This is a genomic window from Sediminibacterium sp., from assembly GCF_030695065.1.
In the GTDB taxonomy this organism is placed as follows: domain Bacteria; phylum Bacteroidota; class Bacteroidia; order Chitinophagales; family Chitinophagaceae; genus Sediminibacterium.
The window spans coordinates 519,043-576,713 of sequence record NZ_JAUYTR010000023.1 but is presented as its reverse complement, the minus strand read 5'-3'; the positions used below and the strand labels follow the sequence as shown (position 1 = coordinate 576,713).

48 protein-coding genes and 1 tRNA gene (1 of these 49 running past the window's edge) are annotated in these 57,671 nt (G+C 34.2%); 17 read left to right on the top strand and 32 right to left on the bottom strand.

What is annotated here, in order from left to right:
* Nucleotides 1-830, top strand: partial view of a phosphotransferase family protein gene (locus Q8S25_RS13330; protein WP_305538569.1) — the 3' portion only. Its footprint begins 208 nt before the window's first position; the window shows 830 of its 1,038 coding nt (coding positions 209-1,038); its start codon lies beyond the left edge, outside the window; it ends in the stop codon at nucleotides 828-830.
* A 3-nt stretch (nucleotides 831-833) separates the two neighbouring features.
* On the opposite strand, the gene Q8S25_RS13325 is transcribed toward Q8S25_RS13330, so the two are convergent.
* The 5 genes from Q8S25_RS13325 to Q8S25_RS13305 all read right to left on the bottom strand — a co-directional run bounded on the left by Q8S25_RS13325 (nucleotide 834) and on the right by Q8S25_RS13305 (nucleotide 5,418).
* A complete protein-coding gene (locus Q8S25_RS13325; protein ID WP_305538567.1) occupies nucleotides 834-1,616 on the bottom strand; it encodes a carboxypeptidase-like regulatory domain-containing protein in 783 nt (260 codons plus the stop codon).
* An 82-nt stretch (nucleotides 1,617-1,698) separates the two neighbouring features.
* A complete protein-coding gene (locus Q8S25_RS13320) occupies nucleotides 1,699-2,430 on the bottom strand; it encodes an esterase family protein (protein ID WP_305538565.1) in 732 nt (243 codons plus the stop codon).
* Between the two features lies 1 nt (nucleotide 2,431).
* The gene (locus Q8S25_RS13315) at nucleotides 2,432-3,175 is read right to left on the bottom strand and encodes a ParA family protein (RefSeq protein ID WP_305538563.1); all 744 of its coding nucleotides are present in this window, start codon (nucleotides 3,173-3,175) and stop codon (nucleotides 2,432-2,434) included.
* 35 nt (nucleotides 3,176-3,210) lie between these two features.
* On the bottom strand, nucleotides 3,211-4,425 hold the full coding sequence (chrA, locus tag Q8S25_RS13310; protein WP_305538561.1) for a chromate efflux transporter: 1,215 nt from the start codon (nucleotides 4,423-4,425) through the stop codon (nucleotides 3,211-3,213).
* Between the two features lie 48 nt (nucleotides 4,426-4,473).
* Nucleotides 4,474-5,418, bottom strand: coding sequence for an isopenicillin N synthase family oxygenase (locus tag Q8S25_RS13305; RefSeq protein WP_305538559.1), 945 nt, complete (start codon nucleotides 5,416-5,418; stop codon nucleotides 4,474-4,476).
* A gap of 85 nt (nucleotides 5,419-5,503) precedes the next feature.
* Here Q8S25_RS13305 and Q8S25_RS13300 point away from each other — a divergent pair, with 85 nt between their 5' ends.
* A complete protein-coding gene (locus Q8S25_RS13300; protein ID WP_305538557.1) occupies nucleotides 5,504-6,541 on the top strand; it encodes a DUF3089 domain-containing protein in 1,038 nt (345 codons plus the stop codon).
* Nucleotides 6,542-6,543: 2 nt separating this feature from the next.
* On the opposite strand, the gene recQ is transcribed toward Q8S25_RS13300, so the two are convergent.
* A complete protein-coding gene (gene recQ / locus Q8S25_RS13295; protein ID WP_305538556.1) occupies nucleotides 6,544-8,829 on the bottom strand; it encodes a DNA helicase RecQ in 2,286 nt (761 codons plus the stop codon).
* 187 nt (nucleotides 8,830-9,016) lie between these two features.
* Between recQ and Q8S25_RS13290 the strand changes: the two genes are divergently transcribed.
* The 4 genes from Q8S25_RS13290 to Q8S25_RS13275 all read left to right on the top strand — a co-directional run bounded on the left by Q8S25_RS13290 (nucleotide 9,017) and on the right by Q8S25_RS13275 (nucleotide 13,183).
* Nucleotides 9,017-9,979, top strand: a complete 963-nt coding sequence (locus Q8S25_RS13290) for an SIS domain-containing protein (RefSeq protein WP_305538554.1) — start codon at nucleotides 9,017-9,019, stop codon at nucleotides 9,977-9,979.
* A gap of 83 nt (nucleotides 9,980-10,062) precedes the next feature.
* A complete protein-coding gene (locus Q8S25_RS13285; protein ID WP_305538552.1) occupies nucleotides 10,063-11,145 on the top strand; it encodes a mannose-1-phosphate guanylyltransferase in 1,083 nt (360 codons plus the stop codon).
* Nucleotides 11,146-11,236: 91 nt separating this feature from the next.
* A complete protein-coding gene (locus tag Q8S25_RS13280) occupies nucleotides 11,237-12,313 on the top strand; it encodes a 3-oxoacyl-ACP synthase III family protein (protein ID WP_305538550.1) in 1,077 nt (358 codons plus the stop codon).
* Between the two features lie 129 nt (nucleotides 12,314-12,442).
* Nucleotides 12,443-13,183, top strand: a complete 741-nt coding sequence (locus Q8S25_RS13275) for a response regulator transcription factor (RefSeq protein ID WP_305538548.1) — start codon at nucleotides 12,443-12,445, stop codon at nucleotides 13,181-13,183.
* On the opposite strand, the gene Q8S25_RS13270 is transcribed toward Q8S25_RS13275, so the two are convergent.
* The 10 genes from Q8S25_RS13270 to Q8S25_RS13225 all read right to left on the bottom strand — a co-directional run bounded on the left by Q8S25_RS13270 (nucleotide 13,184) and on the right by Q8S25_RS13225 (nucleotide 24,956).
* Nucleotides 13,184-15,031: an amidophosphoribosyltransferase gene (locus tag Q8S25_RS13270; protein WP_305538546.1), complete on the bottom strand. Its 1,848-nt coding sequence runs from the start codon at nucleotides 15,029-15,031 to the stop codon at nucleotides 13,184-13,186.
* Nucleotides 15,032-15,084: 53 nt separating this feature from the next.
* Nucleotides 15,085-15,660 (bottom strand): NADPH-dependent FMN reductase, encoded by a 576-nt coding sequence (locus Q8S25_RS13265; RefSeq protein WP_305538544.1) that lies wholly within the window; start codon nucleotides 15,658-15,660, stop codon nucleotides 15,085-15,087.
* A gap of 44 nt (nucleotides 15,661-15,704) precedes the next feature.
* Nucleotides 15,705-16,232, bottom strand: coding sequence for a YceI family protein (locus tag Q8S25_RS13260; protein WP_305538542.1), 528 nt, complete (start codon nucleotides 16,230-16,232; stop codon nucleotides 15,705-15,707).
* Nucleotides 16,233-16,274: 42 nt separating this feature from the next.
* On the bottom strand, nucleotides 16,275-17,144 hold the full coding sequence (locus tag Q8S25_RS13255) for a pirin family protein (protein ID WP_305538540.1): 870 nt from the start codon (nucleotides 17,142-17,144) through the stop codon (nucleotides 16,275-16,277).
* Nucleotide 17,145: 1 nt separating this feature from the next.
* Nucleotides 17,146-17,865: a pirin family protein gene (locus tag Q8S25_RS13250; RefSeq protein WP_305538538.1), complete on the bottom strand. Its 720-nt coding sequence runs from the start codon at nucleotides 17,863-17,865 to the stop codon at nucleotides 17,146-17,148.
* A 44-nt stretch (nucleotides 17,866-17,909) separates the two neighbouring features.
* Nucleotides 17,910-18,368 (bottom strand): MarR family winged helix-turn-helix transcriptional regulator, encoded by a 459-nt coding sequence (locus Q8S25_RS13245; protein WP_305538536.1) that lies wholly within the window; start codon nucleotides 18,366-18,368, stop codon nucleotides 17,910-17,912.
* A 128-nt stretch (nucleotides 18,369-18,496) separates the two neighbouring features.
* The gene (locus Q8S25_RS13240) at nucleotides 18,497-19,891 is read right to left on the bottom strand and encodes a peptidylprolyl isomerase (protein WP_305538534.1); all 1,395 of its coding nucleotides are present in this window, start codon (nucleotides 19,889-19,891) and stop codon (nucleotides 18,497-18,499) included.
* Between the two features lie 116 nt (nucleotides 19,892-20,007).
* The gene (infB, locus tag Q8S25_RS13235; protein ID WP_305538532.1) at nucleotides 20,008-23,079 is read right to left on the bottom strand and encodes a translation initiation factor IF-2; all 3,072 of its coding nucleotides are present in this window, start codon (nucleotides 23,077-23,079) and stop codon (nucleotides 20,008-20,010) included.
* A 75-nt stretch (nucleotides 23,080-23,154) separates the two neighbouring features.
* A complete protein-coding gene (gene nusA / locus Q8S25_RS13230; RefSeq protein WP_295186888.1) occupies nucleotides 23,155-24,405 on the bottom strand; it encodes a transcription termination factor NusA in 1,251 nt (416 codons plus the stop codon).
* A gap of 20 nt (nucleotides 24,406-24,425) precedes the next feature.
* Nucleotides 24,426-24,956 (bottom strand): ribosome maturation factor, encoded by a 531-nt coding sequence (locus tag Q8S25_RS13225; RefSeq protein ID WP_305538529.1) that lies wholly within the window; start codon nucleotides 24,954-24,956, stop codon nucleotides 24,426-24,428.
* A gap of 102 nt (nucleotides 24,957-25,058) precedes the next feature.
* Between Q8S25_RS13225 and Q8S25_RS13220 the strand changes: the two genes are divergently transcribed.
* The gene (locus tag Q8S25_RS13220) at nucleotides 25,059-25,298 is read left to right on the top strand and encodes a hypothetical protein (protein WP_305538527.1); all 240 of its coding nucleotides are present in this window, start codon (nucleotides 25,059-25,061) and stop codon (nucleotides 25,296-25,298) included.
* 8 nt (nucleotides 25,299-25,306) lie between these two features.
* Here Q8S25_RS13220 and Q8S25_RS13215 read toward each other — a convergent pair whose 3' ends face one another.
* Together Q8S25_RS13215 and Q8S25_RS13210 are read right to left on the bottom strand one after the other, a co-directional pair.
* Nucleotides 25,307-25,924: an HAD family phosphatase gene (locus Q8S25_RS13215; RefSeq protein ID WP_305538525.1), complete on the bottom strand. Its 618-nt coding sequence runs from the start codon at nucleotides 25,922-25,924 to the stop codon at nucleotides 25,307-25,309.
* A 2-nt stretch (nucleotides 25,925-25,926) separates the two neighbouring features.
* Nucleotides 25,927-26,355, bottom strand: coding sequence for a small multi-drug export protein (locus Q8S25_RS13210; RefSeq protein ID WP_305538523.1), 429 nt, complete (start codon nucleotides 26,353-26,355; stop codon nucleotides 25,927-25,929).
* Between the two features lie 140 nt (nucleotides 26,356-26,495).
* On the opposite strand from Q8S25_RS13210, the gene Q8S25_RS13205 reads away from it, so the two are divergent.
* From Q8S25_RS13205 to Q8S25_RS13195, 3 genes are all read left to right on the top strand, one after another.
* Nucleotides 26,496-29,819 carry a PAS domain S-box protein gene (locus Q8S25_RS13205; protein WP_305538521.1) on the top strand — a complete coding sequence of 1,108 codons (3,324 nt, stop codon included), beginning with the start codon at nucleotides 26,496-26,498 and terminating at the stop codon, nucleotides 29,817-29,819.
* A gap of 3 nt (nucleotides 29,820-29,822) precedes the next feature.
* The gene (locus Q8S25_RS13200) at nucleotides 29,823-30,524 is read left to right on the top strand and encodes a response regulator (protein WP_305538519.1); all 702 of its coding nucleotides are present in this window, start codon (nucleotides 29,823-29,825) and stop codon (nucleotides 30,522-30,524) included.
* A 103-nt stretch (nucleotides 30,525-30,627) separates the two neighbouring features.
* Complete coding sequence (locus tag Q8S25_RS13195; RefSeq protein ID WP_305538517.1) at nucleotides 30,628-31,317, top strand: murein L,D-transpeptidase catalytic domain family protein; 690 nt, start codon at nucleotides 30,628-30,630, stop codon at nucleotides 31,315-31,317.
* Here Q8S25_RS13195 and Q8S25_RS13190 read toward each other — a convergent pair.
* Together Q8S25_RS13190 and Q8S25_RS13185 are read right to left on the bottom strand one after the other, a co-directional pair.
* Nucleotides 31,314-35,801, bottom strand: a complete 4,488-nt coding sequence (locus tag Q8S25_RS13190; protein ID WP_305538515.1) for a PAS domain S-box protein — start codon at nucleotides 35,799-35,801, stop codon at nucleotides 31,314-31,316. The genes Q8S25_RS13195 and Q8S25_RS13190 overlap by 4 nt on opposite strands.
* A 77-nt stretch (nucleotides 35,802-35,878) precedes the next feature.
* Nucleotides 35,879-37,804, bottom strand: coding sequence for a PAS domain S-box protein (locus Q8S25_RS13185; protein WP_305538513.1), 1,926 nt, complete (start codon nucleotides 37,802-37,804; stop codon nucleotides 35,879-35,881).
* Between the two features lie 210 nt (nucleotides 37,805-38,014).
* Here Q8S25_RS13185 and Q8S25_RS13180 point away from each other — a divergent pair, with 210 nt between their 5' ends.
* The 3 genes from Q8S25_RS13180 to Q8S25_RS13170 are packed head-to-tail and all read left to right on the top strand — an operon-like array spanning nucleotide 38,015 to nucleotide 40,246.
* Nucleotides 38,015-38,437 carry a phosphate-starvation-inducible PsiE family protein gene (locus Q8S25_RS13180; protein WP_305538511.1) on the top strand — a complete coding sequence of 141 codons (423 nt, stop codon included), beginning with the start codon at nucleotides 38,015-38,017 and terminating at the stop codon, nucleotides 38,435-38,437.
* A gap of 26 nt (nucleotides 38,438-38,463) precedes the next feature.
* Complete coding sequence (locus Q8S25_RS13175) at nucleotides 38,464-38,997, top strand: LA_0442/LA_0875 N-terminal domain-containing protein (RefSeq protein ID WP_305538509.1); 534 nt, start codon at nucleotides 38,464-38,466, stop codon at nucleotides 38,995-38,997.
* A 10-nt stretch (nucleotides 38,998-39,007) separates the two neighbouring features.
* Nucleotides 39,008-40,246 carry a S9 family peptidase gene (locus Q8S25_RS13170; RefSeq protein ID WP_305538507.1) on the top strand — a complete coding sequence of 413 codons (1,239 nt, stop codon included), beginning with the start codon at nucleotides 39,008-39,010 and terminating at the stop codon, nucleotides 40,244-40,246.
* A gap of 32 nt (nucleotides 40,247-40,278) precedes the next feature.
* Here Q8S25_RS13170 and Q8S25_RS13165 read toward each other — a convergent pair whose 3' ends face one another.
* Nucleotides 40,279-41,355: an ATP-grasp domain-containing protein gene (locus tag Q8S25_RS13165; RefSeq protein ID WP_305538505.1), complete on the bottom strand. Its 1,077-nt coding sequence runs from the start codon at nucleotides 41,353-41,355 to the stop codon at nucleotides 40,279-40,281.
* A gap of 360 nt (nucleotides 41,356-41,715) precedes the next feature.
* Between Q8S25_RS13165 and Q8S25_RS13160 the strand changes: the two genes are divergently transcribed.
* Both Q8S25_RS13160 and Q8S25_RS13155 read left to right on the top strand, forming a co-directional pair.
* Nucleotides 41,716-42,876, top strand: a complete 1,161-nt coding sequence (locus Q8S25_RS13160; RefSeq protein WP_305538503.1) for a hypothetical protein — start codon at nucleotides 41,716-41,718, stop codon at nucleotides 42,874-42,876.
* Nucleotides 42,877-42,918: 42 nt separating this feature from the next.
* Nucleotides 42,919-44,259, top strand: coding sequence for an oligosaccharide flippase family protein (locus Q8S25_RS13155; RefSeq protein ID WP_305538501.1), 1,341 nt, complete (start codon nucleotides 42,919-42,921; stop codon nucleotides 44,257-44,259).
* On the opposite strand, the gene Q8S25_RS13150 is transcribed toward Q8S25_RS13155, so the two are convergent.
* Together Q8S25_RS13150 and Q8S25_RS13145 are read right to left on the bottom strand one after the other, a co-directional pair.
* Nucleotides 44,260-45,102, bottom strand: coding sequence for a beta-1,6-N-acetylglucosaminyltransferase (locus tag Q8S25_RS13150; RefSeq protein ID WP_305538499.1), 843 nt, complete (start codon nucleotides 45,100-45,102; stop codon nucleotides 44,260-44,262).
* Nucleotides 45,103-45,222: 120 nt separating this feature from the next.
* Nucleotides 45,223-45,864, bottom strand: a complete 642-nt coding sequence (locus Q8S25_RS13145; protein ID WP_305538497.1) for a hypothetical protein — start codon at nucleotides 45,862-45,864, stop codon at nucleotides 45,223-45,225.
* A 749-nt stretch (nucleotides 45,865-46,613) separates the two neighbouring features.
* Between Q8S25_RS13145 and Q8S25_RS13140 the strand changes: the two genes are divergently transcribed.
* A complete protein-coding gene (locus Q8S25_RS13140) occupies nucleotides 46,614-47,138 on the top strand; it encodes a hypothetical protein (RefSeq protein WP_305538495.1) in 525 nt (174 codons plus the stop codon).
* A 160-nt stretch (nucleotides 47,139-47,298) separates the two neighbouring features.
* Here Q8S25_RS13140 and Q8S25_RS13135 read toward each other — a convergent pair.
* From Q8S25_RS13135 to Q8S25_RS13105, 7 genes are all read right to left on the bottom strand, one after another.
* A tRNA-Ile gene (locus Q8S25_RS13135) sits at nucleotides 47,299-47,372 on the bottom strand.
* A gap of 99 nt (nucleotides 47,373-47,471) precedes the next feature.
* A complete protein-coding gene (locus tag Q8S25_RS13130; RefSeq protein ID WP_305538493.1) occupies nucleotides 47,472-48,059 on the bottom strand; it encodes a hypothetical protein in 588 nt (195 codons plus the stop codon).
* 37 nt (nucleotides 48,060-48,096) lie between these two features.
* Nucleotides 48,097-48,315, bottom strand: a complete 219-nt coding sequence (locus tag Q8S25_RS13125) for a DUF2892 domain-containing protein (RefSeq protein ID WP_305538491.1) — start codon at nucleotides 48,313-48,315, stop codon at nucleotides 48,097-48,099.
* A 6-nt stretch (nucleotides 48,316-48,321) separates the two neighbouring features.
* Nucleotides 48,322-48,636: a hypothetical protein gene (locus Q8S25_RS13120; RefSeq protein WP_305538489.1), complete on the bottom strand. Its 315-nt coding sequence runs from the start codon at nucleotides 48,634-48,636 to the stop codon at nucleotides 48,322-48,324.
* A 5-nt stretch (nucleotides 48,637-48,641) separates the two neighbouring features.
* Complete coding sequence (locus Q8S25_RS13115) at nucleotides 48,642-51,845, bottom strand: efflux RND transporter permease subunit (RefSeq protein ID WP_305538487.1); 3,204 nt, start codon at nucleotides 51,843-51,845, stop codon at nucleotides 48,642-48,644.
* Nucleotides 51,846-51,870: 25 nt separating this feature from the next.
* Nucleotides 51,871-52,974: an efflux RND transporter periplasmic adaptor subunit gene (locus Q8S25_RS13110; RefSeq protein ID WP_305538485.1), complete on the bottom strand. Its 1,104-nt coding sequence runs from the start codon at nucleotides 52,972-52,974 to the stop codon at nucleotides 51,871-51,873.
* Between the two features lie 18 nt (nucleotides 52,975-52,992).
* On the bottom strand, nucleotides 52,993-54,300 hold the full coding sequence (locus tag Q8S25_RS13105) for a TolC family protein (RefSeq protein WP_305538483.1): 1,308 nt from the start codon (nucleotides 54,298-54,300) through the stop codon (nucleotides 52,993-52,995).
* Nucleotides 54,301-54,421: 121 nt separating this feature from the next.
* Between Q8S25_RS13105 and Q8S25_RS13100 the strand changes: the two genes are divergently transcribed.
* Entirely contained in the window at nucleotides 54,422-55,549 is a 1,128-nt protein-coding gene (locus Q8S25_RS13100; RefSeq protein ID WP_305538481.1) for a lactonase family protein, read from the top strand.
* Here the strand turns inward: Q8S25_RS13100 and Q8S25_RS13095 are convergent.
* Both Q8S25_RS13095 and Q8S25_RS13090 read right to left on the bottom strand, forming a co-directional pair.
* Complete coding sequence (locus Q8S25_RS13095) at nucleotides 55,546-56,832, bottom strand: DEAD/DEAH box helicase (RefSeq protein ID WP_305538479.1); 1,287 nt, start codon at nucleotides 56,830-56,832, stop codon at nucleotides 55,546-55,548. The genes Q8S25_RS13100 and Q8S25_RS13095 overlap by 4 nt on opposite strands.
* Nucleotides 56,833-56,856: 24 nt before the next feature.
* Nucleotides 56,857-57,648 carry a response regulator gene (locus Q8S25_RS13090; protein WP_305538477.1) on the bottom strand — a complete coding sequence of 264 codons (792 nt, stop codon included), beginning with the start codon at nucleotides 57,646-57,648 and terminating at the stop codon, nucleotides 56,857-56,859.
* Nucleotides 57,649-57,671 lie beyond the last annotated feature (23 nt).

Sequence of the window (57,671 nt, the reverse complement as noted above, 5' to 3'; positions counted from 1 at the left end):
CGCATGATATGGAGCGAGAGTATAAAGTGTTGAGTTTATTAAAACCATTTTTTAATAAAATACCCCAACCAATTCTTTACTCTACCAATTTGGCTATTACGGGATTTCCATTTTACATTATGGAACAATTAGACGGTATTATATTAAGAGCATATAATGCTCCCAAACTGGCAATAACGCCAGCTCAATTTGAGCACTGTGCTAAACAACTGGTTGAAACATTAGCTCAACTTCATGCTATTGATATTGAAACAACGCATTTAATTCAATTAGGAAAACCAGAAGGATATGTAATTAGACAAGTGGAAGGTTGGATCAAAAGGTATTATGCTGCAGAAACCGATTCCATTGAATCGATGAATCAAGTTACAGAATGGTTAAAAAATAATCACCCAAAGGAACAATCTGCTACACTACTACACAATGATTTTAAATACGACAATATTGTTTTCAATAACGATTTAACAGAAGTGAATGGTGTATTAGATTGGGAAATGGCTACAGTAGGAGATCCACTGATGGATTTGGGTGCCATGTTGGCTTATTGGTTTGAACAAGATGAGGAACCAATTTTTAAACAGTACAATTGTACTTGGTTGTCTGGGAATTTATCAAGGGCAGATTTAATAGAATATTACACTTCAATCACGAAAAGAGATTTGACTGATATCAATTACTACTATGTGTTTGGCTTGTTTAAAAATGCGGTAATTGCACAACAAATTTATCATCGATACAAACAAGGGTTTAGCAATGATGAGAGATTTGGTGCTTTATTGCCTTTGATACAATTATTGGGGGGTAAAGCTTTGAAAGCTAGTTCGCAATAAATATTATTGATCTTCTCTTCTTCTATATAATCCTCCACGCCAGTTGTACCTGGTAGATTTATATTCTTCATATTGTTGACCAATATAATAACCCAACTCTAAGTCGTTTAGGAGTTTTACCATTCCATAACTAGGGCGATATCTTCGCATGAATGTGTCTAATTCCGGCGTTTGTAAACCAGTAATTTTTCTTACAAATAACTTACTAAATCTACTATTCACATACTTTTCTTCTTCCTCTTCTATTAATCTTTTTTGCAGAGTCAATATACTTCTATTGCGTTTAACTCGAAACATATTGATGATGCCTTCTAAGTCAAACCCTACAGTTGCCCCTGGATTATAATTAGGGCTAGACACTACACCCAAACTTGGCTTTTTAAAGTTGAATACTTTGGCATAATCTTGCCTATTCATAGCAGAATCATATCTGTAATAGTTGTTGCGGACTTTTACTTCCGGCAAATCAAAGGAGCGCACATGAATCATAACATTAAACCGTTCCAAGTTACTTATGGTATCTACAGGATATTTCATGGTAGATTTTCCAATCAAAGAAAACCAAATAGAATCTGTTTTAAGTACCGTTAAATTATAATATCCAGTTGAATCGGTAATGGTACCCCTTCCTGAGGTACTTTGAACTGCTACTGCCTCCAATGGTCTTTTGGCTGAAATATCGTACACATTACCACTTACCGTTGTATACTGGGCTTGAGCATCAGTAGTAAAAACAGTTAAAAGCAGTAGTATTACAATTCCAATTATTCCTGAAAGATGCCTCAATTGCCGTTGATTAATATGTAATATTAAATCAGCCAGCGCAGAGTACCATATATAGAAAGGGAATTAACGAGTCTTTTACAGTTTAGAATTTCTTGTCCAAAATATAGGGCAGCATAGAGCGCCAAGTTGGCCAATCATGGTGAATATCGGGACCCCAAACGTCCAAATCGTACCAAATTCCTTTGGTGTAGAGTATTCCAGCGAATTTTTTAGCAGCATCGGGGTCTTCAAAATTACCGCTCCCAGTGTAAATATGAATATGATGACTTGCTTTAATCTTATCTAAATACCAATTATCGTTTAAGCTAGGTATATAATGTACCGGACTATTATAAAACACCTGATCATCCCAAAACCCTTTGGTGTATTCGGTTAAATCATATACACCGCTCATACTAATAGCCCCATTAATGATATCGGGTCTTTTCATGAATAAATTCATTGCATGAAGTGCTCCAAATGAAGCCCCGCAAGTATAAATCATGGTTTCATCGCTAGTGCAATTACGAATAAAAGGAATTACTTCATTAAATACATAATCATTAAACTGGTTATGTCTTATGGCTTTATGTTCAGGAAGCATCTGATTATTCATCCAGCTTTCCTTGTTCATACTATCAATACTAAAAACCCTACACTTACCCGAATTAATAAATGGGGCAATTGCGTCTATCAACTGAAATCGCTCATATTCCAAATAGTCTGCAGCTGCAGTAGGAATCAATAAAATAGCAAATCCAAAATGTCCATAAGACGCTATGGGCATCTCTTTGTTTAAGGCCGGACTATACCACGAAGTAATTTCTCTATCCATATTAATTAATACAACGCTGTTTAATTTCTTTCCAAAGATCTTTATAACACTGTGCAGCATAACTGCTGGCAGCAAATGTTTCTAAAGGTGATTCGTGCACACCCATTTTTTCTACATCACTTAAATAGGGTATATAACTTTTAAAGAACAATTTGTCTTTATAAAATTCATTAATTACTTCGTGATGCAGATTCTTCCGATGGTCTACCATACTAAAGAAGCATTTTAATTTTGATATGTCTAAATCATTTTCTTTAAAATAATTCAACACCGATTCAAATGAGCGAATAGACAATGTTGTAGGAATATTTGGCATTAATATCCAATCAACCCCTGTAAAAACAGCATCGTGCAAAACAGAAATGCCTGGAGGACAATCTAAAAAAACGATATCATATTCGTTTTTAATGGTTGAAAGGATGGAAGCAATTTTTTTCTTGCTTTGTTTCATTTCATTCAATAAAATATCCGCATGCCTTGCAGACAAATCTGCGGGTATTATATCTAAATTTTCGTAGGCAGATGGCTGAATAGCACTTGCTAATTCTATATCACCACTCAATATTTTTTTGGCTTCGTTTTTAATGTTTGCTGTTGCACCCAAATAGAAAGAGGAAGATCCCTGCGGATCTAAATCCCATATTAGTGTTTTGTACCCTTGTTTAGCACTTAGGTATGCAAGGTTTATTGCAGCCGCAGTTTTTCCTACCCCTCCTTTTAAATTGTATAAAGCAATAGTTACCATGAAAAAGGTTTATGATGTAAAGGAAGATACTAAAATTAGGCAATTGCACCTAAAATTAAACAGCTAATTACTATGAATGGGGCGGGCAGTTTATTTAATCTAAGCACCAAAAATGTTGCTATTACAATGGCCAAATCCCATAGAATGGGCCAATTTTGAATCATTAAATCGGGTATAATATGGTCGTTTAATAAATAAACGACTGCTCCTGCCATAATACCTACCACCGAAGCCCTGATTCCTTCTAAAGACCTGAAAATCACTGCATATTTCTTTAGATTATGCCAAACCGGAAAAAAGAATAATACCAATAAAGCGCTGGGCAAAAAGATAGCAATTACACCAATGGCACAACCCATCAACTGCTTATTAAATCCCAGGTCTTTTAGTACCATCCCTCCTGTAAATGCGCCAATTGAAAAAACAGGCCCTGGTATAGCTCTTACAATTCCAGATCCAGTTAAAAAATCTTCTCGATTAATTTTTAGTACATCTCTTTTATTTTCTACAATTCTCTTAGACTGGGGTCTTGTTACATATTGTTCATACATCAACGGCATCAACACGTCTGCACCACCAAAAACCAAACTTCCAAAACGATAGTTGTTTTCAAAAAGATTATACACTTTTCTGTTTTCCCAATTTTGCTTCGTTGCCGTTTCAGATAAATAACCTGTAATACCAAAAAGAAATAGAAAAATCAATAAATTTCCCCATTTCACTTGCTTTGGAGGAACCCCTTTTTGTGGAATTCGTTTATCACTAAAATTGGTAGCAATGCCTGCGCAAATAATCAAAATTGGAAACACCCAAGGTGTCTTAAATGCAAAAAAAGTAGCAATTGTTGCAATAATTAAAATTACCCAAGTAATCGTATTATGAATGGCAACTTTAAATGTTCGTAAAGTAGAATACCCTATAAAACCAATGGCCATAGGTTGTATAAATCGAAAAATTGCTGCAGGATGCGCTATTTTATCGTAGTAGTCTAGTAAAAAAGATAGGCCCGACATTATTATAGATGCAGGAATAATCCATATTAGTAGGGTAAAAATTGCCAATGGAACACCGCCACGCTTGTAACCAATTAAAGTTAAAACCTGCGTAGAAGAAGCGCCTGGAAGCATTTGACAGAATCCATTATAATCTAAGAGCTCTTCTTCTGATACGTCTTTACGCTGCTGAACAAATGTTTTAATCATCATTCCCAAATGACCTTGCGGACCGCCAAAAGCAGTAATACTGTGCATGAACACAGCTTTCAAAAAGGGGATATGTCTTAACAAATTCAAGTAGCATTATTTCTTTAGCCCTATTTCTCTTAAGCGCTCATCTAGGTATTCGCCCGCTGTAGTATCTGAATATGCTTTTGGATTATTTTCATTGATACAACTTTCTAAACAAGCCAAACTCATTTCACTTCTTGGGTGCAAAAAGAAAGGCATAGAAAAACGGCTGGTATGCCATAATTCTCTTGCAGGATTAACCACTCTATGTGTGGTACTTCTTAATTTATTATTGGTTAAACGTTGCAACATATCACCAACGTTAACAACAATTTGTTCTGGCAAAGAGGTAACGTTTACCCATTCTCCTTGCTTAGTTAAAATTTGTAATCCATCGGCTGAAGCTCCTACTAATAATGTAATTAAATTAATGTCTTCATGCTGTTCTGCTCTAATTGCAGACTTTGGCTCATTGGTAATTGGGGGATAATGAATGCATCTTAAAATGGAATTTCCATTATGCACATATTGATCAAAATAATGTTCATCTAGCCCTAAATACAATGCAATTGCTTGCAGCAGAGCCTTACCGCTCTTTTCAAAATTTCTATATGCACTAAAAAGAGTGTCATTTAAGGTAGCAACCTCAGCAACCTGAACATTATCGGGATACGCTGATTTAATTGCATCATGGTCTTCAACTGTTTGACCATATTGAAAAAATTCTTTTAAATCTGGGGCATCACTCCCTTTGGCATGTTCTTTTCCAAAACTGGTATAACCACGTTGCCCTGCTAATCCTGGAATTTCATATTGTTTTTTCTTCTCTAAAGGCAGCGAAAAAAATTGTTGAACATATTCATATTGGTTGGCAATTAACTCATCTGGAACTCCATGATTTTTAACTGCAACAAATCCTACTTCTTCATAAGCTTTTCCAAGACTTTGAACAAATGAAGCTTTTTGTTCGGGTGTTCCATGAGTAAATTCGGCTAAATCAACAACTGGTATGGCCATAACAATAAATTTTCACGAAAATACAGCAAAATCAATAACTGTAGGTTATAGGCAACAAATCACAAAAAAGCTGGACCTTTAGTAAATGAAAAAATGGATATTTTTTTTGTTTACGTTAATGGTTTTAGCAATTGCTTGTGGGGTGCCTTACAAAGGCATGGAAAAAAATTATGAGCGCAGGGATAATGTAAATACCCCCGATTATAGCGACTTGCATTATTGGGCAGCACATCCTTTTAAGAAAGACCCTGCAGACAGTGTTCCTAAACCATTAAGATCAAATTATAAACAAGACAGTGCTGTAGACGTATTTTTTATTCATCCTACTACTTATACAGATGATCAGTTGCCTTATGGTTATAGTGCACCAATCAACAATATTGAGTTAAATACCAAAACAGACTACACTACCATACTGTTTCAAGCCAGTATATTTAATGAAGTGGGCCGAGTTTTTGCACCTAGGTATCGGCAAGCCAATTTACAAGCATACTTTCCCAAAAATGCAACAGACAGCGCTGCCGCAATTGCGGCATTTGAATTAGCATACACAGATATCAAAAAAGCATTTGAATACTATTTAAATAATCATCATGCAGATAAACCTATTGTAATAGCTGCACATAGCCAGGGTACTACACATGGAAAAAGATTACTCAAAGAATTCTTTGATAACAAGCCGCTCCAAAACAAAATGGTAGCAGCATATTTAATTGGGCTTCCTGTTGCCGAAAGCGAGTACACACAAATTAAAGCATGTACAACACCAGATCAAACTGGATGTATAGTAAGCTGGCGCACATATAGAGAAGGCTATACTCCCCCCTTAATTCTACAAGAAAAAAATAAAGCAATAGTAACCAACCCACTAACATGGAATGAAGCAACACCCACTTCAGATAGAAGCTTAAACAAAGGTGGGGTATTACTAAAGTTCAATAAAATTGCTCCTGCTGTTGCTGCTGCAAAAGTAGAAGGCAATGTATTATGGACCCCAAAGCCAAAATTTTTTGGTAATATTTTTTACACTACCAACAATTATCATGTGGCAGACTTAAATCTGTATTATCTAAATATTAGAGAAAATGTTGCCAATAGGGTAAAAATGTATTTTAAAAAATAACATTAGTTCCCATAAACACTTAGGAATTTAATACGCATAATTTTTAGCTGCTCCCAGTTAAAATCAAATTCTGACAATTCTTCTCTTGCAACATCCAAAGAAGAGGTTTCGCAGCTTTTGAAATATTCCAATATTTCTTCTTGCTCATCTTCACCTAACCATTCATCAATTGCATAATCTAAATTGAGCCTTGTTCCACTGGCAGCAATGGTTTCCATTTCTTCTAACAGTTGGTCTAGCTTAAGATCTTTGTTTTTTGCAATGGTTTCTAAAGGTATTTTTTTATCTACGTTTTGTATAATATAAATTTTGTTGCTAGCTGCATTAGCTACACTGCGCATCACAAAATCATCTGGCTTCTCTATATCGTTCTCTGTAACATAACTTGCAATTAAATCAACAAAGGGTTTACCATATTTAATGGCTTTGCCTTTACTTACCCCTTGACATTTGTTCATTTCGTCTAATGTAGTAGGATATAGGGTGGCCATATCTTGTAAAGAACTCTCTAAGAATATTACAAAAGGAGGAAGACTTTTTTTCTTAGCCTCTTTTTGCCTTAGCTCTTTTAACATCGCAAATAATTTTTCATCTGCTGCAGCACCAGTATTAGAAGCCCCTTCACCTTCTTCGTCGTCGGCGTTGGCATCTTCAAACAAATTATTCAATACCATTTTAAAAGAAGTGGGCTTCTTTAAAAATTTCTGTCCTTTATCGCTAGATTTAATTAAACCATATTCTTCAATATCCTTAATAAGCAAATTCTCTAGGAGCATTTGTCTAATTAAGCTGTTCCACAAATGGGGTTCTTTGTCATTGCCTATTCCAAATACTGATGAAGCATCATGACGGAACATGCTGATTTGAGGAGTTAATTTACCTAACAATACATTTACAACATAATCAGTTACAAATCTTCCATCTAAGGCATTCACCACTTTAAGTACTTTAACTACCTCCTCTTTTGCCTCAAATTTTTCTTTTGGATTTTTACAGTTATCACATAGACCACAATTTTCAGTTTCGGTATCTTCTCCAAAATAATGCAATAAAATTTTTCTTCTACATACTGCACTTTCAGAATAAGCAACCATCTCATCAATCAATTGTGCACCAACTTCTCGCTCACTCAAAGGCTTGTCGCGCATTAAATGCTCTAGTTTTGAAACGTCCTTATGAGAATAATACAATACACAAATCCCTTCTAAACCATCCCTTCCAGCTCTTCCAGTTTCTTGGTAATAATTCTCAATAGATTTAGGAATATTAAAATGAATAACAAAACGAATGTCTGGTTTATCAATCCCCATTCCAAAAGCAATGGTAGCAACAATTACTTGAACGTCTTCATTTAAAAACTGGTCTTGCCTGTCTGCCCTCAATTTTTGATCTAGGCCCGCATGATAAGCCACTGCTTTTATTTTATTAGCCACCAATAACTCAGCTAATTCTTCAGTTGTTTTTCTATTCAGGGTATAAATGATACCACTCTTACCCTTGTGTTGGCTAATAAATTTCACAATGCTTTTTACCGTTTGATCTTTTTGGATTTTAGGTAAAATTTCATAGAAAAGGTTGGTTCTATTAAAAGAAGAAATGAAAATATTTGCATCTCTCAATCCTAGGTTCTTTACAATATCACTTTGAACTTTAGGTGTAGCCGTTGCGGTTAAAGCTATTACAGGAATATCAGGGTTAATGATGTCCATCATTTCCCTTAATCTGCGATATTCGGGTCTGAAATCATGACCCCACTCAGAAATACAGTGCGCTTCGTCCACCGCAAAGAAGGAGATCTTAAGGTCACTAAAATATTCTAAGTTTTCTTGTTTGGTTAAGGTTTCTGGAGCAACATAAAGCAGTTTGGTCTTGCCGCTGTTTAAATCGTCCTTAACTGCTTTTATTTGCCCCTTATTTAAAGAAGAGTTTAAGAAATGCGCTACTTCATCATTTTCACTATAACCCCTTACCAAGTCTACTTGGTTTTTCATCAAAGCTATTAAAGGCGATACAATTATTGCACAACCCTCTAATATTAGGGCCGGTAATTGATAACATAAGCTTTTACCACCGCCCGTTGGCATAATTACAAAAGTATCTTTCCCGTCTAATAAGCTGTTAATGGCTGGTTCTTGGGTTCCTTTGAATTCTTTAAATCCAAAATATTGTTCTAAAGCCGAATGAATTGGATATTGGTGTTTTGCCTCAGATTGGGCTGCAACAGTCTTTTTGATTGCAGTTTTTTTAGTAACGGTTTTTGACGGAGCTTTCTTGGTACTGGTTGCCATTGGGGGAATACTATTTTCTATATCTAGAACAAATGATACTAGTAAAAGTTAAACAATTTTTGCCATTTTTTCCTTGATATTTCAACATTTTTGAAGAAATGAGGGCATTTTTGCAAAAGGGGAGCGAAGTTAATGAATACCTAATGCATTATCGCTGCTAAGCTGTTAAAGTTTACCTTTGTTAAGCATGAATAATAATATACAAGCACTAGCGCAACATACTATTGAAACGGAAGCAGCAGCCATATTAGGCTTGAAGGCATTTATTGATAATGACTTTGAAAAAATCATTCAATCAATTCATGAAGCAAAGGGTCGATTCATTGTTAGTGGTATTGGGAAAAGCGCTATTGTAGCTCAAAAAATTGTTGCAACACTAAATTCAACAGGCACACCCTCGTTATTTATGCATGCGGCCGATGCAATTCATGGAGATTTGGGTATGATTACTTCTGACGATATTGTGATGCTAATCAGCAAAAGTGGCGAAAGTCCTGAGATTAAAGTCTTGATTCCATTAATTAATAATTTCGGAAACTTATTAATTGGAATGGTTGGAAATACAGACAGCTTTTTAGCAAAACAAGCCAATTTGGTGCTTAATACAACTGTAGAAAAAGAAGCATGCCCTAATAATTTAGCACCCACTAGCAGCACTACCGCACAAATGGTTATGGGTGATGTATTAGCAGTTTGTTTAATGAAGTTGAATCAATTCAACAATAAAGATTTTGCAAAGTTTCATCCAGGTGGCAATCTGGGAAAAAGACTTTATTTACGCGTAGCCGATTTAGCTGCTGCCAATGAAAAACCCAAAGTACTCCTTAGTGCAACTTTAAAGCAAGTAATTGTTGAAATCACTAAAAACAGAATGGGTGTAACAGCCGTTGTAGACGAAAATCAACAATTAATTGGCATCATTACAGACGGAGACCTAAGAAGAATGCTAGAAAAAACAAGTGATATTGGTAGTGTTTGCGCTTCTGACATATTATCAATTCATCCAATTACTGTTTCCCCAGAGGCATTAGCTGTTGAAGCACTTGAATTATTAAAAAAACATGATATTAGTCAACTCATTGTTGCAGAAAATGGCATTTACAAAGGCATCATTCATATACACGATTTAATTAGGGAGGGAATTGTTTAAAATAAGCAATAAGTTTACCAGGACTTCGTTTTCTATGCTTGTAACAGTGTATTAATTTTCATCTAGATTTTAAAGTCATTCAAATGAATCAACACCATTATGTAGCCATTATGGCAGGGGGCATTGGAAGCCGTTTTTGGCCACAAAGCAGAACAGCTTATCCCAAACAGTTTTTAGATATATTAAATACGGGAAAGTCTTTAATAAGATGGACCTATGAGCGTTATGCGGCTTTTATTCCCAATGAAAATATTTTCATTGTAACATCCGATGAATATGTTTCAATAGTACAAGAACAACTTCCAGAATTAAATCCGGCAAATATTCTTGCAGAGCCAAGTAGAAAAAATACGGCACCATGTGTAGCTTATATTTCCTATAAATTATTGCAAAAAGATCCTGAAGCTTCTTTAATTGTAGCCCCAAGTGATCATATGATTTTGGATAATGAAAATTTCAGAAAAATCACTTTACAGGCATTAGAGTTTGTATCTCATATAAAGTCTTTGGTTACTTTAGGAATTAAACCTACTCATCCAAATACGGGCTATGGATATATTCAGCACGAGCCTATGCAAGTTGCAGACGGAATTTATAAAGTAAAAACATTTACGGAGAAGCCTAATCTAGAATTGGCAAAGACCTTTTTGGCCAGTGGAGACTTCTTATGGAACGCAGGTATTTTTGTGTGGCAAGTAAAAAATGTGATGAAGGCATTTGAACTATACCAACCTGAAATGTATGAATTGTTTGATGCAGAAAAAGCCAACTTCAATACCCCTGCAGAAAAAGAAGCAATTAATAGAATCTATCCGCTCTGTACCAATGTTTCAATAGACTTTGCCATAATGGAAAAAGCAGACAATGTATATGTTATTCCGTCTTCATTTGGATGGAGTGATTTAGGAACATGGAATAGTGCTTATGATAATCTAGAAAAAGATTACTTAGGCAATGCAGTAGCTTCAGAAAATGTTATCGTTATTGATGCTACTAAGTGCATGGTATCTGCACCAAAAGAAAAACTATTGCTATTACAAGGATTAGACGACTTTATTGTAGTAGACACTCCTGATGTATTGATGATTTGTAAAAAAGAAAAAGAACAAGCCATTAAAGAGTATGTTGCCGAAGTAAAACGCAATAAAGGCGATCAATACTTATAAACAGTTGTTAGCTTTAAAATTAAATGGGGATGGCTTGCCATCCCTTTTTTATTTATGATTACATTTGAGAAGAACATTTAAACACTGAACGATGGCAATACGAACAGTTATCACAGGAACAGGTAGCTATATTCCACCACATATTAAAACCAACAAAGATTTTGCAGCTCAAGACTTTTATGGAGAAGATCATGTTAAAATAGCTACAGCTTCTTCGGAAATTGTTGAGAAGTTTAAAGACATTACTGGCATAGAAGAACGAAGGTATGCAGGGAATGAGTTTACTGCATGTGATATGGGGGCAATTGCAGCTAAACATGCAATTGAAGATGCCGGAATAGATCATGAAACCATCGACCAAATTATTGTTGCACATAACTTTGGAAATGTTCTAAAAAATACTATCCAATCAGATGCAGTTCCTTCATTGGCATCACATATTAAGCATGCATTAGGAATAATTAACCCCAACTGTGTTGCATACGATGTATTGTTTGGTTGTCCTGGATGGATTTTAGGGGTTACGCAAGCAGATGCGTTTATTAAAGCTGGCTTAGCTAAAAGATGTTTAGTTATTGGAACAGAAACACTAAGCAGAGTAATTGACCATTATGATAGAGACAGCATGATTTTTAGTGATGGTGCTGGCGCTACTATAATTGAAGGAGTAGAAGGAGACGAAACAGATTCAGGTATCATTGCCTGCAGTATGCAAAGTCATTGTAATGATGAGTTAAAATATATTACAATGGGTAAGTCTTATTTACCCAATGCAGACCCAGCGGTTAGATATATAAAAATGAAAGGCAGAAAAGTGTACGAATATGCAATTAAAAATGTACCACTTGCAATGAAAGCCTGTTTAGAAAAAAGCGGAGTAGACGTAACAGTAGTAAAAAAGTTTTTCCTACACCAGGCCAATGAAAAAATGGATGAAGGTTTTATTAAAGCACTTTTTAAATTGTACGGAATTAAAGAAGTTCCAGTAAATATCATGCCAATGAGCATACATAAATTAGGGAATAGTTCTGTTGCAACCATCCCTACTTTATACGATTTAGTAAAAAGAGGAGAATTGAGCAATCATCAGTTAGCGTCTGGAGATATTGTAATGTTTGCCTCTGTTGGCGCTGGAATGAATATCAACGCCATCTGTTATAGGGTATAAAAAAGGCCACATCCCTTTCGGATTGTGACCTTAAAATTAACTACCCCCCGATAGCTAATTAATGCAAATTTAGCTCAATAGGGCACACACAACAACTGTGTAATTACTCAGTTTTTATTATATTGGGGTATGAACAAATTCAATAAGCCGTCTGAAATAGATTCAACTATTGTGACCGACTTGCCTGCTGATTCAGAAAGCAGTTTATATAAACAGTATAAAAGAAGTTTGCTCCGTTTTCCAGATGAATCCATTTATATTTATTCTTTCAAAGAAAAGAAACTGATATATGCAGACGGATGGGAAGAAACACTGGGTTTTAAAGACGATGAAATAACCCTTCAAACCATTATTAAACAGACCGATCCAAGCTATGCCTCTTTTTCAAATGAAATCAATGCTAAAACAATTGAATTCATTTTAAGTAGAAAAACAGGAATAAAAAATTACAGCTTTTCTGTTGAAATAAAAAAAATTCACAAAAATGGAACGATGGTTCCAATGGAAGTAAAAATTGGAATTTTATCAGTAGATGAAGAAGGGTTGGTTAATGAAGTAATTGGTCGATTCAGGGTAAATCAAAATCTACATTTTGGTTTAGTCATGCGCTATGATGTGCATGGGCCAGACAAAGAAGCCTTTGAAAAGGTAATTAATAAAGCTGTTCAAAAATTTTTGACCATTTCGGGTAAAGAAAAACAGGCTTTAGTATATGTTGCTAAAGGCTATTCCTTTAAAGAGATAGCAGATGAATTGGGCGTATCAGCATCTGCTATTGAAAAAAGAATACAGCCCTTGTACAAAAGATTCAATGTAAAAAATCTAACGCACTTAGTAAGTTTCGCATACGAGAATCATATACTTCCTTAATTAATAACCTCTCACGTTTTTACCACTCAAGTAGTTCAAGAATGCTTTATTAACCACTTTATTACCACCAGGTGTAGGATAATTGCCAGTGAAATACCAATCACCGGTATTAGTAGGGCAGCACTCGTGTAAGTCTTCAATGGTTTGATAAATTACTTCAACTGGTACTTTTACGCCTTCAGGAGTAATTAACTGTGCAATTTTATCTGAAATTTCTAGTGTAGTAAATGGCTTATATATTTGTCTAACTACATTCTCTTTGTGTAAATTACCAGACTTTTCAAGCGCAATAATTTGGTCGCGTACCTGATCTAGCACATCTTCCATATTACGCTCTTTTAGCAATGCAATAGCCGCTCTAAATGCAATGAAGTCTCCAAGCTTACTCATATCAATCCCATAACAGTCTGGGTATCTAATTTGAGGAGCAGAAGAAACAACAATTATTTTTTTTGGGTTTAATCTTGAAAGCATTCTGATAATGCTTTCTTTTAAAGTAGTTCCTCTTACAATACTATCATCAATTACTACTAAAGTATCTTCATTATTACGAACTGTGCCATAAGTGATATCGTACACGTGTTGTACCATTTCATTTCGGTTGGCATCTTCAGTAATGAAAGTTCTTAGCTTAACATCTTTAATCGCAATTTTTTCTTGGCGAATTTTCCTATTCACCATTTCTTCTAACTTGTCGGGTGTAAAATCATTACCCCAACTAAGTATACGTTCTACTTTTATTTTATTGAGGTATTCTTCCATCCCCTTCACCAAGCCATAAAACGCCACTTCGGCAGTGTTCGGTATATAAGAGAAGATGGTATTTTTTAAATCGTAAGAAATTCGTTCTAACACAGTTTCACTTAAATGATGACCCAATGCAATTCTTTCTCTATAAATTTTTTCATCGCTACCTCTAGAAAAATAAATACGTTCAAAAGAGCAGGCTCTTCTTTCTTTAGGTTCTAGAATTTTCTCTATTCTATAGTTCCCTAAATCATCTACAATTAATGCAGTACCAGGCATTAATTCTTGTACTTCATTTTCACCCACATTAAAAGTGGTTCTTATGGCTGCTCTTTCGCTGGCAGCAACAATTACTTCATCATTAATATAATAATAAGCAGGCCTAATACCATGTGCATCACGCATAACAAAACTGTGCCCATTCCCTAATAAACCTCCAATAGTATAACCACCATCAAAAATGGGTGTGGCGTTTTTTAAGACGCTAGCAATATTGGCATTATTTGGATTAGTCTCATCTTCTTTTACCAAATAGTGGTGAACCACTTCCATCATTGCAGCTAAATCACTTTGCTTTTGAAAGTCCCCAGGATTTACTCCTATCTGATCAAATAACTCATCGGTATTTACCAGGTTAAAATTTCCTGCTAAGGCAAGATTTTTACCTGGCATTAAATCTCTCTTAATAAAAGGATGACAAAATTCTACATTGTTTTTTCCTTGTGTTCCATAACGCAGATGTCCTAATAATAGCTCACCTAAGAAGGGAAGGTGGCCTTTCATTAAACCAGGATGCTGTTTAATATCTGGTTGGTATTTTTCTAACTCTTGAATTTCCTGACCAATCTTAAAAAACAAATCGGCAATGGGCTGGGGAGCATTACTGCGCATTCTATGCAAGTAAGGATTACCTGGTTCAATATTCAATTTTACCATTGCCAAACCTGCGCCATCCTGACCTCGGTTATGTTGCTTTTCCATTAAAAGGTACAGCTTATTTAAGCCGTAAGTTACCGTTCCATGTTTTTGGAGGTAATAAGAGAAGGGCTTGCGTAAACGAATGTAAGCCAGGCCACATTCGTGTTTTATTTCATCGCTCATGGTGCTATATAAAAAGGAATGGCGAAGTTACAACTCCGCCACCCTTTTAAAAATTAATTATATACAGTCCGTTTTTCGGCAACCGACTCTGGTTGAAGATTACCTGCCAACCAAAGCAATTCCTTGGTAAAATTGTCGATGGCAGGTTTAAAACCCAGATCCAACAATTGACCGTTTCCGTCAAATTTTTTATCAACCTGAGGAATAATAAGCATATTAGGCGAAGCAATACCAAAAAGCCCTGCAACTAGTAACAACATTTGTTGAGAGGCACGCATGCCACCCATTGCGCCAACAGAAGCAGTTACAATACCAAACGCTTTCCTAGCTTGTTTAGGGAAATGGTCTAAAAGGTTTTGTAGGGCGGGAGCATAGCTGCCGTTGTATTCTGGGGTTACCAAAATAAACGCATTTGCGGCAAACATTCTTTTTGTAAGTGGTTTATAGGCTTCTGGTGTTTGATCCACCGAAGAAAACACATTTTGCAATAAAGGCAGGTTCCACTCTCTTACATCAATTATTCCTACTATATGATCGGTGTGCTCGCGTAAAGCAGCCTGTAAATGCAACGCAACTCTGTACGTAACGCTATCTTTTCTAGGGCTTCCAGTAATAATTTCTATTTGCATATACTTATAACGATTAATTGGCGATTGGGTTCAATCAAGCCTATTTATGGTTGCTTTACCATTTGTACAGCCATATTTAATTTGATTTCATCGCTCACTACAACACCACCAGCTTCAGTTACTGCACTCCATGTTAAGCCAAACTCACTGCGATTAATCTTACCAGTAATTTCAAAACCAGCTTTATCCTGACCATAAAAATCGGTCATTCTTCCACCAAAATCTACGGCTAATTCTACTGGTTTGGTATTACCCTTAATGGTCAAATCTCCTTTAAGCGCGTACTCAGAACCAGATTTATGGGTAAATGAAGTAGATACAAAGCTTAGTTTAGGATGGGTAGCTGCAGCAAAAAAATCATCACTTTTTAGGTGGGTATCTCTTTGCTCATTGTTGGTTGAAATGCTGTCTATAGCAGCTTCAAAGCTAATTTTAGCATCGCTAAAATCTTCAGCATCTGCTTCTAAAGTAGCATCAAATTGTTGAAAGCTACCAGTTACGTTTGTAATCATTAAGTGCTTCACTTTAAAAGTGATTTCACTGTGCATTGGGTCAATTTTGTAAGTTGCCATTTTTGTGATTTTTTGATTTATGATATGATTGTTTAAGAAATTTTACTCTTCAATTAGAACACCCATCTTACCCATTTGATAATCTCTAAAAGCTTCCAGTAATTGGGTTTGATTATTCATTACGAAAGGACCATGAGATACAACTGGTTCATTCAAAGGCTCTCCCGTTCCCATTAATAAAATACTGTCTACTGCTGCAGTTATTTGAACCCCTTCTCCATCTTTATTAAAGGAAGCCATATAAAATGCAGGCAACTCTTCTTGTTCATTTATACTGATATTTCCTTCTAATGCATAAATAAACGCATTATGTGTTGCAGCAAAAGGAATAAAATAAGTACCCCCTTTTTTAATATGAATGGTGAACATATTAATAGGTGTTTGAGGAACAATGGCTCCTTTTACCCCATTTAGCTCTCCCGCAACTACCTGTATACTCGTTAATCCATCGGTAGAATGAATAACAGGCGTATCTTCTTTGGTTACTGGTATATAAGCAGGTGCATCCATTTTATTGGCAGCAGGCGTATTAATCCATAGTTGAATCAATTCTTGTGTACTACCCAATTCATGAATATTTTCAGGCGGTCTTTCACTATGAATAACACCCATACCAGCATTCATCCATTGTGTACCCCCTTCATAAACAATATGACTATTTCCTCTACTATCGCGATGGTGCACGCCCCCTTTAAAAATAAATGTAACAGGAGAAAATCCACGATGAGGATGCGGACCTACACCTGCATTTTTAACGTCTACATGCTGTGCTACTTTAATATTCGCGTGATGTAATAGTAAAAAAGGATCCAACATATCTGCTTTAGCCGAAGGCAATGCCTGACGAATTGGAAATCCACCCATGTCCATGGGTTGTCCGTAAGCGATTGTTTCAATGGTTCTTGTTTTCATACTAAGCTTCATTAATGTTCATAGGAACTTCAATTAATAATAATTCAGTCTGAGTATTTGCTTCGATACTAAGTGTTTCTGTTTCTGCAATACCTAATCCATCCCGCTCATTCAATGCTACTCCATTAATGGTTGCATCTCCTCCAATCACAAATACATAAACGCCATTTTTGTTGTTTCGAAGAATGTATTCGGCAGTTTTACCTTGATCAAAATTGGCCAACGAAAACCAAGCGTCTTGGTTAATCCAAACTGCATCTTTATTATCAGGTGCAACAACTGTCAAAATTTGATTGGTTCTATCAGCTGGTTTGAAAGACTTTTGCTCATATCTTGGAGTGATATTTAATTCTTTTGGCATAACCCATATTTGCAAAAACTTTACTTGCTGATCTTTATTTGCATTCATTTCACTATGCGCAATTCCACTACCCGCACTCATGATTTGTACATCATGTTGACGAATAATCTCGTTTCTACCAGTACTATCTTGGTGATGTAAATCTCCAGATAGGGGAATTGATACAATTTCCATGTTGTCGTGAGGGTGTTTACCAAAACCCATGCCTGCAGCAACCGTATCATCATTCAAAACCCTTAATGCACCAAAATGCATTCTTTCAGGATTATAGTAGTGGCCAAAACTAAAACTATGGAAGCTGTTCAACCAGCCAAAACTGTTATGACCTCTTGTGTTTCCTTTGTGTAATACTGTTTTCATGACTATTTATTTAAGTGTATATACATCTATTTATTTAAAAAAAACTATACTTCAGCTCCCCTTAAGCGTTCTAACAATACATTCAATTGCTCTGCTTCCCTATTTTCCATTCTTACCATTTCATCCATCAGCTGATTTACGCTTTCTGTTGATGCAGCTAAAACAGCTAAACCTGCCTGGGTTAATGTGATAACTGTTTCTCTTTTATCTGTAGGAGAATCTGCTCTTTTAACCAATTTTTTTATTACCAAACGATCAATAATTCTTGGAACATTAGAGCTTTTCTCAATCATCCTACAGCTAATATCTTTTACACATAGCTGTTCTGGATACTTTCCCTTCAATATTCGTAAAACATTGTATTGCTCGTGTGTTAACCCAAATTCTTTTAATACCTTACTCATTTGCGTCTTCAACCACCAAGCAGTATACAAAATATTCAAACTTGCTTTATGCATTTCGTTCTTGAATTTATTGCTTTGTATGGCTTGTTCTAATTTCACAATGCAAATATACATGTACATACATGTATATTCCAAATAAATTTTCCTCTTGGGCAAAAATTTGCATAAAAAAACCATTAAGCGCAGCTTTAACTGTCTTAATGGTTGATTTTCAATACTTTATTAAATTACTGCTTTCTTCCCTCAGCAGCGCTAACAGCGGCTTCTTTCCATTGTGCCAATTCCGGACACTTGGTGAACTCATTATCAATTAAGATGTAATAAGTAGGTATATGTTCTTTAAACCACTTTTCTAAAGTTGAGTTCTTTTTTTCTTCCAATGCACGTTGGGCTACTCTATTGTAATCGTCTTTTAAATTTTCGCGATGTGGATCTTTCTTAGTTTTATAGTAAATGAGTCGAGCAACTTTTCTGCCTCGCTCATCTTGATAAATTTGAGGCGAAGAAATATCACCAGGTTTCATATCACTGATGGGCTTAATCATGTCTTTATCTAACATGTCTAAAGAAATAAAAGTAGATCCATCTCTTCCTACCAAAGAACCTGCGCTGAACTTACTATTGTCGTCATCAGAATATTTGTTAACCGCTTCGGCAAAATTAATTTTACCTGTCTTAATTTGATTTCGAAGTGAATCTAGTTTGTCGGTAGTCTCTTTAATTTCATCTTCGGTGATTGGAGGTATTCTTAGTATATGTCTTACAATTGCTTCATCCCCAGAACGACTAATCATCATAATAATATGCAAGCCGAACTTAGACTTGATTACTGGAGATATTTGTCCTTCTTTCAACCTAAAAGCACCAGCTAAGAAAGCAGGATCCCAAAATTTATCGTTTCTATTTAGTGTGTATTGACCAGCGTTTTCTTTAACAGCAGGATCTTCAGAATAATTTTTTGCTAATTGCTCAAACTTCTTAGGGCCTTGGGTTTCAGCTTGTTTTTTATAATCATACAACTGCTTTGCCACATATTCCTCTACATCTTTATTAGCTTTCGGAATCATAACAATTTGACTCACTTCAATTTCACTTTCATAAAAAGGCAAACTGTCTTGAGGCGTTTTACTGTAATACAATTTTACTTCTGTTGGAGTAATTTTGATATTATCAACAATCTTACGTTGCATTTGATCTGCTAATTTTTGCTCACGAAATGCTTCTCTAAAATCGTCTTTTAATTGATAAACAGTTTTACCGGCAATCTCTTCTAAAATATCTTTTGATCCGTATTGTTGAATAGTTTGTCTAATTCGATTGTCCAATTCAGCTTCAATTTCATCGTCTTCTACATTTAGAGAATCTTTTTGTGCTTGTAACAACAATGCTTTACGAATTAATTGGCTTTCAAGTACCTGACACTCATTAGGCAAAATGACATTTTCTTGGCCTTGAGACTGACGCTTAGCATCAGCTATGGTATTAATGATTTCAGAACGAAGAATAATTTTATCGCCAACCTGACCAACAATTTTATCTGCGATCACTTTTTTAGATTGAGCTTCTACTGTATTATTAAATAAAGTAAACAGCACAGCGGCAAACACGAACAGTTTTTTCATCCCTTGCATAGTATCAAAAATAATCAAACCAAAGCGCTTTTTCACGCTCTGCAATGCTTTTAACAAAATATAAAAGCCCCAAACACAGGGTTTGAGGCTTTATTAAGGTCAATTTATTATAAAGTACGCTTTACTTCTTCCTCTTCAAAGGCTTCAACAATATCACCAACTTTAAGGTCATTGAAGTTTTTGATGGTTAATCCGCACTCCATATTGGTAGATACATCTTTTACATCATCTTTAAAGCGTTTCAAACTACCCAACTCGGCTGCTTGTCCTTCTCCTTTTGGATATTCCACAATACCATCACGGATAATTCTGATTTTACTGTTTCTGGCAATTTTTCCTTCTAATACAAAACATCCAGCAACAGTAGCTTTATCAAATTTGTATACTTCTCTAACTTCTACGTTAGCCGTAATCTTCTCTTGAATCTTCGGCTCCAACATACCTTCCATTGCGCTCTTGATTTCATCAATGGCTTGGTAAATGATAGAGTATAACTTAATTTGAACACCTTCTGTGTCGGCCAATTTATTGGCTTGCATTGAAGGACGAACGTTAAATCCAATGATGATAGCATCAGAGGCAGTTGCTAACAATACATCGCTCTCAGAAATTTGACCAACTCCTTTCAATACCACTCTCACCGCAATTTCTGCAGTACTTAGTTTTTGTAAAGAGTCACTTAAGGCTTCTACAGAACCATCCACGTCACCTTTAATGATGATATTTAATTCTTTAAAGTTACCTAGTGCCAAACGACGACCTATTTCATCTAATGTTATATGCTTACGAGCACGTAATCCTTGCTCTCTTGAAATTTGTGCACGCTTAGTTGCAACTTCTTTTGCTTCAGCTTCGTCTTCAAATACTTTGAATTTCTCACCAGCTTGAGGTGCGCCATTCAATCCTAAGATTACTACAGGTGTTGAAGGAGGTGCAATTTCAATTCGCTGATTACGTTCGTTGAACATTGCTTTCACTCTACCATAGTGCTGTCCAGATACAATCAAGTCACCTTGACGAAGGGTACCATTCTGCACCAAAATAGTGGCTACATATCCTCTACCTTTATCTAAGGATGCTTCAATAATAGTACCTGTTGCTTCTCTGTTAGGATTCGCTTTAAGGTCTAATAATTCTGCTTCTAATAAAACTTTTTCTAAAAGTAAATCAACATTCAACCCTTGTTTAGCAGATAGTTCTTGGTTTTGGAATTTACCACCCCAAGCTTCTACTAGAATATTCATTTGAGACAATTGCTCGTAAATTTTTTGAGGATTTGCGCCGTCTTTATCAATTTTATTCACCGCAAAAATCATAGGAACAGAAGCTGCTTGAGAGTGGCTGATTGCCTCTCTTGTTTGAGGCATTACCGCATCATCTGCTGCAACTACTATGATAGATATATCAGTTACTTTAGCACCACGAGCACGCATTGCAGTAAAGGCTTCGTGACCAGGAGTGTCTAAGAAAGTAATGGCTTTGCCATTCGGTAAAGTAACTTCATATGCACCTATATGCTGGGTAATACCTCCGGCTTCACCAGCAACTACGTTTGCATTTCTGATATAGTCTAGTAAAGATGTTTTACCGTGGTCAACGTGACCCATGATGGTTACAATTGGAGGTCGATCTGTTTTTTCTTCATCATCATCCTCCTCATCATCCATATCTAAATCATCGGCGTCTTCTAAACCAATAAACTCTACTTCAAAACCTAATTCGCTTGCTACTAGTTCTATAACCTCAGCATCTAAACGCTGGTTAATAGAAACCATAATACCCAAATTCATACACTTACCAATCACATCAGCAAAGCTTACATCCATTAAGTTAGCCAACTCACTTACTGTTACAAACTCTGTAACTTGTAATTTGTTGTCTTCCATCATGTCATCGCCCTGTGCATCAGCGGCTTCATCCCTTTTTGCTCTTCTATATTTAGCTTTCAGGCTCTTACCTCTACCGCCCGTTCCAGCAAGCTTGGCTTGGGTTTCACGGATTTTCTCCTGAATTGCTTTTTGATCAATTTCTTTGTCTTCAACTCTTGGTGCGTTGCGATCATTTCTGCCTCTATTTCCACCTTGACCACCGCGGTTAAAACCACCTTGGCCACCACCGCCTCTATTAAATCCACCACCTCCGCCGCTTCCAGCATTAGGGTTGTTGTTTCTTGCAGGAACAATTGGACGGTTTGGACCAGTTAATGGTCTTCCATCTGCATCTTTTGCAGGAGCAACATTGGGTTCTCCTTTTTTATCAACTGGAATACGTTTGCGTTTGCGCTTTTCATCTCTACCCATTGGCTTAGGACGAGTATCGCTATTAACAGGTAATTCAATTTTACCTAAAATCTTGGGGCCTTCTAATTTTTCTGCACGAATATTCTCAATAGTAGGTGGAGCATCAACCACTGGAGGTGGAGGGGGTGTTGTTGGAACAACAACCGCTGCGGGTACTACTGGAGCTGGTTTTGCAGCAACTGGATTGGGCGTATTCTTTGCAGCAGGCTTTGGTGCGTCTGCTTTCTTTTCTGGAGTTGGTTCTGCTTTTTTAGCCGTCTTTTTTGGACGGGTAGAAGAATCAATTGCAGAAAGGTCAATTTTATGAATCACTTTAGGTCCTTCAATAGGAGTCACTTCGGTTTTCATTACTTCAGGTGCTGCTGGTTGTTCAGGAGCAGCAACTACAACAGGAGGAACAGGCGTTGCGTCTACAATTGGCTCTTGAACTGGAGCAGCTGCTTTAACAGGGGCTTCAATTGGTTCAACAGTTGCAATTGGAGCAGCAGCTTTGGGAAGTTCCTCTTGGGGCGCAGATTCAACAGGTACAGGAGTTGGAACAACAGGTGCTTCTACTTCTACTACTGGTTTTTTGTCAGCAACAGGCTCAGCAGGTTTTTTCTCTTCTTTTCTAAAAGTGATTTCCTCTTCGTCTTTCTTCTTCTTCGCCTCACTCTGGCTACCTTTTGGTATTTCTACTTGATCAGCTTTGTTCTTAGCAACTTTGTCGCCTTGGAACTCTGCCTGAAGGGCACGGTAATGGTCTTCCTGAAGCTTTGCAGTTGGCTTCAGGTCATCTCTGTTAAATCCTTTCTTCACCAAGAATTCAATCAGGGTATCCTGACCAATGTTAAATTCTTTGGCGGCTGCTAACAGTCTCGGTAATTTCAGTTCTGACATTCTTTGTTTTTGGGTCCTAATATGCGTTACAGCTAAGCCACGCATACTTGACAAATATACGTGGTTATTGGCTGCTTATTCTTCTCTATCAAATTCTTCTTGTAGTACTTTTCTAACTTCTTCAATTGTTTCACGCTCTAAATCGGTTCTACGCTCTAATTCATCTACAGTTAGTTTTAAAATACTGCGACCAGTATCACAACCAATCTTTTTAAATTCGTCAATAATCCAGGTTTCAATTTCATCGCTAAACTCATCTAAATCAATATCAAATTCATCGGTAATTTCTTCGTCTTCACGATAAACATCAATTTCATAACCAGTTAGTTCACATGCTAACTTAATATTTACTCCTCTTCTACCAATGGCCAAAGACACTTGATCGGCTTTTAAGTAAACGTTGGCCTGTTTTTTATCGTTATCCAAGTCCATATAGCTAATTTTAGCAGGCGTTAATGAACGTTGTATTAACAATTGAATATTGGTGGTAAAGTTAATTACGTCTATGTTTTCGTTTTTCAATTCACGAACTATACCATGAATACGGCTACCTTTCATACCTACACAAGCACCTACTGGATCAATACGATCGTCGTAAGACTCAACGGCTACTTTAGCGCGATCTCCGGGTTCGCGAACAATCTTTTTAATAGCAATTAAACCATCAAAAATTTCAGGAACCTCAATCTCTAATAATTTGGCAAGGAACATTGGACTAGTCCTAGATAAAATAATAACAGGTGTATTATTTTTCATGTCAACACGAGCAACCACTGCGCGAATATTTTCCCCTTTTTTAAAGTAATCTTGAGGAATTTGTTCAGACTTAGGTAATATCAATTCATTGCCTTCTTCGTCTAATAACAATACTTCTTTTTTCCAAACTTGGTAAACCTCCGCACTAATTATATCACCTACACGATCACCATATTTCTTTACCAGCACATTCTTTTTCAAATCGCTGATACGGCTTGCTAGTGTTTGCTTAGCAGCTAAAATGGCCCTACGACCAAAGTCGAGTATATCTACTTCTTCGTACAGTTCTTCCCCTACTTCAAAGTCGGGTTCAATTTTGGCAGCTTCAGAATAAGCAATTTCTGCCAAGGGATCATTCACCTCACCATCTTCTACAATCATTCGGCGGCGGATGATTTCAAGGTCACCTTTTTCGGCGTTTACGATAACATCAAAATTATCGTCTGCACCAAACTTCTTGCGAAGCAAGGTTTTGAATACATCTTCTACCACTTTCATCATCGTGGGACGATCAATATTTTCTGCGTCTTTAAACTCCTGAAACGCCTCAATTAAGTTGATACTGGCCATAACGCTGTTTTTTTATTCTGCTAAAATTTAATTTGTACAGTTGTTGATTTAATATTTGAAAAAGGAATTAGTACTTGTTCAGTAACCGCTTTTTTGCCTTTACCACTGGTACATTGTATCATGATATCTGCTTCTGCTACTGTTTCTAGTACTCCTTCTTTAATAGAATCGTCGGTAAAAACCACTTGAATGGTTCTACCAATATTTTTTTGGTATTGTCTTATCAGTTTAAGTGGCTCATCAATGCCTGGTGAAGAAACTTCTAACGAAAATTCACCTTCAGGATAAATTCCGGCTTCCTCTATCATTTTGTAGAGTTTTCGGTTAAAATAGACACATTTCTCAATAGGTAAGCCACTATCCCCATCTAAAAACACTTTGATATTATTGGTGGGTTTAATTTTTACAGATACCAGAAAATACAATGGCTCTTCTGCCAAAATGGTCTGTAAAAACTGCTCAACTAGGTTAATATTATTGTCTGTTGCCATGGTAAAAAAGGAGAAGGGAACGATAGTCGTTCCCTTCTGTTGATTCTTAGCTTGTTGCAAATATACGTCAATTAGACCCTAAAATCCAAATTTTTGCCGCTCTTCCGATTTCAGCAGGTTTTAACAGCCCTATAATAGGTTAATTCCTAATTTTACGCTCTTATGTTTAAAGTATTACTTTGGGCCTTAGCCATTTACCTTCTGTATCGCTTCATTTTTGGATTGGTCATCCCTGTGAGTAAAACAGCCAGTCAGATCAAGCAAAAAATGTCTGAAATGCAGCAGCAACAAGCTTTTCAACAACAAGAATATGCCCGCCAACAGGAGCAGCCTCAGCAAAAACAAGCAGCTAGTTCTGCTGTAAAAAAAGACGATTACTTAGATTTTGAAGAAGTAAAATAAGAGGGGTATTAAAGTGCCAAATCCAATACCGTTAATGGGGCTTTTAAATGAATGGTTTGTAAGCCCAATTCTTGCGCCGCTTCAATATTTTTGATGGTATCATCTATAAATAAGGTTTCGCCAGCATGGAGACTTTGTTCTTTTAAGATAGCCTGAAAAGACGCTGGATAGGGCTTGCGAAGTCCTAAATTTTGCGAATAATATGCTTTTATAAATAGGCTATCAAAGTCTAGACCTGGATGCTGCATTTTAAATTTTTCTATAAAACAGTCGTAATGTATTTGATTGGTATTGGAAAACAAGAAGATTCGATATTTTTTCGAAATATTTTTAAGCCAATCAATACGTTCTTTAGGAAAGTCTAATAAAAGCGCATTCCAAGCTCCCTTAATTTGTTCATTGGTCAGGTTGGTTTTAGATTCTTTGCGGAAAGCAGTATAAAACTCCTCTTCACTTATTTTACCTGTTTCTAATAATTCGAACAAGGGGTTAGAAAAGTGTTGGGTAAACATTTCATTGAACTGCAACACACCTAAATCAATAAACGCTTGATTGGTTAATTGAAAATCAATATTCAAAAAAACCCCACCTAAATCAAAAATGATATGCTTAATTGGTGATTTCATAATTAATTAATCAATTTCATTCCAAAATGACCCAAAGCAGTAAATAAAGCACAACGCGTAACAACGCCTGCACAACACCAAATGATTAATTTTTGAATGGAAACATTCAAACCAGTTCCAACGCCAATACTAACAGGAGCCCCAACGGTAAGGGTTCCAAAAAAACCCAACCCAATCACACCGTATTTTTCCCAGATTTTAAAAATCAAAGCATTTTTTTCTACTTTTTTAACTTTAGGCTTCCTGAATTTGCTTAAATATTGTTGAATTTGTTTACCCAAGAAAGCGGCAATAAATACACCAGCTAAACCACCTACAACAGTAGTAGCAAAAATGGTCCATGCCGAAATTCCAAAAGCAAACCCCGCCGGAATAGCGGCATAAATTTCAAAAGTGGCAAGCCCAGCAACAGTTAATATTTTGTATAGCATAATAGAATTTCAAAGATACAGTCTTTCAATTGCCAACAATTTATTACAATAAATAGTCAGGCTCTTTTGAATAAGATTAACAAAATCATAGTAGAGATATATTTATTAACTTCAACTAATAGCAAGTAAATAGATTGAATATGGATGACAGGCACTTTATTAATGAAACATTAATTAATAAAATAAATATTGGCATCGTTTATTTTGATGCTTCAGGAATACCTATTTATGCCAATAAAGCTGCAGATAGAATTTTTGGACTTACAATTGATAAATTCAATCACATTGGATCACCAGAGCATGGTTTTGAAATAATTGACTACGATGGCAAGTTAATCCCTGTAGAAGAAAATCCAATTGAAATTGTAAAAAGGACCAAGAAGCCAGTTACAGATATTATTGCCGGTGTCCATAATAAAAAAACCCGTCATACAACATGGATTTTATTTGAAGCCGAACCTGAGTTTGCAGCAGATGGAGTAACCTTGGAAAGAATTTTAACTACAGTTACCAATATTAGTTCTCAAATTTCAATTGAAAAAAAATTGCGTTTTCAGAATAAGCTTCAAAGCTTAATGATGAAGACAGCTAAAACTTATTTAGGTGTTTTACAAGATGACCCAACTGCAGCCATTTTGGAATCATTAGAAGAAATTGGAAGGTTTACTGAGACTGATCGGGTGTATATTTTTAATTATGATTTTGAGCACCAATTACTGAGTAATACCTATGAATGGTGTAATGAGGGAATAACCGCACACAAAGATGATATGCAACTCATTCCATTTGAAATTGCAAAAGATTGGGTAGAAGAACATTCAAAGGGATTATCGGTTCATATACCTGATGTTAGTGCGCTACCAGCAAATACAACACTAAAAAATGGGCTTGAATTACAAGGTATCCAAAGTTGTATAACAGTACCCATTATGCAGGGCAGTAAATGTTTAGGATTTGTAGGATTAGACGCAGTTAAAAAGAAGCATTTCTTTACCAGTCAAGAACAAAATTTGTTGTTTGTATTTGCCGAAACGTTGGTGAATATGCAGGTAAGGCAAACCTATAATAAACAAATAAAAGAAAGCGAAAGAAAGTACAGAGAGATTACTGAAAATATTGCAGATTTAATTTGGACTGCGGATATTGATTTTAAAATGAATTATTGTAGCCCCTCTATTGAATCAATTTTTGGTTATGAATCTGAAGAGTATATTTCAGGTTCAATAAATGATCAATTTTCAGAAGAGACCGTAGAAAAATATCGAGAAATTGTTCGTGAGTTCAAGTCGAAATTGAAGGATGGATCAATTTCCACTCAAGATAGATGGAATTTAGAAGGCCAAGCGATTAAAAAAAACGGACAGGTATTTTGGTTTAAATCTTTAATAAAACCAAGTTGGAATTCAGAAAATAATATCACGGGCGTATTAGGTATCACCAGAGATATTACTATCGAGAAAAGAGCTTTAGTTGAATTACAAGAAAGTGAAGAACGATTACAAAGAATTGTAAACAGCCCTACTCATTATGTTTTAAGAACAGACTTAACTGGTATGCATACCTATTGGAATAAAACTTTTGAAAAAGAATTTGGATGGTTATATAAAAGTAAGGGATTAGAAAAAGGTGATTCTTTAACCTCTATTTGTAATTATCATCATAAGCGAACCCAAGAAGTAGTAATGGCCTGTATTAGGAGTCCGGGAACAGTTCATCAAATTGAACTAGACAAGCCAACAAGAGAGGGTGGAATAATGACAACGCTTTGGGAATTTGTATGTTTAACGGATGTCAATGGCAAACCAAGTGAAATGCAATGTATGGGTATTGACATTTCTGAGAAAAGAATTGCTGAAGAGCAAGTAAGGAAATTGTCAAGAGCGGTGGAACAGATCCCCCTAACTGTTGTAATTACTAACCTAGAAGGAAATATTGAATATGCCAATCCGTATACGTTTCAAACTACTGGATATACCCAGGAAGAATTATTAGGAAAAAATCCTAAAGTGTTAAAATCAGGTGAAACTAGTTTAGAAGAATACGAACATTTATGGGGTAATATTACTCATGGTAAAGAATGGAAAGGTTTTTTTCATAATAGAAAAAAAGACGGAAGCATGTACTGGGAACAAGCTACAATTGGCCCAATATTAAATGAAAATGGAGAAATCACGCATTATATAGCAATCAAAGAAGATATTACCGAACGTAAAAGAATTCAAGATGAATTAAAAGATTTGAATTTACATTTAGAAGAAAAAATTAAAGAGCGTACCATAGATATTGAAAACGCCAATATTTCGTTAATCAATGCCAATCAAGAAGCACAAAAAGCCAATCAAGCAAAAATTGATTTCTTGTCTAAAATGAGTCATGAATTAAGAACACCAATGAATTCAATTCTTGGATTTGGTCAGCTTTTACAAATGAGTGAGTTAACCCCTATACAAGAAAAAGGGGTGCATCATATATTAGACAGCGGAAAACATTTGTTAAACCTAATTAATGAAGTGTTAGATATCTCTAGAATTGAATCGGGCCGTATAAGTATCTCCGTTGAACCCATAGAAGTATACGATGTAATTAATGAAATAAAAGACAGTTTACAGTTTTCTGCTAATCAAAAGAACATCAGCATAAATTGTCAACTAAAAAACACTGTTCCAACCTATGTAAAAGCTGATAGACAAAGATTGAAACAAGTTTTAATTAATTTAACCAACAATGCTATAAAATACAATAATGAAGGGGGCGAAGTAAATATCGTTGTAGATACAAAGCCTACAACTGAGGAAGGGTATACGCCTATTAGAATATCAATAATTGATAATGGTTGGGGTATTGAAGAAAAAGACTTAGAAAGAATATTTATTCCGTTTGAACGAATTGGGGCAGAAAAAACCAATGTGGAGGGAACCGGTTTAGGATTAGCGGTGGTTAAGCAATTGATTGACATAATGGGTGGGAAAGTAGGTGTAAAAAGTAAGCCAGGGGAAGGAAGTACGTTTTGGATTGAATTACAGCAATGTCAAAATCAATTAGATATAATTCAAGAAGAAGCTACACTGAATCAACATGCTGTTATTCATGACCAAACAGGCACCGTGCTTTATATTGAAGACAATATGCCCAATATTGAATTAGTCAAAGAAATCATGGAAACCAAAAGAAAAGGTATCAGCTTGGTAATTCATATGCATGGCAATGGTGCGCTTGAAAAAGCGGTTGAAGTAAAACCTACTTTAATATTGTTAGACTTAAATTTACCCGACAAACATGGTAAAGATATATTGGTAGAATTAAAAGAAAATGATACAACGAAAAATATTCCAGTAATTGTTATTAGCGCCGATGCTATGCCAAATCAAATAAGTAATTTGAAAGCTTTAGGGGCAAAAAACTATTTAACTAAACCAATTGAAATAAAATCATTCTTAGCCGCTATTGATGATATAATAAAATAATTTATGAAAGAAGATTTAAAAGATGCAAGGATTCTGATTGTAGACGACACATTAGCCAATATTGAAGTACTAGAAAACTTGTTGATGATGAAGGGCTATACAAATGTGAAATCTATTAGCGATTCAACACAAGCTATAGCAACAATTTTTGAATTCAAGCCAGAATTAATCTTATTAGATTTAATGATGCCTCAGGTTTCTGGTTTTGATATTATGGAAATCTTAAAAAAAGAATCTGATGTATTTACTTTAATGCGCATTCTTGTTTTAACGGCAGATATTACTCCTGAATCTAAAAAGAAAGCATTGTCTGGTGGAGCAAGCGATTTTTTAACTAAGCCTTTCGATTTAACAGAAGTAGACTTGAGAATTAAGAACTTATTGTATACTGTTTATTTAATGTCTCAACTCACTAATCAAAATTTAATTCTTGAAGAAAAGGTAAAAGAAAGAACCCAAGAATTAGAAAAAAATCTTGAAGCAATTGAATTACAAAATAAAGCACTGCGTGAAATATCTTGGATTCAGTCGCATGTAGTAAGAGCGCCATTAGCAAGAATGATGGGGGCTATTTCTTTATTAGAAATTAAAGATGATGCCGGTGTTACTCAAGAAGAAATCATGGAAATTGTTATTACTTCAGCAAATGAAATAGATAAAACTGTTAGAGAAATATCTGCCAAAAGTGCTCAAGCAAACATATAAGTTGCCATTTTAACAGTTTAATTGCAAGATTCAAGACAGAACAAGCTAATTTTGCGACTCGGCATTTTATATGCTGATAGTAAGTTCAATAGTACCCCCAACTATGAAAAAAACATTTTTTTTATTGTTATTAACACTTGGTCTTTCTACCCAAGCATTCAACAAAAAGTCTAATAATCCTATTAGTAATTTAGTTCTCAAGATTGAACTCCTTGCAAATAAATTTAGTATCAGTAAAGAAGCTATTCAACATGCTTTTAATGCCTACGAAAAATTAAAATTAAGTGGTCAGTTACTTAACCAACAATATTTAACCATAGCAGATTTTAGCAAACCAAGCTCTGAAAAAAGGCTTTTCATTATTGACATTAACAAGATGGAATTAGTGCTTCAAACATTGGTTGCACATGGTCGTAATTCTGGAACATTATTCGCTAAAAATTTTTCGAATACAAACGAATCTTACCAAAGCAGTTTAGGATTTTATATTACAGGAAATATCTACAGAGGTAAACATGGAATGTCTTTACAGTTATCCGGAATTGAATCAGGAATTAATGATCATGCAAAGCAAAGAGCTATTGTAATACACGGAGCAGATTATGTAAGCAATAATCTAATAAAGAAACAAGGATATATTGGTCGCAGCTTGGGATGCCCTGCAGTACCCCAAAATGAAGTAAAAGAAATTATTCAGACTATTAAAGGCGCTTCACTATTGTATATTTATGCGCCTAGTAACTATTATTCAAAAAAGTCTAAACTAATTAATGAGCCTAGTTTAATTAGTTAAGCTGAAGTGTATTTATCTAGTACTTGTAAGAATAAAGATACATCAAATGGTTTTGTGAGGTATTGCTTTACACCTGCAGCCAATAAGTTACTGACTTGAGAAGGCATTGCATCTGCACTTACTACTACAACTGGGATGTCTTTTAATTGCTCTTCTTTCTTAAGCAACTCTACAACTTCAGCACCATGTATATCAGGTAAATTTAAGTCTAACAATATTAAATTAGGTTTATGCTGATGAGCCAAAATGATGGTTTCTTTACCATAAACTGAAGTAATCAATTTAACATTCGGACGCATGGTTAATAAAATTTGGGTTACCAAATCAATATTAGAACTATTGTCTTCTATATAAAGCACTATTGCTTGATCAGTCACAAGTTCTTTCAAATCCTCGTTAGGTAGGTTTTCATTTATTTTTACTAGTTCTATTACAGAATTGGTTTTGGGTAATTCAATCCAAAATAAACTCCCTTCATTTAGTTTACTTTCAACACCGCAGATTCCACCCATCAAGGTTGTATATTGCTTTACAACTGAAAGTCCTAAACCGGTGCCTTCTACAGCAGAGTTTTCGGCACCCAATCTTTCAAATGGGGTAAATAGTTTAGAAATCTTAGCTGGATCAATTCCAGGACCGTTATCGGCTATACAGACTCTGATAAATGCTTTATCACTATCATAAAACTCGGTTGCTGATAATTTAACCCAACCTTTTTTGCCATTGTATTTAATTCCATTATTGAGGAGATTTATTAATACCTGCTTAACTCTTTGCTTATCTGCCTTTATAAAGATATCTCCTTTGTTCTCTAGTTCATTCATCAAAACAACCCCATAAGCAGTTGCAGTTGGCGTTAATGTTTCAATTACATCTCTAAATACATTATTCAATTTAACCGATTCAACTGAAATAGATATTTTACCCGCTTCAATTCGGGAAATTTCTAGCACTTCATTTATTAGATCTAATAAGTGTTTTCCGCTATTTAAAATATGGTGTACTGCTTTTTCTTGTTTTGTATCTAACGCTCCCAATTCTAATAACTGCGCAAAACCCAAAATAGCATTCATTGGAGTTCTTAACTCATGACTCATTCTAGACAAGAATTCACTCTTGGCATGATTGGCTGTTTCTGCTTCAATTTTTGCTTTTGTTAATGCCTCATTGCTATTTTGCAGTTCAATTGTGCGTTCATCAATTTTCTTTTCAAGATTAACATTGAGCTGTTTTATTTCGTGTTCAATTTTAATTCTTTCGGTTATATCTTCTTTAATAGCAATGAAGCTTGTAATTGTACCAGCTTCGTTAATGATAGGCGTAATAGTAGTAGACTCCCAATATAAGGAACCATTTTTTCTTCTGTTATTCAACACGCCACGCCAAACTAAACCACCTGTGATGGTCTTCCACAATTCATCATACACTTTTGGATTGGTAAATCCAGACTTTAATAGTCGTGGGTTTTGACCAATTAATTCTTCATAAGAGTACCCAGTTACCGATAGGGTGAAAGGATTAACGTATTCAATATTACCATCTATATCAGTTATGAAAATACTAATTGGACTTTGTTCTACAGCGCTTGTTAATTTCTTAATTAGCAATTCTGCTTCTCGTTGAGCTGTTACATCTCTCCATGTGGTAAAGAGTAAATTTTCACCGTTTGCTACAACAACAGAAATTTTAATGTCTACTATTACAGGAGTACCATCCATTTTTAAATGTGTCCATTCAAATTGAGTATGACCATTTGATATAGCTTCAACAATAACCTCTTGAACCATCTCACTAGATAGTCTTCCATTGGGTTGATAGAGAGGTGAAATGTCTGTTGGCGTTTTATTAATAATATAATCACTTGTAGAACCAAGAATAGATTCACTTGCCTTATTACAATCAATAAAAATACCCTCTTTTACTATCAAAAACCCATCTGGAGACTCATTAAATAGTGTTCTATATTTTAACTCACTTAGTTTAACTCTTTCTTCTGCCAATTTTTGCTCAGTTATATTAGTGGCATTAACCAAAACCGCATACACATTTCCATTTGAATCTCTTACAGGTTGAATGCTACTTCTAAACCAAAATGATTCTCCATTAATTAATCTAGTACTTTCTTTAATCATTCCCTTTCTGCTAAAAAACACCTGTTCAATATCTGCCATATTTTGGCTAGCAATTTCAGGAGTGGCTAAGTCATGTATTGTAAAATCTTCCTCCAAGAATTCTGAGGGCTTTTTCTTAAAGGTTTTTGCTGCAATTTCATTTACATACAAAAACTTACCATTTACATCTAACATAATAATGGAAGCATCAGAGCTTTCTACTAAACTTCGATAAATTTCTTTGCTCTCTAACAGAGCGGCTTCTGCTTTTTTGTTTTCCGTGATGTCTAAATTAGTACCCCTAGTACCCAAGTATTTTCCTTTTTCGCTAAAAACAGGTTGACAAACATGTTCGATTATTCTAACTTCTCCTCTTTTATTGATGATTCTAAATAAGAGCTTTTCAGAATGCTTTTGTTCAATCACTTGACTACGATGTTGAACATATTTATTATAGTCGTCGGGATGTATTAATTTTTGTAAAATAATTTGATCGTTAATCAATTCCTCTGCCGAATAACCTGTAACTCTTTTGCAAGAAGGCGAGTGATAAATAAAATGCCCATCAGGTGCTTCCCAAAATTCCCAGTTATACGTATTATTGGCAATTATTCTGAACTTTTGCTCCGATGCAATAATTTCACGCTTCGTTAGTTTTACCTGCTTATATTTTTCTATGATACCAATAATGGTATTCATCATGACTATTTCTTCATTAAGAAACTTTAATTCTAATGGCAAGCATATTTTAACAAACCCAAGGTTTTTTGAAGCTACTTGAATATCAAATTTTTGATAATTTTCTGTAGCAAAAAAGTTTAAAGAATAGTAATCATCCCCTTCAAAATGAATATGTATATGAGTATTAAGGACATCTTGGAACCCTGGTGGAATAATGCTGCATATTGCATCAAAATATTCTGCTGGTGTCAATTCATCATTTTGACTTAAGGTTGAAATATCATAAACACATTTTTGCTCTTTTAATCTTTCGGCTAAATCAACTTTTGAACTTCTTAATTCATCATCTGCCTTTTTTCTTTTTGAATCATCTCTAGTTGTTGCAATATATCCCCTTAAAATTCCATCTTCAGAAAAATCTGGCTTTATTTCAGTGCTGAACCATGCATGAGTTCCATCTTTTTTATACGAATCACCTTCAATTTCCCATTTAGAACTGGCGGTAATTAAATTATTTAGTCTGGCTTGATTTACTTCAGCCAAGAGTAATTCAATTTTATTTAAGGTTTCAGGCGTATAAATTTTTTCATAATTTATTGCCGCATATTCTTCAGGAGTATAACCGAATAATTTTATTATTGAGGAACTACAAAATGTAATATTATAATTAATGTCTGTGGTCCAAACCATATCAGACATATTATCGGTTATTTCTCTGTACTTGGTTTCACTCTCTTTTAGTTTAGATTCATAATTGATTTTATTTTTTACATTTACCAATAGTTCAGCAAAAATGGCCAAGAGGTCTTGCTCTAAACTGGTAAAATAATGCGGCTTATCAACAGATTCAAGGCCTATCACACCAATGCATTCCTGGCCATTCATTAAAGGCAGGGCCAATAAACTCACAACATTTCCTGTATCTAACAAAGTCCTAATTGAACTATTGGGGTCTAATTGTTTTGAGTTAGGTACATTTATTGACTCTCCCTTTTTCAGAATCTCAATCCATGAAACAAAATGTTCAAGTGGAATAATTGAAAGTTCCTCTTTCTTTGATTCAATACCTTCAGCACACCATTCATAGTCGTAATGTGCAAATCCATTTGTAAAATCAAAATTAAAAATAGCTAATCGATCGGCTTTTGCAAATACACCCAATTCTTTAATTGCACTATTGATTTCTCCGGTTAAGTGTTCTAATGGAATATTTATAAATCGTTGAGATATAGTAGATATTAAATGAAATAATTTATTTCGTTGTCTAAGCTTAAATTCTAACTCAATTTGATCTGTTATATCAGTGAAAGAGATAAATACCCTGTAAGGTTTAGCTTGGCCGTCTTTAAATTCGGGAACAGCACTAACTAGAATCCAAAGATAGTTTTTTTTGACAGCGTGCTTAACACCCATCACAACATTAAAAACGGGTTTCCCTGTTTGTAATGCAATTAATCCAGGAAATTCCTCATTAGGAAAGTTAGTTTGATTGGGCTTGATGGCAACCCAACTTGCATCTAACAGATCTATCCCCTTAATTTGCTCTAAAGAAAAACCTAATAAGTTTTCTGCTGCTGGGTTGGCATCGGATATTTTACCATTTTGATCTAAATAAATAACGCCTTGAGCAACATTCTCAAAAAGCAATATAAAGTCTTGCTCTAGATCACTCTTATAATTGCTATTGCTCATCCTTCCTATTTGTTATAAAGTTAGGGCATTCTTAAGGCAATTTTATTATAATAAATCGTCATTTGAAAGATGGTTATTTATTCATTCGTTTTAAATACGATGGACTTTATTACAGCATCTAATTCTTCAGCAGAATTCTTTAAATGAACTATAAAATTTTCTTTATCATCATTTTGAATGAATTCATGTTTTAGGAGATTTATAATTCCTAAGATTCTTGCTAAAGGAGCCCTTACCAAATGCGATTGCTCCCAAGCAATTTGGGCTAGCCTTTTATTTTTATTTTCTAAAGTAGAAAGTGTTTCCCGTTGTTGGGTAATATCTTCCTCTACACCAATATAGTTGGTGATGATACCAGCAGCATTAACAACTGGACTTATATAAGCGTTAACCCAATAAAGTGCTCCATCTTTTCTTCTATTACAAAATTCACCAACCCAGGATTCTTTATTGGATATTTTTTGCCAAAGTGTAGCAAACTCTTTCTCCACCGTATACCCCGACTTTAAGATGCTTGATTTTATACCTTTTAATTCTTCTGCTGTATAACCAGATGTTTTACAAAACGCAGGATTCACATATTCAAAAACACCATTTACATCGGTAATCATGACAGACGATGTACTTTGCTCAATTGCTTGAGATAACTTAAGCAATTGATTTTGGGCAGTTTCATGTTTAACAGCAACCGAAAAATTATTCATTGCATAGTTAATATTCTCATTAACGCGTTTCATTAAATCCAATTCTTCATTGGTAAAAAAGTTAGGTTTATTCGCATAAATAGCAATTTGCGCAATAGTATAATTATCTACGCGAACTGGCATGGTAAGTGAAGATCTAAATCCTCTTTTTAATGCAGCATCACGCCATATAGCCATTGAAGGGTCATTGGCAATATCATTACAATAATATAGTTTACCATCTCTTATGGTTCTCCCAGAAGGTCCATTCCCTTCTGGAATGTTTTTAATAGAAATATGTTTTTTGAAATAATCAAGGTACCCTAATTCATTGCCAGCATATTTATAAGGTACAATTGTTTCATTAATGTCATCCCGGAGTCCTACAAAGGCAAATTCAAAACCACCAGCATTTACAGCAATTTCACAGAGTCCATTATACAAATCGAGCGGCTGTTTTGCATTTAATATTAAATCGTTTATTTCTGTTGAAAATTTAAATAGTCTTCTAGACTTCAATAACTCTTCTTGATGCCTCTTTTGATTCGTTATATTCTTACCAATCAAATAGATGTACTTTAAATCGGCATCCCATTTACCCGACCAGGAAAAATCAAGTACTTCGCCAGTAGCATTAATCAATCTATTTTCAAAATACTTAATAGTTCCTTTTACTTTTAACTCATCCAAGGCCAACTCTGTTCGCTTGGCATCTTCTTCAATTACAGAAGAAAATGCGGGTAAAGTATAAAGAGTTTCAAGCGGATGTCCTAAAATTTCTGCAACAGAATTACTCAAAAATAATTTTTCCCCGTTTTCATTGTAAACAATAATCATATCATAAGAAGAATCTAAGATTCCCTTAACCATACGATTCGTTTCTTTTAGCTGAATTTCTTTTCGTTTTAGTTCACTTACTTCACTAAAAGTGACAATTACGTGTTTGAGGCTCCCAAATTGATCCACATAGGGAATAGCAGTTGTTGAAATCCAAATTCGGTCTTTAGTTAATGGTCTGTAAACGCCCATTAAAATATTTCTAACTGGTTTATTACTTGAAAGAGCAATTGCAGCAGGATGCTCATTGCCTGGTATTTCCTTACCCAGTTCATTAATCACATGCCAAGAAGGATCGAATGGAGTTTTTCCAATTAATTGATCATTTGAAAGACCCAATAACTCTAAAGCTTTATTATTAGCTAAAACAATACTTGAATCGGGAAGATGCTTTACCACTCCAACCGAAAGGTGTTCTACTAATTCAATAAATTGTTCATTTTCAGAATCATTGAAATTTTCAGGTGTTGGGGTTTGTGTCATAAGAGGGGGTGCGTAAAAATAAATACTAATGTACGAATAATTTATACCATATATAAATTCATTGCTACTTGAGACATTCTCTAAAACCAAGAGGATAATGCTTTTCAAATTTATCCCAAAATCGATAAAACATGATGAATTATTACTATTGATTGGATGCAAACAAAGATATCTTTCGCAAATAAAACCAATCATTAATTCAATAGTAGAATGCAAGAGAAATTACTGAAATTATTGAAAACTTGTTCCAACTTAATCATCTTAATTTTATTAATATTATTGATATCAAGTATGTTACTGGGTACTGGTCATTTAATAGTATTATTTTATCAGGCAATTGCATCACCAGATCCCTATTATTTCTTAATCAATATTGAAGATTTACATATCGTATTTAGTATTCTGCTAATCATGTTAGTAGGACATGAATTATTTAAATCAATAATTCTTCTGCTTAATCATGAAAACATACCAGTTAAATCAATTTTAAAAATTGCTGCAATTGCAATGGCTAATAAAGTAATTACACTAGATATCAAACATATGAATGAATCAATGCTATTAGGGCTTAGTGCTATCTTATTATCTATTGGCATTGCTTTTTTCTTTTTTAATAAAGAAAAAGAAGCTTAAAATATTAAGGCAACTACACCATTCAAATGAGCCATTTAAAACAATCAACACTTTTATTCTTTTTTGTATTTGCATTACAATTTTGTTATGGTAATTCAGATACCCTTTTGCTACATAACGGAACCCTAATAAATGGCGAGGTAATTAATATTACTAGTTACACAGTATTATTTAGGTACAAAAACGAAAAAACAGAACAACAGATTAGTAAATATGCTATTGAGAAAATTCATTTTGAATCAGGAAGAAAACAGTGGATTTCAACAAAAATCATCATCAATGGAGAATCAGACTGGGAGAAAGTTTTAATTCTTGAAGACAAAAATCAAAATTCAGGTTTAATACAAGTATCAAGTATAAGAGCGCACACAAAGTTCATCAATTTACACACTGCAAATACAAGCGATATAAAGGTATCCGAGAAATTACAAAGGGAAGCAGCTAAATTAAATTGTCCTTTTATACTAATTAATTATGAAAGGGAAACTGTATACAATGGATTAATAAAAAGCTGGGGAGCAATTCAAGAAATTAAAAAAGCATTTTGCTACAAATATTAATTAAATAAAAATGAAAAGAAGTATTATTCACCTTTTAGTTGTGTTGGCATTTTCAAATTCAGTTAATGCGCAAAGTTCAAACAAATATATTGATGCGGGTGGCAATAGTGTACAATATCAATACATCACTACATTCGATTTAAATAAACTAAATAAGATACTTAATGCTGAGTTAAGTGAATTTTTGAATGGATCTTCTATGCCTTTTACTAATTTTAAAGGCACATTTACTCCTCCAAAATATCCAGTTAAATTATACAGGGTAAAATACAATTCCGTAGTACCTGAACTCAATAATTTACCTACTATTGCCTCAGGGTTGGTTGCGATACCTGAAACTGGAAAAGATTCAATGCCCATTGTTTCATATCAACATGGAACAGTATTTGGCAAAACACAGGTTCCATCTTTTCCAGATGAGTCTATGGAAACTAAAATGATGATTGCTGTTTTTGCTTCTCAAGGTTATATTGTTACTGGAGCAGACTACTTTGGCTTAGGTATTTCTACACTTCCGAATTCATATTTAGTTAAAGAGAGTAGTGAGCAAGCTTGTTTAGACATGTTACTAGCTGCAAAAAATGTACTAACGGCAAATAAAATAAAACATGGTCCCTTATTTGTTCACGGCTGGTCTCAGGGTGGTTGGACCAATATGACTTTCTTAAGAAGGCTAGAATCATTAAATATCCCAGTTGCCGCTGCTGCTTCAGCAAGTGCCCCACTAGACGGAGCAGTTATTGTAAACAGATGGATGAATAACTACCAACCAATTGATGCAGTATGGTTGCCAGCTTGTGCAACCAACTTTATTTTTGCAAAAGATCAATATAATTTTCCGGGAATTGCAGCCAGGGCCATAAAGCCGGAGTTTTATCAAACAGCTAAAGATTTCTATGAGTTTAAAATTGATTGGCCAACATATCATGCAAAAACCAAAGACAAAATTCAAGAAGTGTTTAATCCAGATTTTATGGCTACTGGTAATATTGCAAATGATCCATTTTGGAAATTACTAGAAAATATGCAAGCTTATAGATGGAGATGTCGTACACCATTAATTAATTATTACGGCGAAAGTGACGAAGTGGTTCCGGTATATATTGCTAGGCTGGCTGAAGGATTCCATCAGGTTTTAGGTGGTGGAAATACAAAAGCTATTTCTGCAGGGCTTAAAGCAGATCATAGAGCCACTTATATTTATTCAGTTATTCATGCTAAGCCATGGTTTGATTCATTCATGAAATAATCAAATATATATCTGAAGCACTTTATCAATTCTTAATTAATTATTTGAAAGAATCTAGCAATAGGATCTAATAGGTAACTCTTGTACTTGGTATCGCTAAATTTCAAATTGCCCAACCTTGCTATAGAGTAAATGTATTCTTTTAAAGACACTTGTTTAGCAGGTTGCATTGGGGGTATTGTAATTTCTTGACCCATTGATAACTTAATTAAAATCGATGGAAAATTAACCCCTGCTTTAACAAAAGAGGGAAGAACGGATGCCCAAAAACGTCCATTTATTTCCAATATGTAAACTTTGTTAGTTTCTGCATTTCTTCTCATATCTACACATGCAACACCATTCCACTTTAATTCTTTCATCATTCTGCCCACTAACTCGATTACTTCATCATCATCATGGTATTCAAGTGTATCGTTACTATAAAAGTTTGCACCAGTTTTTATTGGAGATTCTTGAATAGTATAACAAACAAGCTCTCCTTCTTTACATATAACATTACAAGTAACATCTGAGCCAATAATAAAAGGTTGCAGTAGAAAATTAGAAAGGTTATCACGATATTCTTCAATCAAATTGCTTAACGATTGACGATTAAGTACTTTCTGAATCATTCTTCCACTAGTCATTCTTACTGGTTTCAATAAAAGTGGGAAACCAACAGAATTAATTAATTGCTCTTGTTGTTCACTATTATCTAATGTGGCAAATGGCGGACATGGGATTCCTTTAGCGGTTAAAAATTTAGCTAAATTAAGTTTATGAATTCCAATATCAAAATTAATAGGATCCGTCCCTAAAACGCAAGGAGCATATTTGGATAACTCTTCCTTATGTAAGGTTACCTCTCTAATTTCTAGCTCATCATAAGGCATTATAAAATTAATTTCACATTGCTTTATAATTGTAATAATTTTTTCTTTTAATGAATCATTTTCCGCACTATAATAAAAGGTCTTCTTTACAAAACATGAGTATTTAGCAGCATTTTTAGTGTTATGAGTTAGCAGAAAGAAATCAAATCCTTCATTACGAAGACACGCAAGTACCCCTAATGCAATATTAGAATCATACCCTATAAGCAATATGTTTTTTTGAATTGAACTCATCAATCAAAATTAAATTAAAGAAATTATTTAAAAATTCCTAAAAATAGGGGCTATAGTTTAGTTTGCTCCATTAATAGATAATCATCAGATATTATAAACATATGAGTAGAATAAGGATTATACTTATTAAGCATATATATTAACGGCAATACTTTAAGTAATGCCTTCATTTGTAAAAGTTAAACCTTTGAAACCAAATTTAAAAAAATCAAATTTGTTCTGAACTAAGTTCTATAGGAATAAAGTTAACTAGCTGGATTCTGAAGGGGCTTATGATATTAAGTATCTTCAAGGAATATTGAAAAGAAACTATTGAATTGTAAGTAAATAATTTTATTTAACAAAGTTAATGCGCCAATAATGAAGAAAGTATTAATCGCAAGTCTAGATAATTGGGATAGTTGTGCAGAAATTCCCTATATATACAAAAAAGCAGGTTGTATAGTGCACGTATATTGCATAAAAGATGGTTGGCTTCAAACAAATAAATTTCATGATAAATGGATTGAAGCACCCTCAAATAAAGAATTATTTTTAAAAGTATTTATTGAAATAGTTAACTCAAATGATTATAATTTAATTTTATTAACCGATGAACCCTTATTAAAGATTCTGAATGAAAAAATTGACAATGAGGAGTTATTCATTAAAGTTATGCCACTTATAAAAATTGAGAATAGAAAAATGCTGAGTTCTAAAATTGGATTCTCAGACTTTTGTATTTCCAATGATATTCAAACACCTAAATATGCCGTTTATCAATCAGAAGGAGATATTGAAAATATTATTAAAAACTTACAATTCCCACTAATTAATAAAAATGAATTTAGTTGGGGAGGTACCAATATGTGTATTACCAATTCAAAGTTGGAACTATTAGATTTACTTAACAAATCAACAGTTAATCAACCAATTTTGTTTCAAGAATACATTGAGGGTGAGGAAATAAGAGTAGATGCTTATTACTTTAGGGGAGAATTAATAGTATATTTTTGTGCTAAAGTTTTAAACTACGCCGATAATAGGTTTACTTACAATACAAGAAGGGTATATTATAAAAATCCAGAAATTAAAACACATTTAATTGAACTAGGTAAAAAATCTGGAGCAAACGGATTTGCAAACATTAACTATATTCATGAACCAAAAACAGATAAATACTATTTAATTGAAATGGATTTGCGCACAAATTCATGGTTAGCCTACAGTCAGTATTTGTCGGAAAATAATTTTATCACCGGAATAAGAAATGTAATCAGTAACAAAGAAAAAGCAAATCCTACACCGGAATTATTTAAAAACAATATAGAAATAGCATTATTTTACAAGGATTTAAAAAGAATTTATTGGCATAAAGATCTTAAAGGATTATTTAGATGGATATTTAATATTAAAGGATACTGGAAATTTTTACCATTATATGATTTAAAATTATCAAAATTGATTTTTAAAAATTTGTTTTATGAATTTGTAACGCATAGAATTCAAACAGCTTTTTCTAAAAAAACGGTTAAACGATAATAATATAATCATTTAGTTTATAGATGATATAACATACTTTTAATGGGATTGAATAATTTTAATTTAAAGAATAAAAATTTTCTTGCGTTACTAGTAAATGTGATTATTTCTGGTTTTAGCGTAATCACAATGTCTTTATTATTCCGATCTTTTTCAAAAACTGATGCTGGAACATGGTTTTTTTTTCTAAGTATCCAAGGACTGGTTGAAGCAATAAGAACCGGATTCTTAAATACTGCAACCATTAAGTTTTATGCAGGGGCAGAAAAAGAGCGAGGCAAATCTGTATTAGGCTCAGTTTGGGTCATTGCTATTGGTATTACTTTGTTAGTAGTAGTTATAAGTGCTATTTTATACTTATTAATCCCGTTAATAAATAATTATCAGGTAACCATTGTTGCCAAATGGCTTGGCATTACTTTCATAAGTTCACTACCATTTACAGTTCCTATTTGGATTTTGATGGCCGAAGAAAACTATATCAAAATACTTTGGCTAAGATTAGTTAATAACTTTTCAATGTTAATAATAATTGCAGTATTAATATTCCTAAACAAGATGACATTAAACAATATGTTGATCTTAAATATTGCAACCAATTTATTGACAGGACTATTCTGTATTTTCTTTAAAACATTTCACATTAAAACAATAGCCAATAGTAGTAGAAAAATTTTACTTGAGTTGTATAATTTCGGAAAGTTTACAGTTTCAACTAGTACAAGTATTATGTTTTTTAGAATTAGTACTACATTCATCATTACCTTCTTTTTAGGACCAATAGCTCTTGCAGTTTATAATTTGCCAGGAAGATTGATGACAATTATTGAAATACCACTTGGCAGTTCACTAGGTACAGGAATGTCATCAATGGCAACAGCACTAAACAAAAATGATGAAAAACAGTTCCTTTATATTTTTAAAAAATATGCAGGTCTATTAACATTTGCAATTATTCCAATTGTACTGGGAGTAATTATTTTTGCTGACTTAGCTGTATACATTATAGGAGGTCAAAAATATGTTGGAAGTGAAGCTGCAAATATCCTCAGGATCATGATTTTCTTTTCGCTATTATTTCCCATTGACAGATTTAATGGTGTAGCATTAGATATGCTTCATTTACCTAAAGTTAATTTTCAGAAGGTATTACTAATGTTAGGAGTCCATATTGTTGGAAGCTTTATTGGGATTCTATTTTTCAAGAGTCTTTACGGAATTGCCTTTTTTGGTCCATTCACTGTAATATCAGGAGTATTATTTGGCTATTATGCGCTTAAAAAGCGGATAAATTATACTATCAAAGAAATTATCATAATAGGCTGGCAAGAGACCAAGGATATATTTTTTAAAGTATATGTGGAACTAAAAAAGCAATTTTAGTTATCTAAGAAGAGTGTCCAAATAATCTAATATTTTACTATCGGCATCCATACAAAACTTACGTGCGAAAAATTTATCTGAATCAATTAATTTAACCGCATCATTCAAATTTAATATTTTTGGATGGGGGCTTTTATTTTCAAAAACTATATATCGCAAATTATCATTTATAATAGTTTCTTTTAGGTGAGAGTTTAATAAAATTGTTTGAAAAATAATTTCATCTACTCCCCAGGTATACTTAAAGAAATGCGTAATTTTTGGATTCATTTTTAAATAGTCAAGAACATATTTTATACAATCAGGTGTTATTACAAACCAACTAGAACTACCATAAGGTTCTAGATCAGTAGGAAATTTTCTTTTGGGGAAAATCCAATTCGTAAGTTTTTGTATTGAATGCTTAGCCGGAATATTCCAATCACCTAAACAATATTTTGTAAGTCTTTCCTTAGAGTTATGCCATTCATTATAAATTGAAAGAGATTGAATGAATGATTTTCCTTTATTTTCGGATAAAAAAGATTCAAAATCTTCTATTTTTTTCAAAGGATAATCTTGACCGCTCAAAAGATTTATATGGCTGTACTCAATTTTACTATTGATAATTTCTTCAAAGCTACTTAGTATAGCTTTTACCATTGTATAATTACCCCAATTAATAGAAACTCTGTTCTGAATATAAAAAATATTAGGGTTGTTAGATAAAAAAACGAATTGATTAATATCTACTTTTTTATCTACATGAACATAGATATCAGCATTAATTGAAATTAACTTCATTAAAAGCCTTTCAAATTGCAAAGGACTTTTGTGAACAAAAATTAGATGAGCAATACGCAATTTATATTTCTTAATTTAAGTAGCAGTTAACTAGTAAAATTAATCAAATGTGTAAATACTTAATCCAAATATAACTATAACTAATAAGCGTTTTTTTTATAAAAAAACGTCATTCTTGTTTTAACTAAGTCTGTTTTTTACAGCCAAAGTAATGAAGCTTATTGAGGTATCTAAAAAATATAAAAACCAAAACACAATTCCACTCAACTTAAAACCATCTTCAATTATAAAATCAGAAGAATAAAATGTGTCCATGAAAATGGAGGCTGCTAGTAAAAATCCCGCAATAAATATCAAATTAAAATTAGTCTTGAAAACAAGTTTCCAGAATTTTAAAATGAAATATCCAAATGAGAGCATGTAAATTATGTAAACAACTTGCTCATTTACACCCCTATGTGCCGACTCATCATGCAGCATGAACACATCATCTACTCCCAAAACAAATGAGAAAAAGCAAAAGAACCTCAAGTATTGAATATTCATACCATCTCCTGCTAAACGTTTAAGTAACATAGAACCCAATAAGCATATACTTACTGCTCCAAACCAGAAAAAGATTCCTATTTGAGATACAAATCCAATATACTTTGGTTTTAACGAAATTGCATTAGGGTCTCTTGTTAGGTCTTCATAGGGTATTCCTCTATACTGATGTATAAATTCAGTAGCTGCTAGAACAAGGGCAATAATAGCTAAACCAATTATAATGTAATATTTACCCTTGCGAAAATTCTGATTAATAGAAAAAAAAAGGTTCATGTATTATAAGAGTTTGTTCTAGACAAAACGTACATCTATAACATTTATTTTATGACGCGTCCGTTTGAAAATAGCTTGTAGTTATAAATGGAACCTAAGTGCTACGCAGAAATACATTCAATAAAAAGGGTTTATGCATTTTATTGCATAAACCCTAAAATATAGTCTTTTCGACTGTGGGCCCACCAGGGCATGATCCTGGGACCCCCTGATTATGAGTGGTATAATCCCTATTCCATTGACTAACATTAGACTGCATCCATTTGTAATGGAATTCAATTCCGTGGAAAATCTTCCTTGCAGTAATACTGATTTGCACAAATCCTTGCGTAAAGCCTTGCATAATTAATAGAGTGCTGAATTGATCTCTAATGTTGATTCCAAGTCCATACTGGCCAAGTAATACATCGTTACAGTAGAATTACTATGGCCTAGCATCTCGCCAATGATGTCATTAGACTTGCCTGCCCGTTTTAGGGTAGTTTCATAGCAATCTCTAGCACTTTCAGTGGCACTGATAAGTTTAACCTGTTGGAAATCTCTGCCAGACTTTCGTTAATTTGCTGGCCCATTTTATGACTCTTATTGTTGAAAGTACTCTCGCTATATCCCTCAGATAGCTTACCGTATAGAGATAAATCCTATATTTAAATAAAGAAACTCTCTACAAAATATACCGTACACGTTACTTGAAGTCATACAAAAAAATGCGTATTTATTGTTTGTTCATATCTATTATATCCATGCAATTGTTAAAAGCACAATTGCCTGTTATACAATATGACTCAGGTAAAATAACAATCAATAGTATTGCTGTTTCAAAATCAACACCTAAATCTACATTAGAAGAATTATTAGGAAGTAAATCTTGGTCTGGTAATTTCGCGCATATAGGTGATCCTATTACAGGAGATCGTTCAAAACAGCCTTTTAGATATACCTATATTTTTAAGGATCTAGGTATTAGCTTAGGTTGGTATAATCGACCACCCCAAAATTTAGAATGCACATTTGTAATACAAAAAAGTAAAGTTGATCAAAAAAGAAGAAATGATAAAATAGTCGCTTTTCCTGGTAAAGTATTTATTGGTTCTTTATTATTTGATAAAAATTTACATTTAAAAAACTTTGAAACTGAATCGAATTTTAAAATCATTGCAATCAATAAGGGAACGCCAGCATCTCCTTTCACATTAATCAGCTATCAAAATACTTTACTCAAATGTTATTTTGATACCGATGGTTATTTACTTATGTTTGGAACATATTTATAATTTTATTCTTCGCTAATTTTTAAGGAGTCCATCTTACTATTATTTTTTTACTGCCTCACCTCCATTCCTTCTTTTCCTTCAAAAACACAAAACATGGCCAGAACTTGGCCGAAAAGAAAAAACCACCTATGAAACAAATCATAAGTGGTTGATCGTCAAGTGGGCCCACCAGGGCATGATCCTGGGACCCCCTGATTATGAGTCAGGTGCTCTAACCAACTGAGCTATAGGCCCGAAGAACATTACTGTTCTTTAAGGGGAGCAAAAATAATGATTTGAGGTTAATTTTGGGTAGGATTATTTTTCTTTTTAAATATTCAGCCAAATACGCTTTTATAAACGCCCGAAAACCCATTCTCCTTCCATAGATTTAAAAATTAGCCAGCTCCCATCAATTGCCATTATAGCCACATCTTCCTCTTCTGGTAAAATTGCTTCAAGATTTAGTATAAGTAAATCATACAAGTTTATTTTAATAACGGGGTTCATTCTAATATAAAATAAGAAAACAGCCTGATTATTCAGCAATAACCGAGCAATGATTTCTTTAAAAACTCCTATATAATCATTGGATTTAGAACAAAATTTTTCCAAATCAGGCAAATATCGCAATGGCAGCATACTCGGATACTTCAAATAAAGCATTTCATGAACCCAATATTTATCTCCAATTTGTATTACAGATCTAGAAAAAGAAAAGCTAGACCAAGGATCTTGATTCAGCTTTTCTATCCAAAATTCATATTGAGAGTCTGCTATTACATCTAGGTATTCTAGTTCCCAAACACAATTGCCATCCTTAAGTAATTGTGCAATTGCTAGCCACCAGGTAACTAAGAATGAACTTTGCTTATCAACAGCTATTTTATTGAAAAGTCGTTCCTTTTTCAATAAACTACTTTGCTTATCGTTGTCATTCATTCAAGTGAAATTTACCTGAATGTAAACAATTAATTCTTTAAGAAGCAGTAATACAACAACCTGCTTTGGGTTCTTTTCCAATACCGGCTCTATCTAATATACACTCAAGTGGACAAAACTTAGTAAATGAAGACTGTAATAAATTCAGCCCTACAAAAGCTGCCAGTAATAACCAATTGATATGTACAAAATAAGCGAGTGATATACTGGTTAAAACAAAAGTACCAGCTACTGCCCTTACTATTCTCTCTTTCATATTATTTTATTTAGTTGATTTTTCTACTGGTACAACAAATGCCCTAATGGGAAACTGGTTGTCTTCAGACTGAGCATTATATAATTCAATCAATTCAATTACTTTATCTGCTGCTGAAGTGGTACAAAAGCTAAAAATAAAAACTGAATCATATTTATTACCATCATCAGAACCAAACCAATCGTCTAACAAATAATCATCAGGACTATTCTTTACACCGATAGTATCGGTAACGCTAAAAACAGTGACTGCTGCGTCTTTCAAAATTTTTTCAACAGACTTACTGTATTCTTTTACTGCTGTTATAATAAGTAATTTCATAAGTTTTATTTTACTTTATTGCGCTTCATTTTATAATAAAGCAATGGCACAACTAATAAGGTTAAAAATGTAGAAGTGATGGTTCCTCCCATTAAAGAAATAGCTAAGCCTTGGAAAATTGGATCAAATAGAATGATAACTGCTCCTAATACTACCGCACCAGCGGTTAATAGAATAGGTGTTGTTCTTACTGCACCTGCTTCAATTATTGCTTGCTTTAATGGAATTCCTTCCTCTAATCTGATATTGATAAAGTCAATTAGTAGTATTGAGTTTCTGACCATTACACCAGCCAATGCAATAAAACCAATCATAGAAGTAGCAGTAAAATAGGCATCCATTAACCAGTGTCCTAAAATGATTCCAACCAAGCTTAATGGTATTGCTGCTAACATAACCAATGGAACAGTAAAGTTTTGAAACCAACCTACAATCAACATATAAATAATTAAGATAACAGCAGCAAATGCAATTCCTAAATCACGGAAAACTTCATAGGTAATTTGCCATTCTCCATCCCATTTCAATGAATAGTTATCTTGAGTTTCTGGTTGTTGTGTGTACTCTTCTTTTAACGTATATCCTGCGGGAATTTTTAATTGTGGAATACTATCAGACATTCTTGAAATGGCATAGAAAGGGCTTTCTAAACCACCAGCCATATCAGCCATTACATACACTACTTCTTTTTGATTTTTTCTGAAAATACTTTTCTCTTTAAGTTGTCTGTTTACATTTACAATATCTCTTAATGGTACAACATTCCCTTGCATTCCAGTAACAGTTAATGCCAATACTTCATTTACACCAGATTTATCTTCTTCTTTAAGCTGCAATTTGATGGGGACTTGATTATAGCTATTAGGTGAACTAATTACTCCCACTGGCATTCCTGAAATTCCTCCTGATACAATGGCATTTACTTGAGCTGTAGCAACACCATACCGCATCGCCTTCTCTTTATCTACAGTAAACTTATATTCGTATTGGTCATCTTCTACCATCCAATCTGCATCAACAACATCAGTGGTACTCCTAAATAGTTTTTCAATTTGGGCCGCAATTTTAAATTGCTCTTGATAATTAGGGCCATAAATTTCTGCAACCAAAGTTGAAAGTACTGGAGGTCCTGGAGGTACTTCTACTAATTTTACGTTAGCATGATATTTTGCAGCTATTTTCTGAATAGGTGCACGCATTTGCTTAGCAATATCATGGCTTTGAATAGATCTTTCTGTTTTATCTACTAAGTTCACTTGTATATCTGCTACATTATCGCCTCTTCTTAAATCATAATGCCTTACTAATCCATTAAAACTGATTGGTCCTGCTGTTCCAATATATCCCTGATAATTTTTTACCATGGGCTGCTTTGCAATATATGCAGCTATTTCTCCTGCAACAGTATTGGTCTTTTCTAAAGTAGTTCCCTCAGGCATATCAATCACCACTTGAAATTCATTTTTATTATCGAAAGGCAACATTTTAACTGCTACAGATTTTGTATAAAACAGTACCATACTGGCTAATAAAACCACAACAGTTCCTGAAATAAAGGCCCAACGTTTCCATCTAACTTCTAGCATGGGATGTATAAAAGATTTATAAATTTTATAAATTCCAGAAGCTTCCAAGCTAGTATGTGAATGATTGTCTTTAGTACCGTCTTTCTTTTCTTTTTCACGTAAAAAGATATATCCTAAGTAGGGGGTTAAGGTAAGCGCTACTATTAATGATAATAACATTGCTATAGAAGCTCCAATAGGCATAGGACTCATATATGGACCCATTAATCCTGAAACAAATGCCATCGGAAGCACAGCTGCTACTACCGTAAATGTGGCTAAAATGGTGGGATTACCTACCTCATTGATTGCATAAATAGCTGCTTGCAATGGTGGCAATTTTCGCATTTTAAAATGCCTATGCATGTTCTCTGCAATAATGATGGAATCATCTACAACTATTCCTGTAATAAATACTAGTGCAAACAGTGTAATTCTATTTAGTGTATAGTCCATTGCATAATAACTAAATAGTGTTAATGCAAAAGTTACTGGCACCGAAAGAAAAACGACTAATCCACCTCTCCATCCCATTGCGAGCATTACAAATAAAGTAACCACCACTATTGAAATAAATAAGTGAAACAATAATTCTGATACTTTATGTGAAGCAGATTCGCCATAATTTCTGGTAGCAGTTACTTGTAAGTCTGATGGTATTAGGTCTTTTTTTAGATGTTCAATTTTTGATAATACATTCTCAGACAATTTCATTGCATCTGCGCCTCTTTTCTTAGCAATTGCTAGGGTTACTGCAGGATATGCAGACTTGTATTTTTTTAACCCGAGGGTATCGGCATTGCCGTATCCATAAAACACATACTGATTGGCAGTTATAGGAGACTCTGTAACATTGGCAACTTGCTTTAAATAAACAGGTGAACCCCCATTCATCCCTATTACTAGTGAAGCAACATCTTCTGCAGAACTTAAAAAGTTTCCTGTTAATACTGAAAATGCTGAATCATTTTTATAAAATGAACCGCTTTCACTTTGTGTATTGGCCCCACCTATTGCTTTTGATATCGTTAAAAAATCAACCCGATTAGCAGCCATTAATGATTTACTGAGTTCAACCTTAATTTCTTTTGATCTACCGCCAATGATATTTATATCGGCAACGTCATTTGATTTTTTTAATTCGTTAGAAAGTTCTTGTGCTATTAGTTTTAAACGATGGTCGTCGTATTGCTCTCCCCATAAGGTTAACCCCAATACAGGAACATCATCAATTGCCCTTGTTTTTACTAATGGCATGCTAACACCCTGGGGCATTTTATCCATATTCTTCATGATCTCACTGTACAGCTTTACCAGCGATCTTTCTACATCTTCGCCTACTAAAAATTGTACAATCAACATGGATTGTCCACTCATTGAAGTAGAATAAACATATTCAACCCCCTTTATATTAGAAATCACTTTTTCTAATGGAGCAGAAACTTTGGTTTCTACTTCTTTGGGGCTAGCACCAGGATAGGCAATAAAGATATCTGCCATTGGTACTTGAATTTGAGGCTCTTCCTCTCTTGGCATCAGCATAGTGCTGTATCCACCAATCAATAAAAATGCAACCATTAATAAAATGGTAAGCTTAGATTGCAGAAAGGCTTTTGCTATATTACCTGATAATCCTTTTTCCATTGTATAGTATTTTTTTAGCCTTTTTTTATTTTACGAATTTGATAGGGGCACCATTGTATAATTTACCATCAGCGCTCAAAATAAATTGTTCACCAGCTGAAAGCCCTGAAAGCACTTCAACTTGACCAGCTTGTTTTTTACCTAATCTTACCCATCTTAGTAGAGCAGTATTTTCTGCTGTTGCAGTATATAATCCAGTTAGCTGGTCTTTGTATACAATACTATTTTCTGGAACAGTTACTGCATTATTTTCAACAGTATGAATAGATGATTCCTTTATAGGTATTTCTATATTTACATACATACCTGAATACAGTTTTTTCGTTTCAGCTGTAGGTAAACTTATCTTAACAACATATTGACCACCGGTAAATTGAGAAGAAGTATTAATTTGAACAATTTTACCAATTAGCTTTTTTTCAGCAGCATTAATAGTCATATCTACTACATTACCTACAGCAATAGAAGAAATCATATTCTCAGGTACTAATGCACTTACTTGAAGATTTCCTGTTTGTTCCAATGTTAAAACAGGCATACCTGGGCTAGCTATACTTCCTGTTTCAGCTAATTTTTGTGAAATGACTCCTGCAAATGGAGCAGTAACTGTAGTGTATGATAAATTTGCATTTACTTCATTTTTCATTTGCTTCATGACCTCCAAATTGGCTTGAGCCGATTTATATTGAAGCGTAATTTGTTCCAATTCTTTTGATGTTGCACTCTGCTGTTTATATAATGCAGTATACCGCTCATAATCTTTCTTTGCAGATTGCATTGCAGCATCTGCTTGAGCTATCATAGCTCCAGTTTGCGCTGTTTTGGCTTTAATATCTGCAGCATTAATGGTAAATAATACTTGCCCTGCTTTAACTTGATCGCCTGCTTTTACACGCATACTTGTAATGGTTCCCATTACTCTTGTTGAAATATTAGCAGACTGTATACCTTCCACTTGGCCTGTTACTTCAATTTTTCCATTTGCAGACTTTACTCCAGCACTTGAAACTTTCACTTCAATAGGCTTATCAATTACAGTGGCAGTTTTTTGTTCCTTTTGACTACAAGAACTTACTGTAATGGTTGCAATTAATGCAATAACAGATAGTGTTTTTAGTTTGAAATTCATTTTAATACTATTTAGAAATTATTGTACTGTAGTTAAAAAATCATAATAATTAATTGCAGAATATTCTGCCAACTTTGCTTCAGCTTGCATCAATTTTTGTTGCGCTAATTGAGTTTGTGCCAATAAAATATCATTGGTGCTTACCAACCCTTGTTGATACCTATTTTGTAGAATACGCAAGGCTTCTTCGGCTTGCTCAATAGATTTTTGCAATTGTCTATATTTATATTGAGCATCTTTAAGATTACGTAACGCACTTTGTAATGCTACTTGCTCTTGGTCTAGTCTTGAATTATACTGCTCTTTCAGTTTACTCTTTTCAATTATTTGAGTAGCTGCTTTATTTTTAGTTTGATTCCCTTTTAAAATATCCCAAGACAGTTGTACACCAGCAAAATAAGAACCAGCATTAAAACCCAAGGCTTTCTTATCATTCAACTGATAATTGGCAAAAGCATTCAACCTTGGTAACCAACTCATTTTGGTTCCTTTAATAGAAATATCATAAATGCCTAATCCGGTTTCCATTGCTTTAAAATCTGATCTGTCAGTAGGAATAGTTTTCACCATTGTAGTAGGTAATGCTAAAACTAATGTGCTTGTTACATAAACAATGCCTTTTGGCTGATTCATCAATAAACCAAGTTGATCTGATGCTGATGCAATTTTAGATTGAATATCATTCAACTGAGTTTCTACATTTTTAACTTGTACTTCCACATTCAACAAATCCGATTTTTGCATCAATCCCTGATCAAATCTGTTTTTTGTAAAGCTGTAAATAGATTGGACTGTTGCAAGTGCAGTTTTAGTTACCGCTTCTGCTGAATATAAAAATTGAAGATTCAAATACACTTGTGTAACCTGAAGTTTCACTGCTTCAGTAGTTCTTTTTGTTTGTAACGCTATAACTTCTGTTTGCTTTTCTGCTGCTTTTCTCATGTACAACATATCCATATTAATAATGGGTTGTTGAAGACTAAGCTGTGTTAAATAGTTAGGAGTTGCGCCAGGGTTATTCAGTAAAGCAGGATTAAAATCGGCTGCTGTTACATTGGCTTGTTGCAACTTAAAACCAAAAGCATTCAATGGATTATTGGTATTCATTGCAGTGTAAGAAAGATTTAATTGGGGCAACCAAATAGCTTCTGTTTGCTTAAGATTAGCTCCTGCAATCTGCTCATCAATTTTTGCCAATCGTATTTGTTGATTGGCTTTTTGCGCTAATTCTAGGGCTTCATTTAGTTGTATTGAAGTAGGAGATACTTGTGCTTGAGTTGAAAAAAATGATGCACTAAATAATAAAATAACCGCTAATACCTTCATATTTCTTATTTAAGAATACAAAAGTAGACCAGCAAAAACAGGCCATGAGTAACATATGTAACATTGATGTACTCTTCTTTTAGCAATAAAGCATTTATATTTATGCTCAAGAAGCTAGATTATGAAAAATAGAATGCTCCATACATTAATCCTATCAGTTTGTACGTTTTTTTCCTTTGCACAAAACAATCAACTAAACTATAAAGTATTGATTGGCACTTATACTAATGCAGGAAATAGTGAAGGAATTTATTATTATCAATTTAATGCAGATGGTTCATCAAAAGCAATAAGCAAGCAAAAAGCAGAAGAGCCCTCTTTTTTAGTTCCTTCTACAAATCATCAATTTATTTATTCAGTAAATGAATTAGGAAGAGGAAGCGGATCTGTTTCTGCATTTGCGTTCAATAAAACAACGGGAGAATTTAAATTACTAAACACTGTTTTGTCAGGTGGAGACCATCCTTGCCATATAAGTACCGATCGTACAAATCGCTTTGTTTTTGTTTCTAATTATTCTGGAGGAAATTTAAGTGCTATAGCTATTAATAAAGATGGAAGTTTAAGCAATGAAAAACAAACTATTCAACATGTTGGAAGCAGCACAAATAAATCAAGGCAAGAAAAAGCGCATGTACATTCAGCTGTTTTATCTCCAGATGAAAAATATTTAGTGGTTCAAGATTTAGGTACCGATGAAATTGCTGTTTATGCGGTTGATTTAAATAATCCAACCAAACCTTTATCAGAAAATCCTGTATCAGTGTTTAATTGTAATCCAGGAGATGGACCAAGACATATTAGTTTTCATCCCACTAAACCCTTAGTATATGCTGTTCAAGAGTTAACAGGATCAGTTACTGTATTGTCGTTTAAAAAGGGGAAACTAAAAAAAATGCAACAGATAAATATGTTTGATAAGGTGACCGATAAAAAATCTGGTGCTGCAGATATTCATTTATCGCCAGACGGAAAATTTTTATACGCTTCCAATAGAGTAGATTATAATGATTTAGCTATTTTTAAAGTTGCTTCAAATGGTTTGCTGGCTTGGGTTGGATCGCAGTCTACTCTTGGATTAGCACCACGAAATTTTGCCATTGACCCTACAGGAAATTTTTTATTGGCAGCCAATCAAAACAGCAACGAAATAGTTGTATTTAAGAGAAACAAGACTACAGGATTACTCAATGATACTGGAAATAGAATATCAGTTGGAAGACCGGTTTGCATTCAATTTGTGCACTAGGGGTTCGTTTGATTATTCGGACCTTGATTGTTTGGCTTTGAATTGTTTGGTCTTGGCCTATTTGGGCGAGGATTATTTCTATTTCCCCCACTTTGATTAGGTCTTCTATTACCCATTGATTTCTGATTGCGAGGTGCATATTCGGGTGCTGCACCAAATTGTTCTGGAACAACTAGCTTATCTACCTGCTTACCTAATAGTGTTTCAATTTGTGCAAATTTTCTTTGCTCTGCTTCGCTAATAAAAGTAATAGCAGTTCCAGATGTAGCAGCACGAGCGGTTCTGCCTATGCGGTGGATATAATCCTCCCCATCATTGGGCACATCATAGTTAATGACTAATTCAATTTCTTCTATATCTATGCCTCTACTTAATATATCTGTTGCAACTAAAATCTTCAATTTTCTATTTCTAAAATCTTGCATTACTTGCTCACGCTTGTCTTGCAATAGGTCAGAATGAATTTCTTCAACAGAAAATTTAGCCCGCTTTAACTCTGAGCTTAGCTGCTTAACATTTTGTTTCTTAGAACAAAAAATAATTACTCTAGTATAATCACTGTTGTTCAGCACATATTTTATCAGAGGTATTTTTTGTGGTTCATATACAACAAATGCCTGTTGTGTTATTTGCTCTGGCGGTTTTGAAACTGCAATATTAATTTCAGCAGGATTTTGTAAAAGCTTTCTTGCTAAATCACGCATTTTAGATGGCATAGTTGCAGAAAACAATAAATTCTGTCTTTGCTTTGGTAGAAAAGAAATGATCTTCATGATATCATCATTAAAGCCCATGTCTAACATTCTATCGGCTTCATCTAATACCAAATATTTCACTTCTTGCATTTTTACATAGCCCATATTTAAATGAGCAATCATTCTGCCTGGCGTACATACTACCATATCTACCCCACTGCTTAATGCTTTTTTTTCTGCGGTAAAAGAATTTCCATCACCACCACCGTAAACTGCAATGCAACTGATATCTGTGAAATAACTTAAGCCTTCCATTGTTTCAGCTATTTGTATAGCCAATTCTCTGGTAGGCACAATTATTAAAGCGTTAATATGATGCGAAGAATGTTGCTGTGTAAGCATCTTGTGAACAATCGGCAATAAGAATGCCGCTGTTTTACCTGTGCCCGTTTGCGCAGAAGCAATGATGTCTCTTCCTGCTAAAATGGGTTGAATCACTTGCGCTTGAACCGGAGTGGCCGTTTCATAGCCCATGGCATCAATCCCTTCTAATAATCTTTCCTCTAAACCTAGTTCTCTAAAATTCAAAATAATAATCTGTTAATGTAATGATCAGGAACTGAGTTTACGAACTTCTTCGTGCAATACATCTTTAGCTAGTTCAAAATATTTTTTGAATAACTGAAGCGATGGCTCTATCGTTTCCAACTTCTCCTGTTTTTTGGCATTTACCTCCATGGTATTCGCCAATGTATGCATATCGGGAACGCGAACCACCGACAATGATGATTTTGCATAGTGTGCAGATTTGTATAAATTATCCCAATCTTCTGCTGCTAAATCATCTTGCATTTTCTGTATGCTTTCTGGCATACTTTCTAAAAACATATTGATAATAGTAGTCTTATATTCGTTATCCCCCTCTGCCAATTCATTCAACATATCTAAATCTACCGCTACTGTTGAAACCGCTTCGGGCATTTTTACACCAAAATTGGCATTACTAGGCTTCGTTGGAGGTGGTGCATTAAAAATTTCATCCAGCGTTTTATAAAGAGACTCTAATCCAAAAGGCTTGGCCAAACAGGCATTCATTCCCATACGAGTGAATTTATCTCCCTCGGCTCTACTGCTCCAACCAGTCATTGCAATGATGGGAATGGTCTTATTGATTTCTGCTCTAATAATCTGCGTAGCTTCAAATCCATCCATTTCTGGCATATTGATATCCATCAGAATAAGGTCGTAAGGCTGTTGCTTTAGCATTTCAATTGCTTCTAAGCCATTGCCCGCTATATCAAAAGTGGCTCCTGTTACGTTTAATGAATGTGTAATCAGCTTTTGATTTACAAAATCATCTTCTGCTATTAAAATCCTCTTACCCTTTAAGAAATCCGTGTTCATCAAGTGCGTTTTTGCTTACTACG

Excerpts from the sequence above, each read along its gene's own strand:
- Q8S25_RS13180 (WP_305538511.1), top strand. The coding sequence starts at position 38,015 with ATGCAAGAGAAATTACTGAAATTATTGAAAACTTGTTCCAACTTAATC.
- Q8S25_RS13130 (WP_305538493.1), bottom strand. The coding sequence starts at position 48,059 with ATGAATGACAACGATAAGCAAAGTAGTTTATTGAAAAAGGAACGACTT.
- Q8S25_RS13275 (WP_305538548.1), top strand. The coding sequence starts at position 12,443 with ATGAACAAATTCAATAAGCCGTCTGAAATAGATTCAACTATTGTGACC.
- Q8S25_RS13105 (WP_305538483.1), bottom strand. The coding sequence starts at position 54,300 with ATGAAGGTATTAGCGGTTATTTTATTATTTAGTGCATCATTTTTTTCA.
- Q8S25_RS13220 (WP_305538527.1), top strand. The coding sequence starts at position 25,059 with ATGTTTAAAGTATTACTTTGGGCCTTAGCCATTTACCTTCTGTATCGC.
- chrA (WP_305538561.1), bottom strand. The coding sequence starts at position 4,425 with ATGCACAGTATTACTGCTTTTGGCGGTCCGCAAGGTCATTTGGGAATG.
- Q8S25_RS13185 (WP_305538513.1), bottom strand. The coding sequence starts at position 37,804 with ATGACACAAACCCCAACACCTGAAAATTTCAATGATTCTGAAAATGAA.
- Q8S25_RS13250 (WP_305538538.1), bottom strand. The coding sequence starts at position 17,865 with ATGAAAACAGTATTACACAAAGGAAACACAAGAGGTCATAACAGTTTT.
- Q8S25_RS13290 (WP_305538554.1), top strand. The coding sequence starts at position 9,017 with ATGAATAATAATATACAAGCACTAGCGCAACATACTATTGAAACGGAA.
- nusA (WP_295186888.1), bottom strand. The coding sequence starts at position 24,405 with ATGGCCAGTATCAACTTAATTGAGGCGTTTCAGGAGTTTAAAGACGCA.
- Q8S25_RS13205 (WP_305538521.1), top strand. The coding sequence starts at position 26,496 with ATGGATGACAGGCACTTTATTAATGAAACATTAATTAATAAAATAAAT.
- Q8S25_RS13280 (WP_305538550.1), top strand. The coding sequence starts at position 11,237 with ATGGCAATACGAACAGTTATCACAGGAACAGGTAGCTATATTCCACCA.
- Q8S25_RS13305 (WP_305538559.1), bottom strand. The coding sequence starts at position 5,418 with ATGGCCATACCAGTTGTTGATTTAGCCGAATTTACTCATGGAACACCC.
- Q8S25_RS13145 (WP_305538497.1), bottom strand. The coding sequence starts at position 45,864 with ATGAACCTTTTTTTTTCTATTAATCAGAATTTTCGCAAGGGTAAATAT.
- Q8S25_RS13260 (WP_305538542.1), bottom strand. The coding sequence starts at position 16,232 with ATGGCAACTTACAAAATTGACCCAATGCACAGTGAAATCACTTTTAAA.
- infB (WP_305538532.1), bottom strand. The coding sequence starts at position 23,079 with ATGTCAGAACTGAAATTACCGAGACTGTTAGCAGCCGCCAAAGAATTT.
- Q8S25_RS13255 (WP_305538540.1), bottom strand. The coding sequence starts at position 17,144 with ATGAAAACAAGAACCATTGAAACAATCGCTTACGGACAACCCATGGAC.
- Q8S25_RS13270 (WP_305538546.1), bottom strand. The coding sequence starts at position 15,031 with ATGAGCGATGAAATAAAACACGAATGTGGCCTGGCTTACATTCGTTTA.
- Q8S25_RS13320 (WP_305538565.1), bottom strand. The coding sequence starts at position 2,430 with ATGGATAGAGAAATTACTTCGTGGTATAGTCCGGCCTTAAACAAAGAG.
- Q8S25_RS13190 (WP_305538515.1), bottom strand. The coding sequence starts at position 35,801 with ATGAGCAATAGCAATTATAAGAGTGATCTAGAGCAAGACTTTATATTG.
- Q8S25_RS13315 (WP_305538563.1), bottom strand. The coding sequence starts at position 3,175 with ATGGTAACTATTGCTTTATACAATTTAAAAGGAGGGGTAGGAAAAACT.
- Q8S25_RS13160 (WP_305538503.1), top strand. The coding sequence starts at position 41,716 with ATGAAGAAAGTATTAATCGCAAGTCTAGATAATTGGGATAGTTGTGCA.
- Q8S25_RS13215 (WP_305538525.1), bottom strand. The coding sequence starts at position 25,924 with ATGAAATCACCAATTAAGCATATCATTTTTGATTTAGGTGGGGTTTTT.
- Q8S25_RS13120 (WP_305538489.1), bottom strand. The coding sequence starts at position 48,636 with ATGAAATTACTTATTATAACAGCAGTAAAAGAATACAGTAAGTCTGTT.
- Q8S25_RS13285 (WP_305538552.1), top strand. The coding sequence starts at position 10,063 with ATGAATCAACACCATTATGTAGCCATTATGGCAGGGGGCATTGGAAGC.
- Q8S25_RS13100 (WP_305538481.1), top strand. The coding sequence starts at position 54,422 with ATGAAAAATAGAATGCTCCATACATTAATCCTATCAGTTTGTACGTTT.
- Q8S25_RS13200 (WP_305538519.1), top strand. The coding sequence starts at position 29,823 with ATGAAAGAAGATTTAAAAGATGCAAGGATTCTGATTGTAGACGACACA.
- recQ (WP_305538556.1), bottom strand. The coding sequence starts at position 8,829 with ATGGCAACCAGTACCAAGAAAGCTCCGTCAAAAACCGTTACTAAAAAA.
- Q8S25_RS13300 (WP_305538557.1), top strand. The coding sequence starts at position 5,504 with ATGAAAAAATGGATATTTTTTTTGTTTACGTTAATGGTTTTAGCAATT.
- Q8S25_RS13240 (WP_305538534.1), bottom strand. The coding sequence starts at position 19,891 with ATGAAAAAACTGTTCGTGTTTGCCGCTGTGCTGTTTACTTTATTTAAT.
- Q8S25_RS13115 (WP_305538487.1), bottom strand. The coding sequence starts at position 51,845 with ATGGAAAAAGGATTATCAGGTAATATAGCAAAAGCCTTTCTGCAATCT.
- Q8S25_RS13165 (WP_305538505.1), bottom strand. The coding sequence starts at position 41,355 with ATGAGTTCAATTCAAAAAAACATATTGCTTATAGGGTATGATTCTAAT.
- Q8S25_RS13090 (WP_305538477.1), bottom strand. The coding sequence starts at position 57,648 with ATGAACACGGATTTCTTAAAGGGTAAGAGGATTTTAATAGCAGAAGAT.
- Q8S25_RS13170 (WP_305538507.1), top strand. The coding sequence starts at position 39,008 with ATGAAAAGAAGTATTATTCACCTTTTAGTTGTGTTGGCATTTTCAAAT.
- Q8S25_RS13195 (WP_305538517.1), top strand. The coding sequence starts at position 30,628 with ATGAAAAAAACATTTTTTTTATTGTTATTAACACTTGGTCTTTCTACC.
- Q8S25_RS13125 (WP_305538491.1), bottom strand. The coding sequence starts at position 48,315 with ATGAAAGAGAGAATAGTAAGGGCAGTAGCTGGTACTTTTGTTTTAACC.
- Q8S25_RS13265 (WP_305538544.1), bottom strand. The coding sequence starts at position 15,660 with ATGCAAATAGAAATTATTACTGGAAGCCCTAGAAAAGATAGCGTTACG.
- Q8S25_RS13210 (WP_305538523.1), bottom strand. The coding sequence starts at position 26,355 with ATGCTATACAAAATATTAACTGTTGCTGGGCTTGCCACTTTTGAAATT.
- Q8S25_RS13175 (WP_305538509.1), top strand. The coding sequence starts at position 38,464 with ATGAGCCATTTAAAACAATCAACACTTTTATTCTTTTTTGTATTTGCA.
- Q8S25_RS13110 (WP_305538485.1), bottom strand. The coding sequence starts at position 52,974 with ATGAATTTCAAACTAAAAACACTATCTGTTATTGCATTAATTGCAACC.
- Q8S25_RS13155 (WP_305538501.1), top strand. The coding sequence starts at position 42,919 with ATGGGATTGAATAATTTTAATTTAAAGAATAAAAATTTTCTTGCGTTA.